We start from the raw sequence: 57,671 nt of genomic DNA on the forward strand, positions 1-57,671 counted from the left end.
TGATTGCAGACAACATCAGGCACGGGGATGATCCCCTGAAATCAGCCGCAGACTACTTCATCGAACATGGATTTGCAGCGTCCATCAGCACAGACACTGAAAACTTTGCCCTCAATGTTAAAAACTGCAGTTTCTATGGATTCTGTTGTTCACTGGAGGAGGATGGGGTGCTTTTATCAACCTGCCCCTATGCAAACACGGCCGCTGCAGTCCTTGAAAGGACCACGGGATACAGGTACCGTATAAAACGAAATAAGGGGGACCATGGACACATCATTGAATTTTCACGGATATCAAAAAAATAGGTAGGGTTCCGAGATTAACTTCACAACGGTGCCACCGAAGCCCCTCTGATTCAGAAATCAGCATAGGGTCTCTCCATACCCGCACGCTTCAGTATATCCTCCGCATGTTTGAGGGACCCGTCGCTGCCATCAACCAGGAGGTGGACGGCTCCCTCAGCCCCCTGGACGCCTCCAGCTGCAACAGGCTCTGCATCCACACCCGCCAGAAGCCTGAGGGCGTCCACCTCTGTGAAGACCTCGCCGGGTACAGGTAACATTCCGGGACCCTCAGTGCCGGCTGAATTCATTCGGAGCGCTGTACTGTAAAGGTCGCCTGGTATCATCTTTTCAAGTCCAACCGGGACTATGAGCTCTGTTTTCCTGCCAGCAGCTGCCTGAAGTGCTGGAAACACTGTGCCGCCCATGGGGTGACCTATGTAGACCGCTGCCCTCCCTGAGCTGTATTCAAGGGCATTGGCTCCCTTGAGTATCAGGTCCCCCCTTCCAAGTTCATCTGCCACATCAAAGATTGTAATTCCACGATCCCATCTGCCCCTGCGGATTACCACATCACCCAGGAATTCATGGCCGGTACCATCCGCCCTGAAATAGGGGGGCCTTATGATTCCCCTGTGAAATCCGCGACGGTCAAAACCGTCCTCTCCCAGCTGTCCAAGGATCTCCTCTGCTATGTAACCATTGGTTGTCCCGGCGATTATGACCAGGGTGCCCCCCTCAAGCACCCTCCTGATGGATGGATGTTCAAGCATTCCCCATGCAATTAGACGTTTACCCGCCGCTGGGGTCACCAGGAACTGTTTCATCTCAATCAATCCTGTGGTCTGCCATTCACCCTTTTCAGTTTTTCACAGGCATCCTCTGCTGCAAGGATTATGGGGTCTATGACCATTGAGACCGGGGGCGCGTAGGAGAACTCAGTCTCTGAGAGCTCAGAACACGTGAGTCCCTGGGATATGGCCAGGGACATGGTATCAACCCTCTCAGCGACCCTCTCCTTTGCAACCATCTGGCATCCTATTATCCTTCCCCTGAGGTCACATATCATCTTAACATCTATCCTCTCGGCACCCGGGTAATACCTGGCCTTTGTGAGGGCCCTCTTCTTACCTGATACCACCTTTATACCGTTCTGGAGGGCCATGACCTCTGTGAGGCCCACTGCACCAAATTCAAGTTCCCCTATCTTTGATACCATTGCATTGAGGACCGGTCTGAACCTTGCATCCATCCCCACTATGTTCTTTGCAGCCACCCTGGCCTGTCTGACGGCAGTTGAACCCAGGGGTGACTGGGTCCTGAAGCCCGTGACTGCATCGTATACCTCAACACAGTCACCTACCGCGTATATGTCAGGCACGCTTGTCTGCATCCTGTCATTTACCTTGACTGCCCACTGTCCAATTTCACATCCTGCCATCCTGGCAAGCTTTGTCTCAGGCCTCACGCCCGTCGCCAGGACCACGAGATCCGCCTCAAGGCACTCATCTCCGACCACAACGCCCTCAACCCTCTCATCACCCACTATCCTGTCAAGGGCCTTGCCGAGGATGACCCTGATGCCCTTCTCCTCAAGGTAGCCCTGGACTATGGCTGCCATGTCCGGGTCCAGGGATCTCGGGACTATCTGGGGGAGCATCTCGGTGACGGTGACCTCAAGGCCCATCCTCAGGAGGCCATAGGCTATCTCAAGGCCTATGAGTCCAGCGCCCACCACCACTGCCCTCTTACTTTTTGATGCCCATTCGGTTATCCTTTCACCGTCTGTGAGGGTCCTTATGGTGAAGACTCCTTCAAGGTCTGTGCCCTCCACCGGTGGTATGAAGGGTGAGCCGCCGGTTGCAAGGACAAGGACGTCGTAGGGTATCTCCCTGAGCCCGTCCTTTCCCCTGTAGGTTACAGTCTTTTTTTGAGGATCTATGGCCTCGACCTCTGTTTCCGTGAGGATATCTATGTTCCTCTCCCTGTAGTCCTCTGGCCTGTGCATAACTATATCATCAAAGCATTCAACCTCACCGCACATAACGTAGGGTATTGCGCAGGGGGAATATGCCACATGTTTATCACGGGTTATGACCTTTATATCTGCGTCCTTATCATGTTTCCTTATATTGGAGGCCGTTGAAAGTCCTCCGGCCCCGCCGCCAACTATAACAACTCTCATCTATCCCCTTCTCCTAGGAGTTATCGGTTATAGGTCTCTTCTTCATTTTATAAATAATTCAGATATATTTATAAATTTGGATACATCAATAGATCTGTGTGGTAGTTATAAGGGAGCATCAAACATGAAGAGTAAGGTTCTATTCATATGCAGGAACAACTCCGGGAGGTCCCAGATGGCTGAGGGGATACTCAGGGCCATGTACGGTGCCCACTATGAGGTCCACAGTGCCGGCAGTGACCCGAAGGATATCAGCCCCCTCACCATACAGGTCATGGAGGAGATTGGTGTGGACATGACTGGCCACAGACCAAAGAGTCTCAGGGAATTTGAGGGCGAAAAATTTGACATCGTTGCAAGCCTCTGCGATGAGGCATGCCCTGTATTCCTGGGTGGTGAGAGGTACCTTCATGCTGAATTCCCTGACCCGAGGGGTGCAGATATTGACACCCTCAGAAGGATCCGTGATGAAATCTCTGACTGGATAAAGAAGGAGTTCAACCCTGAAAAACTGTGATTTACTAAAGGAGAGTGATTTAATGATTAAGGTTGCCATCGTAACAGACGGGCCCTACGGTGAAAGGGCCTATGAGAACATAGCCCGTGAATTCGAGACCATGTTCATTGAACTTGAGGCTCCCTCTGGAATATTTGCAGATGAGGTTGATATACCCGCCGATAAACTCAAGGCCATAAGGTCAGCGGACATTGTGATAACCTACATACTCCACCCGGACCTCACCCTCGAACTCGTTGATGAGATTCATGGGGATGTTGACTGGATCATCATAGGGGCCTGGAGGGGTGATGGCTTCAGGAACCAGCTCCTGAGTTACGGCAATCTGACAGCCCCTGAGAACATGTGCGACCTGGAGGAGAACGGTAACCCCTCATTTGATGAATTCGTGTCAAGGTTTGGAAGGCCCCTGGTGGAGGTGGACCTTGAAGGTGACACGGTTAAGGAGATAAGGGTTCTGAGGTCCTCACCCTGTGGAGCCACGCTCTTCGTCGCAGAGGAGCTTACCGGTGAGGATGCTCAGGATCTCCCATTAAAGGCCGGGCTTAAGATACAGCACTACCCCTGCCGTGCCCCGAAAATGAGACTATTTTCAGATGACGAGTGCAAGAAGGAGATGGCTGCCAGGATGCACAGTGAGGCCTTCGAGAGGGCCATTGGAGTGAAATAGACCTCCATTGATCAGCTGAACAGTCTAAGGGGAAATAAAGTCAACACCAATAAACTATCATTATTATTCATAATAAATTATTTATTTAAGGGACATCAAGATAGAACCATGGAAAAAAAGATCCTCACAATAGTCGTCACAGAGGGACCATACCGTTACCAGTATGCAGATATAGCATTTGAAATGGCTGAAAGTGCCATCAAAAATGGTTACGACGTCAGAATATTCCTCTACATGGACGGGACGCATATACCGAAAAGGAACCAGGCCCCCCAGTCATTCCCCAACAGTGCAGAAAGGCTCAGGTCGCTGGTGAAGAAGGGTGTGAAGGTAACATCCTGCATAAGATGTTCCACGGCGAGGGGATACACCTGCTCAGAAAGGCCCTACATAAGGGGTGTTGAAATAAAGAGCGTTTACGATCTTGGAGAATGGGTAAAGGATAGTCACAGAGTGATAACCCTGGGATGTTAACATGAAATCCGCGCTCATAATAATAGACAGGGCCCCCTACGGATATGAAAACGCCTTCAGTGGCCTCTATGTTGTCATAGCATGTCTGAACAGTTCACTGGATACTGATGTCCTTCTAATCGAGGATGGTGTCTATGCCGCAGTGGCTGATCAGGTCTCAGAGGCCATCGACTACCCCAATGTTGAGGAACTCACCTACCTCATCTTCCCGGAGGGCAGTGTCTTTGTGCATGAAAGATCCCTGAAGGAGAGGGGTCTTGAGGAGGATGACCTTGTGGAGGCAGCCGAAGTCATAGACGATACCGAACTGTATGAAATATTCAGGCTGAAGAGGGATACTGCGATTATGAAGATATGAGGTGTCATGATGGAGAGGGATGAAGTTAAAAGGGAGGTCCGGCCCCAGGGATCCCTTGTAAAGGAGGTCACCCTCAAGCAGGTGAAACCCTGCATTGCGGCTGAAGGTAAAATAAGGGTTCTCATGGAGCTTGACTCAGAAATAGGGGATATCATACCTTTGATTGCAAACATGTACCCCCCAGGTGTTGTAAACTATGTCAGGAAGAAGAACATACTCACACTAACAATTTATGACCGTATAATAAGTCTATACCCCTCGGGCAAAATCAGCATGAACAAGACCCATGATGTTGAGGAAGCATTTGAAATCGCCGGGGAACTGATGGACAGGATTAACAGGGCCCATGATTCAGGGGGAGATGGGTCTGATTCGCGGGATATGAGCCGAATCGGCCCCATGGATGTGCACAGATGCCTGCCAGGTAGCAACTGCGGTGACTGCGGTGAATCCACGTGCATGGCATTTGCAATGAAGCTGCTCAACGGTGAACAGAAGCTTGACAGCTGCCTGCCACTGAAGGAGCCATGGATGCAGGAAAAGGTCCAGTGCCTTGAGAAACTGCTCGGTGAAGAAATGATGGAGACCCTTGGCTGGAGCGGTTACTGATGGGATCTGTGGGTTTTCTCGTGACAAAGAGCCCTTCAGAGCTCAGCTTCAAAACATTTCTGGACCTCGTGGATATCTGGTGCGAAGAGTACCTGAAGGTGTATCTGATATCAAATGGAATATATGCTGCAATGGAAGGAAACAGGTACTCCCACACCATCCGGGAGATTTCAAGGACCGGGAATGTTTTTGCAAGGAAGGAAGATCTAATGGCAAGGGGTATAACCCGAGAAATGCTCATAGATGGTGTGGAAGTACTTGAAGGCCTTGACAGGGTGGTTGTTGATATAATGGAAAACCTGGATATGGTCTTCACATTTTAATCAATCTACTTCTAATTTTTTGGCTTCCTTCCACCCCTTATACCTCCACGGGATACCATACGCTCACCTCCATATCGTTAATTGATGAATGCCTGGACTCAATAGCCGAGTAGGGTGCCGGCAGTGTATATGATGAAGGAGGCTATCCAGGCCACGAACACTGAGTATAACGGTGAGAAGAGGGCCCACCTCTTGCCTTACTCCTTCTTTATATAATATCAGTGTCGCCAGGCAGGGTGTATAGAGCAGCACGAATACCATGAACGACAGAGCCTCCAGTGGTGTGAAGGCGCCCTGTATGCTTGCTGCGATATTAGCTGCCCCGTGGACCGTTCCGAAGGTGCTTATGACAAGCTCCTTTGCCGCGAAACCAGATAGAATTGCGACCGCGGACTGCCAGTCACCGAATCCCAGGGGATGGAATATGGGTGCCATGATGGAGCCCAGGGTCCCGAGTATGGACGAGGAAACATTTCCACCCGGGAACCCTGAAAGGAACCATATGATCACCGAACCTGCAAATATTATGGTCCCGGCCTTCTTTATGAACTGGATGCCTCTGTGGTACGTGTGAATCAGGAGAGTCCTGGGCCTCGGAAGCCTGTATGGTGGAAGCTCCATCAGGAAGAGGAAACCTTCACCCATGACCACTTCACCCAGCAGACGGGCGGTTATGATCGCCACTGCAATTCCCAGGATGTAGAGGAAAAATATGACCCATCCCTGATAGATGAGGGGGAAGAGGGCTGACGTGAAGAGCACGTAGACAGGGAGCCTGGCACTGCATGACATGAAGGGTATCATGAGGCTTGTGAGAATCCTCTCCCTCTCAGATCCTATGGTCCTTGTTGCCATTACCCCCGGGACACAGCACCCGAAGCCAAGCATCATGGGGATGAATGACCTGCCGCTTAGACCCGCCACTGAATTCATTACACGATCCATGACAAAGGCTGCCCTTGCCAGGTACCCTGAATCCTCAAGGAAGGTGAGGAGGAGGAAGAGTATGAAGATGTTCGGTGTGAAGACGAGGACCGATCCAACACCTCCTATCACACCATCTGCCAGGAGGGACCCTGCAGCTGAGTCTCCAAGGGCGCCCTGAACTGCTCCTGCAAGGTGGGAAACACCAGCATCAATCAGCTCTGTAAGTGGAGCCCCTGCAGTGAAGGTGAGCTGGAAGATCAGCCACATCACCCCCAGGAGAATCGGGAGCCCCAAGTACCTGTTAAGTACAGCGCGATCTATAAGTTCAGAGACCGTTACCCTGTCAAGGGAGGGTCTCGTGAGGGACCTCTCCAGGAGTCCCTCTATGAGGCCGTACCTTGCATCTGACACCAGGATGTCCGCATCAGCAGAGTGCTCCTCCTCAAGGATCCTTCTGATCCTCTCAAATTCCTTGATGAGGTCCTCACCAACCATTGAGGCAACCCTTTTATCCCCTTCAAGAAGTTTTATTATGATCCATTCAGCTGGAAAATCTGCCTCAACGTCTTCAAGAAGTTCCCTGAATTCCTTAATAGCATCTGACCTCAAAAATTCATATCTGATCTGTGGAGGGTTACTATTCACCTGTCTTATGGCTGCTTCAAGCAATTCATCCTGATTTCCTTCAATGGCCTCCACCTTTATGACCGGCACCCCCAGCAGTTCCTCAAGTCTCTTCTCATCAAGCCTGTATCCCTTCCTCTCTGATTCACGGTTGAGGTTCACTGCGATGATGGTGTTGAGGCCGAACTCGAGGATCTGAAGTGTGAGGTAGAGGTTCCTCTCAAGATTGGATGCATCAACAACACTGATTATGAGGTCCGGTCTCTCATCAAGGAGATAATCAACGACCACCTCCTCCTCGGGAGATCCCGCTGTTAGACTGTAGGTTCCTGGGAGATCTGTAATTTCAATATCATTTTCCCTGAAGTTCAGGTATCCTGTTTTCTTTTCAACAGTCTTCCCTGGCCAGTTTCCAACGTGCTGATTGAGTCCCGTAAGGTTATTGAAGAGGGTGCTCTTTCCAACATTCGGGTTTCCTGCAAGTGCTATTCTGAGCATTTTTAATCCCTTACCCCTATCCTCGATGCTTCTCCCTTACGGATGGAAAAGGGATGGCCCTTCACCCTAACCTTCAGGGGGTCTCCCAGGGGTGCAGAGTTCTCAACAGTGACCCTGGATCCCCTTAATAGCCCCATAACAGTTAATCTTTGCCTTATATCCCCTGGAAGGTTAACGGATGTCACAGTCACAGTCGTGCCTTCCTTTATTCTGTCGAGTGTTGTTTCCATGATACCACCTTTAGGAAATCCTAAAATTTAGTTACACCTAAATCATATATAAAGTTTTAGGTTTACCTAAACCATGTTGCAGTTAAAAAATAAAAGAATAGCCTCAGTATCTTCCCTGGAAGAAGTAACCCACTCCAAGGAGACACACAAGGCTTATAACACCAATTATAGCATATATGGGAGTCTGAGTGCTTGAAGAGGTGCTGTTGGTTGATGCTGCAACCTCATAGGCCTTTCCAGAACCTTCAGAAGCTCCAGAGTTTTCTGAAACCTCTGATGACTCTAAAGCCTCATCTGACGATGAACCTGATGCTCCGCCTGCATTCCCTGCGGAACCTGAAGAAGGTTCACCTGTCTCACCGATTCCATCCCCATTCACTGAGCCCGGCTGTGAATCCCCAGAGCCAGGAACATCAATGGACTTCCCTGTGGCTGCAGCCATTGCAGCCGCAAATTTTCTGAGGGCCGCCTGGTTGAGGGATGATAGCTTCACCACCCAGCTGTTGAAGACCATGTTGGCACATGTGTGGTGACAGCAGACAACACCATACTCATTAACCGCCGCGATGTACTCATCGGCAAGCCTCTGCAGTGTAGCTGAATCTGTGCTCCAGAGGCCCCTGCGGCTGGCCTCAAGGAGCCAGGCTACCGTTGAGGCATAGGAGTAGGGCTGAAGACTCTTAAATCTGCTGCTTACCTGAGGATCAAAGACATAGGTCTCTGCAACCTTCTGCCACATCCAGTCCTGGACCAGATCAGGGGTGACTGCACTCCAGCCGAATAGATGTCCTATCTCCTTGGATATCTGATGAGCACCTGAGAATCCCTGATTCAGCATTCCCTCAATCCATTTCGGGTTGTAGGTCCTTGTTCTGAGTTCTGCTGCAATGAAATCTGCCAGTGTCTCCATTCGTGGTGTGAACCTTGTATTGGCGATGTATGAGGCAACATTCCTTCCTGAAATGGTCCTTGCAGCCATCGTGAGACCCCCAAGGTACTGGTAAACGTCGTCGTTGTCAAGAACACCGTAAACACTGTCCCTGACCTGTACTGTTGCATCCACATTTGATAGCTGCTTCATGAAGACCTCCTTTGCATCAATGGCGTATATGTCCTTTCCATAGATGAATCCCATATGATTCAGGTAGGTTTCAAGGAGCTGTGACTGATTATCCCACTTTGCAGTTGATTCAACCACTTCAGGTAGCCCGGTACCGTAACTTCCAGGGGCACTGCCAAATATCCTTGCACCGGCAAGTGTCTCCGCTGCCTGTAAACCCCTGGCAGTATAATTCGCCAGGTCTGCAAGGTAATGTTTCCTGAGGTAGTTGCCTTCCACCGGTTCATCCAGTTTCATGACAAGCCTTATCGCCTCATCCATCCTGTCGATACTGTAGGCAAATGTGTCTCTGAACAGTCCACTGATAGTGACCAGAACATCGATTCTGGGCCTTCCAAGCACTTCCAGGGGTGTTACACTTATTCCTGTGAATCTTCCTGATTTATCCCATACCGGTTCAGCTCCGATGAGTCTCAGAACCATTGCTATTGTCTGACCACTGGTCCTCATGGTCTCAATTGCCCAGAGAACCACCCCAACAGATTCGGGATATCTGCCATTCCTTGAAAGGTAATCTGCAATGAGGTCATCTGCCATCTTCTTACCGATCTCCCATGCAGCCCTATCAGGTGCAAGTCTGGGGTCAAAGGAATAGGAATTCCTTCCCGTCGGCAGGAGGTCGGGTATCCTTATGGGATCAGCCCCCCGACCCGGTTCAACAAAACGTCCCTCAAGGGCCCTCAGAAGGTTTGTGATCTCCTGGTCAGTGGCAAGTTTCTCTCTTACGGCATTCCGGAACTCTGTGTTATTCCTCGATGCTGGGTCAAAGCTCACAATTGCCTCCACCATTGCATCAAGGAGCTCCCCGCTAAGGGGTTCCCCGAAGACATGTAACCCGTAGGGTATCAGTGTTGCTGATAGCTCATCAAGCCTGTGCTCAATTCGATCAAGGGCCTCTTCAAAGGAAGCATTGAGGTCAATGTTAAGTTCCCTGTGAAGGTCCAGTTTAACCGTGAGATTTCTGATTTCCTCAGCGATTATCAGCTTTCTCTGGGGATCCTCAGACGTATGGTAAAGGTTAATTTTGTGTTCAAGTTCAGATAGATCCCCGTAAAGTTCACTTACCACCATAGGGGGGATGTTATGGTTTATGAGGACCGCGTACCCACGCCTCTTTGCCTGAGTCCCCTCACCCGGGTTGTTTACGATGTAGGGGTAGATATGTGGCAGGTCACCTATCATCACGTCGGGCCAGTCAAGGGATGATAGACCAACTGATTTCCCTGGTAACCATTCGAGGGTTCCGTGTGTACCAAGATGTATAACTGCGTTGAAGTTTTTCTGAAGCCAGAGATAGAATGCAAGGTACTGGTGGTGCGGTGGGAGTGTTGTTGAATGTATGAGGTCAGCTGCATCCTCGCCGAATCCGCGCATTGGCTGGGGGCCGAGGAATACGTTGCCAAGCATAACACCCGGGATCACTATGCTGCCATTGTAGACCATGACGTTTCCAGGGGCAGGTCCCCATGTCGCTGTTATGTTATTTCTCAGGGTTTCTGGCAGTAGACTGAACCAGTTAAGGTATTCAGATACTGGAACTGTTACTGCGCCGGCCCTGACAACCTTCTCAAGTTCACCCGGAGCCCATGAACCCACATTCAGGCCCGGCCCGAGGAGTATGTTTATCACCTCTGCAGTGGATTTTTCCTCAACATTGTAGCCAGCACTCCTTAGCGCCCTCAGTATGTTGCTGATGCTCTCTGGTACGTTGAGGTAACTCGCACTGATACCATCCTTACCCCCACCAATGTTGTAGTATATAAGGGCTATCTTCTTCTCCGCATTTGGAAGTTCCCTTAACTTTATCCAGTTGATCAATCTCTCTGTGAGCCTCTCTATCCTTTCAGGAATCGGAACATAGTATGTATAACGCAGCCCTGTCTGAGGGTCTGTCTCCTCAACTCCGCCGCCGATCATGACTGGCTCTATCCTTCCGTCGATCTCTGGAAGTGCTATCTGCCAGTACACCTCAGATGAAAGTCCTGATATGCTCTCGTTCCATGCCCTGAGATTTGATGCATAGACCGCAGCAATTGCGGGTAAATCAAGTTCCGTGAGGATTGCTGTGGAGTTCAGGGGATCACCGCTGTATAAATTGAAGCCCATGCATGTTATGAGACCGCTGATCCTGGGAGTCCTGTTACCATCCAGGAAGAAGTTCTCAATAAGGTTCCGCTTTGTAGCTGTGTCAGCTGCAAAGCCAAGGATCACATTGTAACCCTTTCTCTCAAGGCTCTCAAGTATGGCGGTGTGCATTCTCATGTCGCTTCCACGGTAGTATGTATCGAATGTGATTATGCCCACCCATGGTTTTCCTGCCCTGTAGTGGCCGCTCTGAACATACCAGGAGTAGTAACGGTCCCATGCTGTGAACTGTTCGCCGGCGTCGGGGTGATATACAAATGATTTCACCGCGGGAATGGCTGTTACATTCTCCTCATTTTTTAGCTGCATTCCAGCATCCCTCAGAAGGAGGAGCATCATTCTCCGGAAGTTCTCGGGGCCTCCCTGATCCCAGATGTACTTCACTGTTGCGTTGTCCGCACCCACACGGGGATCATCCTTGAATGTGTTGCCGGTTCCTATGGCAATTATTTTGCTGGCCCCCGTAACATTAAGGATTGGATTGACCTTCGCCAGGGTGTTTGGAGAACTTATCATCTGAATGAGAATCACGTCAGCCTTTCTACCCGCCTCCAGTGCCGCCATGTCTATCTGAGGATCGTTCCTTAGAAGTTCATCGTTTGTGAACATTGAAAGATTGAATCTGTAGCCGTCCCGTCCTGCAAGTTTATAGCCTTCCACTATTGCCTTTGTACTCGAAGTTGACCCTGTGATTATGAGAATACTGTAATGGGAAGAATTCTGCTGAATCGCACCCTCTGTGACGTTGCTGCTGTTATCAGCCGCTGAAACACCTCCCGCAAGCATGATTGTCATGAGTAGAATCACTGGAATAACTGATGTCCTCAAAATTTCACCTCCATTATACTTTATCTCAAATCATCTTTGCTTTAATAAAATATAAAATTTTCTTTAATGAAAATAACATTTACTTTAATATAAATCCATAAACTTAAATATACTGATTTATCAATATATCTCCATGATCAGTGAAGCTACAGCAAAAATGATGTCCATCCTGGATCTCAGTTACTCCCCGGTGGGTGTGAAATTCACAGATGAAGTACCTGAGAATGCGGTTATACTCAGGAAACACAGATACTGTCAGGCCCTCATGAAGGCACGGCAGGGTGAAGTGGTTGTGCTTCCCGGCCAGGAGATAACATGCCCCGCAGCTGCACGGGCTCTGGGTTTCAGTGAACTCCCTGAAAAACTGAAAACCGGGAGGGGCCTTGTGGGCTTCGGGATCGTGGAGAAGGAGGAGACGGGGGCAAGAATGTTTCAGGATATGCCCGAAGTTGAATGGGAAGGGCAGAGCATACTCCTTTACCCCCTTGACAGGTACGATGAAGAACCAGACGTTGTGGTTGTGGAGGACCGTCCAGAGAAGCTCATGTGGCTAGCCTTGGCATACCTCAATCTGAGGGGAGGGGAGAGAATACAGAGCTCAACAGCGGTGCTTCAGGCGGTCTGTGTGGATGCCACAATCATACCCTATCTGACATCAGAGCTCAACATCAGTCTGGGATGCTATGGATGCAGGGATGCAAGCGACATAGAACCAGAGGATGCACTGGTTGGCTTTCCAGGATCTATCCTCCTGGAAATCGTTGAAAAACTTGAATATCTGAATGAAAGGGCCATACCCCGTTCAAGGGCAAAAAATGCCCTTAAAAATTTGAGAGGTGATTGAAATGGCATGGTTTGCTGGATACCCACGTGAGAAGATAGAATGGTACCCAACCATTGATCCGGAAAAATGCGTTAAATGCGGTATGTGCATGAACTGTGGACAGAAGGTCTACAAGTGGACAAAGGAGGGTCCGGTAGTCGCACAGCCCTACAAATGCGTTGTGGGATGCACAACATGCGCAACACTCTGTCAGGGAAACGCCATAACGTTCCCGGACAAGGATAAACTCAGGGAACTCTACAAGAAAGAAGGTATATGGGCAAAGGTTAAAAGGGAACTCATCAAGGAGGGTAAACTGGAACCCGAGGAATGAGGGATCAAATGAAACTCACATACATACCCTCAGCATATATCACCACACCGGTAAGATTTATGAGATCACGGTTGAAGTTCCGGGTGTGAAGAAGAGCGATATCCACCTTGAAATGACGGAGCAGGGTTTCTGTCTCAATGCTGAAGGTGAAAAGTTTAAGTACAGCGGTTGCTGGTCACTTGCGCACCGTGTGAAGCCAGAAACTGCGTCTGCAGGTTTCTCAGATGGTCTGCTAAGGATAACTGTTGAACTTGCAGAGGGCGTTAAGGGTCTTGAGGTGCCCGTGGACTGACCTCCATACTCTTCTCTTTTTCAGGAGCATCCATGAAAATTCAGCATCACCATGAACAGAGATATCAGTGGGAACCAGCATATTACTGATTATGACAAAAAAGATGGTCGGGATTCGCTGCCAGTGCAGTGACCCCGCGGTGAAGAGAAGGGGTTCCGGTATGAGGACCGTGATGTGCCCCATTTGTGGCAGGATATACAGGACAGACAGGGAGGACCAGGTCTGCTTCAACTGCAGGAAGGGCAGGTCCTGATGGGGACGGCCAATAGAATCAGAACATCAAAAAAATCAGGTCCTGATAGAAAGGACAGATCAGATCAGAATATCATGAGAAGTCCCCGCCCGGTTCCCCAGATTATACTCACCGCTATGATGAGTATAACAAATATGGATACGTAGCTAACAGCAGGCTTCACAATCCTCTCAGGTAACCTGTACCTCAGGAGCTCCTCAAACATCAGACCGCCGTCCAGGGGCTTCGCAGGAAGTAGGTTCACCGTACCAACCGCAAAGTTGAGGAAGAATATCCAGAAGAAGAGTTCCTCAAGATAGGTCAGGGCGAAGGGTAAGGTATCCCCCAACACTGATGCAACGGAGTCCCTCACCCGTAGGTGGTTGCTGGTCCGGATGCCCATGTAGGCCCTGCTTGAGTTGTTAGGATTCCTCCCGGTCTTCAGGTGAAAGGTCCCCTGATCCGTGGTTATATTGATAACCTCCCCCACACTTATCGTTTTGAGTGCAGCGCTGTAGGTTGTCAGGTTACTTGTTGGCATCCCGTTGATGCTCTCAATTACAAGTCCAGGGGTGAGGACCTTGCTCGCCGGGCTTCCTGGCACAACACTGTCTATCTGAACACCATCTGGCTGGAATGCCGCGGGCATGGCAAAGCTCGAAATACCGAAGAAGAGGGCGAAGCATATACCTGCAAGTATAAGGTTTGCCACGGATCCGGCAGCATATATCCTCATCTTTGAGATGGGTCTGATTTTTTTGATGTCCTCCTCGTCAGGTTCAACAAATGCGCCCGGAAGTATTGCGAGGAGAAGGAGGCCTATTGATTTTATACGGACACCCTCCAGCCTTGCAAGGATACCATGGGCAAACTCATGGACCACGATGACCGTCGCAAGTCCAATTATACCATACCCCAGGGGCACGTAGACCGGTGACCCGGGTATGTCAACACCCGGCACTATGAGTGACGCCTGGGGAGTTACAAATATGTTCTGGAGGGACATCACAAGCATGTATAGCATGTAGAACATGAAGAAGAATGCCACGGGTATGCCTGCATTCATGATCCATCGCCATAGCTTGGGATGGCCTGATGCAAGACCATCTATGAATCCCCTGAGCCTCTTAGTTCTTCTCATTAGCAGGGGCCCATGTATCTCAATCTTCAGCCTGTCCCTGAACAGGATGGCCATTGTCCATATGAGAATAAATGCGATTAGATAAAACCATAAAGCGTTCATATCAGATAACACCCTCTTGTTTTAATGGTTGTTGCAGCAGCCATATATATCCATCAGTTTTAACGCTTCCCTCATGATGGCAGATCCAGTTTAAGGATCCCTAAACATCCATTATATTACCATGGAATCAAAGAGGAGCACGTCACACTCCTCTCCAGCTGATATCCCCTCAAGGTTCTCATCTATGACTATGTAGGCGTTTGACCCCACCATTGACCTTATAATACCTGATCCTCTGCTCTGCACAGGTTCAACCTCCTCATCATCAGCCCAGGCCCGCAGGTAGTCTGTCCTTCCGGGCCCGGAGGCGACCTTGGCCCTGCACCTCCGTTTCACTGCCCGGTGCCTGTAGTCAAGGTGCTGCATCCTCAGCAGGTAGTACCTTGCAAATACATCGAACTGCACCATGGCTGCAACAGGGTAACCTGAAAGCATGAAGACCGGTGTTTCAGAGACCATCCCAAATGCAACTGGTTTACCGGGTCTCAGGGCCACTCCATGGAATAATACCTCCCCCAGACCATCCACGGCGTCAACAACCACGTCTCCACGGCTTATGGCGGTTCCCCCCGTTGTTATTATCACATCGTATTCACTGGCAGAGGATTCTATCTCCTCCCCAACAGTGTCAATATCATCAGGAAGATGCACGGGGTCTGCAGACCCCCCAGCACTTTCAACCAGGGCATTTAATGTGTATAAATTGGAATTGGGTACCTTACCTGGCTCAAGGTCATCAGAAGGGTCCACCAGTTCATTTCCGGTTACTATAACCTTCACTGACGGTCTTCTAAATACCCTAACCTTACTGTAACCTGCTGATGCTGCCATGGCGATTTCCTGTGGCCTCATGAGGGTCCCCTCCCGCAGTACTGTGACCCCTCTTCTCACATCCTCACCGGCCGGAGCCACATTCTCAGAGGGGGCTACTGGCCTTAAAACCCTGATATCTGGCCCATCCTGGAGCGTGTACTCCTCCATCACAACAGCATCGGCTCCGGCAGGGATCGGGGCACCTGTGGCTATCCTCACAGCCTCTCCATGCCCAACATCTACCCCTGAAACCTCACCGGCACCTATCGAGTCTGTGACCCTCAATGTTGAGGGGTTCCCAGGGGATGAACCGAAGGTGTCCTCTGCCCTCACAGCATAGCCATCCATGGCAGACCTGTCAAAGGGTGGCGAGTCAAACCTTGATACTATGTCATCTGCAAGGACCCTGTGATAGGCCTCAAGAAGATCCACGGTCTCTGGTTCCGTGAACCTCTGGTTCTCATCAAGAATCCTGAATGCATCCCTGACCGGTAAGAGCTCTGATAGGAACATGTGATCATCACCGCTTAACTACTCTCTTATATGGACCTATATATAAAGGACCCCCATATAATTAATTCAGGAATTGATGCACTCGATAAAAATGTTATCGCTACAGCGGGACCTCCAGTGGCTGACTGGGGGACTCAATGGATGAACATGATATCTCTACGAGGGACCCATGTGGTCCGGGAGGCTCCATGATAGAGGTTGAATCTGTGAGTAAAAGTTTTGGGAGGATCAGGGCCCTTGATAACCTGAGCTTCAGTGTGGCTGAGGGTGAGCTCATGGGTATCATCGGCCACAACGGGGCCGGTAAGACCACGGCCATACGTATAATAGCTGGCATACTTCACCCTGACTCCGGGACCGTCAGGGTGGGGGGCCATGACGTCACAGAGGACCCCCTCAGTGTCAAGTCCATGATAGGTTACCTTCCAGAGGAGCCCAACCTCTACGAGCGCTTCAGGGCAGGGGACCTCCTCCGATACTTTGGTGAACTCTACGGTGTCCCCAGGGATGTGCTTGATGACAGGATAGCTGAGCTCCTTGAACTGGTTGGTATGACCGATAGGGCCATGGACCCCATCAACACCTTCTCCAAGGGCCTCAGGCAGAGGATAGGTATAGCCAGGGCCCTGATACATGACCCCCCCATCATAATATTCGATGAACCAACCATGGGACTTGATCCTGCAACCGCATTCTCAATAAGGGAGTTCATAAGGGACCTGAAGGGATCAAAGACCATGATACTATGCACCCACTACATGGAGGAGGCTGAGTACCTCTGTGACCGGGTTGCAATAATAAACCAGGGCCGGATACTGGATATTGGAACACCTGATGAACTGAAATCAAAGATCCGGGGGGACCTGGTCCTTGAGGTGAAGGTGAGGGACATTTCCTCTGTAGGTGAGGGCGATCTCATGATGATCCCTGGTGTAAAATCCGTTGAAGTTGATGGCAGCACACTCAGGGTGTCCCTTGAAAACCGGGGAGCCATATCGGGTGTTATAATGGAACTCGGGGCCAACGTATCAGGGGTTAACACCCGGGAGGCCACACTAAACGATGTTTTTATAGAGAGCCTCAGGGGGTCAGGATGAATCTCCTCAAGGTGGCAAAATGGGAACTGAGGAGCACGCTGAGAAGCCGGAAGTTCCTCTTCATATTCCTGTTCCAGATAGCGGTCCTGATTTTAACACTGTTCATGTTCAGTGGATTCACAGATGTTCTGGAGAGTGGTGAAGCCCTCACACCATCCCTCACCGGATTTGCAGAGCTCGGTGTCATTGATCCCTCCGGCCTGATCCAGGGACAGCTTAACCCTGACGTCCTTGATATTCGTGAGGGAGGGGATGCTGGATCCGTGCTGGTGGTTGACAACTTCACCGGCATACCTCTCAATGCAACCCTCTACCTTGACTACTCGGATCCCAGGAGGAGCGTGGTGCGGGATGAAGTTGAAGCCGCTGTTGAACGGGCCTCCAGCCTGATATCAGAGGAGTTTGTGAAATCGCCTGGTCCCGACCCGGAGGTCAGGGAGGAGACCCGTGGGGAGCCGCTCCCGGTTCAGCTTGTGACAAGGGTGATGGTTTCAATCCTCCTCTTCCTCCCGGTTTTCCTCTTCGGTAACCTTGTTGTGGACAGTATCGTGGGTGAGAAGGAGCGGAAGACCGGGGAGGCCCTCCTTGCCATGCCGGTCAGGCGTTCAGAGATCATCCTCGGTAAGTGCCTCTCGGTGATCACTGTACTTGCCCTCCAGATCGGTGTATGGATGATTCTCATCCTGGCCTCGGGGTTCCATATGGTCAACCCCCTGGGCGCCTATTTCACAGTTGTTGCCTCATCGGCTCCGGTTGTGGGGCTCACCGCCCTCATATCTGTCTATGCAAGGAACTACCGTGAGGCTGGTATAGGGATAACCCTGGCTTACATCATATCTGCAGCGTACCTCATTGCCCCGGCCCTGGCCTACATGGCAGGTTCATCAGGTTCAGTTTCACCCATGACACTCACAATAAAGATGATATCGGGCCAGGCCTGGGGGCTGCCGACATCATTCCTCCAGCCATCTCAATCCTTGTACTCAGCATCATATTCTATGGCCTTGCAGTCAGGCTGTTCGGGAGGGATGATGTGGTATTCGGTCCCAGACCAGGTATACTGAGGTTAATGGTGAAACCATGAAACTGAAAGCACTGGCACTTAAGGAGGCCCGTGATATATTCTCCAACAGGATCTACATGCTTCTCATCCTCGTTCAGGTCATAATAATACTGGGGGCCTATGGACTCGCCATTGTGAGCTCGGTTGCTGCCGACCCCCAGCTGATAGAGAGGTGGGGTGGTTCAGGTTTCCTGAAGGTCGGTGTGGTTGATGGTGACGGGCTCCTCACTGAGGGCCTTGAAAGGGAGGGTCTCAGTGTAAGGGAATTCAGTGACATTGAGAGCGCCAGGAAGAGCCTTGGATCAGAGGTTGTGGCCATCGTCTACCTGAGTGGAGGAGACGTGAGGATAGAGGCCGACACCTCCAGCGTGTTCTACACAATCATGAGCGAAAGGCTTCAGGGCGCAGCTTCATGGTATATAAGTCAGAAAAGGTTCAGGGAGTCTGGACTCCCGGCCGGGACAATCCAGGCCCTTGAGGAACCTGTGAAGCTTAAGGTTGTCCCCATCAGGAGGGAGGACTACAGGCCCCTTGCCCTTGAGAGCTCCTACTTTGTGGAGATAATGTACGGCTTCATCCTCCCCTTCGTTGTCTTCCTCCCCTTCTTCCTGGGGAGCAACATGGTAACGGACAGTGTCGTGGGAGAGAAGGAGCGGAAGACCTTTGAGGTGCTGCTCATGGTACCCCTCTCCGAGACCATGATAATCCTCGGTAAGATACTGCCATCACTGGTATTCTCATTTATCCAGAGCATGCTCTGGCTTGGACTCCTGGTCCTTCTGAGGGTACCTGTGTATAACATGCCATTACTGGCCCTTCTCCTCCTCATTACAGGTCTTGGATTCATTGGTGTGGGTCTGTTCATATCAATCCTTGCAGACAGCACAAAGGAGGCCAACTCAGCAATTACCGTTGTACTCTTCTTTGCAACCTTTATCCTCTTTGTGCCGCTCTTCATGGATATGGGTGCCCTCAACCCCCTAATAAGGTTCATACCCAGCCTGCTAATTGTTAAAATGTCATCAGGACCCCACCTGGACCCCGGGATTATCTATGACATGGTACCATCTACAGTTTTCTCGGTGCTCATATTCCTGGCAGCCGTTGTCTCCTTCAGAAGGGAGGGCGTTATAAGGCTCTGAACAGAAAAACCTCTCAAAACTGAATATCGCTTATAAACTTAACATAAACTGAAAATAACTAATTGTGTCCCGGTGTAAGGACATTTAAATCAGTAGAATAGCCCCCACCACAAGGGGGATGACTATATTATCCTCCACCGGTGTGTATGCCTCCACCAGCATGCCTGTGATGGCGCCTGTGAGGGCATGTATGGGTTCAACGAAGAAAAGGGACCCCAGGAATCCTGCTGCAAGGAATGCTGCTGACCCCTCAATGCTCTTATCATGTTTAAGTGGGATGGGGTGTTTCCCGAACCTCCTCCCGATTATGGTTGATAGTGAATCTCCGAGTGTCAGTATGATGATGGCTGCATTGGCCACAGCCATGTTGAATCCAAAGAGGGAATAGGTGAGGGTCATGCCAATGAAATAGTAAATGAAGCCCCTCTCAGTATCATCCCTTCTGCAGCCCCTCAGGATTACTGAGAAGAAGGGCAGGTAGAATCTCCTGTCAAGCTGGAATATGATCTCCCCACATATGGCTGCTGCAAGGGAGAGGATTATCATGGAGGTGGTGTCCAGGTAGCCTGCAAGGATCACGAAGACTATGCCGGTTGCATGTATCAGCTGCCTGAAGAATTCCCTCCGGTATTTCAAAGGAACACCTATGTGGACATGTATGCCTCAATCACGCCGTGATAGGCATCATCAAGTTCCGAGATGTCCAGGGCCACATCGCCGAATTCAAGGGTCCTGCCGCCGGTGGTTCCAATAACAGCCCATGGGACATCCAGCCCGCCCAGTATGTCCCTGGCTGATCCCCTCACGGTCATTATGTACCTTCCATTGGACTCTGAGAAGAGGGCCTCGTGGATGTTCCTGAATCTGCCAGGGATCTTCATGGGGTCTATCCTGGCCCCGATGCCTGACTTTATGGCCATCTCAGCCACTGCCACAGCTATTCCCCCGGCTGAGCAGTCATGGACCGCTGTCACCTTATTTCCGGACCCGTCGATTATCTCCTTAACTGCCTTTGCAGCTTCAAACTCTGCCTTAAGATCTGTTTCAGGGGGTTTTCCATCCACGATACCATGAACTGTCCTCAGGTACTCTGATGCGCCCAGTTCCGGCCCTGTTTCCCCGATGACCACTATCTCCTCCCCCTCGTCCTTGAAGTCCAAGGTCTTTATGCTATCAAGGGATAGTTTACCTGCCACACCCACCACAGGGGATGGGTTCACGGTGACGCCCTCTGTCTCATTGTAGAAGCTCACGTTACCACTTATAACGGGGGTGCTGAAGGTTTCTGCCATATCAGCCATGCCCCTCACACATTCCCTGAACTGCCAGAATACCTCAGGCTTCTCTGGGTTGCCGAAGTTGAGGCAGTCAACTATGCAGACAGGCCAGGCCCCCATTGATACAACGTTCCTTATGGCCTCCCCGACCGAGGCCGCGCCTCCACCGTAGGGGTCGAGCTTCGTGTGGATGCTGTTGCAGTCGACGGTGAGTGCAACCCCTGTTGTGCCATCAACCCTCAGGACGGCTGCATCGTCCCCTGGTTTTACGACGGTCCTTATCTGGACCTCATGGTCGTACTGCCTGTAAACCCAGCGCTTGCTTGCAATGTTTGGTGATGATATCAGCTTCAGGAGTGTGTCCTTAAGGGGGGGATGCTTAACCTCCACCTGTCCCTCCGGTAGCTGGGGCTTTCTGGCTTCCCTCTCAACCACTGGAGGGTCCGCCAGGAGCTTTGCTGGTAGATCAGCTATGACCTCGCCCTCGCTCTCAACGATCATCCTGCCTGTGTCTGTAACCTCACCTATAACCGCTGCTGGTAACTCATATTTCCTGCAGATTTCCATTGCAGCCTCAACATCATCTGGTGCCATCACGAAGATCATGCGCTCCTGTGACTCTGATAGCATGATCTCATAGGGGGTCATCCCCTCCTCCCGCAGTGGTATGGCCTCGAGGCTGACCCTTGCACCGTTGTCACACTTGGCGACCAGTTCGGAGATGCAGCAGGTCAGACCTCCCCCTCCAAGGTCCTTGACTCCTGAGACCTCTATCTCATCCATTATCTCGAAGCTTGCCTCCATGACCATCTTCTTTGTGAAGGGATCCCCCACCTGGACCGCGGGGCGGTCCTCGAGTTCAGAGGAACTTGTGAGCTCCTCGGATGCGAAGGTGACCCCATGTATCCCGTCCCTTCCTGTCCTTCCCCCCATGAGGAGGAAGACGTCGCCGGGGCGGGGGGCGATTCCCCGCTTTATATCATTCTTAGGTACAAGTCCCGCGCACATAACATTTACGAGGGGGTTCAGCTGGAAGTTTTCATCGAATTCGACCTCGCCAGCAACTGTTGGTACGCCCACACGGTTCCCGTAGTCTGATATTCCCCTGACAACGTGCTCAAAGAGGTACCTTGACTTCTGGTCCTCAAGGTATCCGAAACGGAGTGAGTCCAGGAGAGCCACCGGCATGGCCCCCATTGAGATTATATCCCTTAATATGCCCCCTATACCTGTACCTGCGCCACCATAGGGTTCTATGGCTGAGGGGTGGTTGTGACTTTCAATTCCGATGACCAGTGCCAGTTCATCGGTTATCTCCACAACACCTGCATCATCACCCGGGCCGATTATGACATCCTCGCCCTCTGTAGGGAAGAGGCCCAGGACCGGTCGGCTGCTCTTGTAGGAGCAGTGCTCCGAGAACATGACATCCAGCATCCCGTACTCGAGGGGGTTGGGGTCCCTCCCAAGCTCCTTCCTTATAAATTCCATTTCAGAATCGGTTAAAACCATTTTCACACCTTTGCAGGTTTTATTGATATTATCAGGTTTTCGTCTGATATCTTCCATTCCTTGGTGTATTCGAGTTCAGAGTAATCAAAGGATAGTGTGCTGGCCCTCACCTCGTTCTCTATGAACTCCCTCTGGGGTTCTGTGAGTTCCCTGAATTCTTCGCTGCATTTAACTGACACCTCTATGCTGGCCTCAACGTCCAGGTCAAGGTCCTTCCTCATATCCTGGATTCTCCTTACAAGTTCCCGGGCCATTGCCTCGCTCATGATCTCAGGTGTGAGCTCTGTGTCGATGAAAACGCTTCCCCCATCGAACTGAGCGCTCACTATATTCTCTGGAAGCTCTGTTTCAAATACAATATCCTCAGATGTGAGTTTAAATTTCTTGCCATCAGTTTCAACCGTGAACTCACCATCGGAGTCCAGTGCAGCCTTCACTGCTGATCCGTCTGCGCCTTCCAGTTCCCTCATCACCAGGGGAATGTCCTGCCTAAGCCTGGGCCCCAGGGTTGCTGGATTTGGCCTGGCTATTATTTTCATGTCAGGGAACTCCGTTGAGGTTTTGATGGACTTTGCATTGGCCTGCTCTGCTATGACGTTCTTGAGGGACTCTGCGGCCTTCAGAACACCTTCATCCTCAGACACCACCACCATCTCCCTGACCGGCCATCTGAGCTTGTACCTTGCTGTGTCCCTGGCCCTTGCGCAGGCCTCTATTATCTCCCTGACGATATCCATATCGGCCTCAAGCTGGCTGTCAACTGCCCCCTCATCCAGGATCCAGTCAAGCATGTGTATGCTCTCTGGTGAATCCGGTTCAGCTCCCCTTACAAGGTTCTGGTAGATGTCCTCACATACGTGGGGTGCCATCGGTGATAGGGTGACTATGAGGGTCTTGAGGACCGTGTAGAGGGTGTGGTAGGCTGCGAGTTTATCGGGGTCGTCCCTCTCTATCCAGGTGCGGCTCCTTATCAGCCTTATGTACCAGCGGCTGAGGTCCTCCACTATGAAGTCATGGATTTCACGGGTGGCCCTGTGGAAGTGGAGGTTTTCAATGGCCTCTGTGACCTTAAGGGCCACGGAGTTGATCCTTGAGAGGATCCACCGGTCCTCATCCCTGAAGCTAAGATCCTCAGCACTGTGGTCTCCTGGCTGGAACCTGTCAAGGGACATGTAGGTTGTTGCGAATACATAGACATTCCAGAGTATGTTGAACATTTTGTTGACGTTCCTGAGCTCATCCCATACAAATTTGAGGTCCTCCCATGGCTTGTTTTCCCAGAGGAGATAGAATCTCAGGACGTCTGCACCATACTTCTCTATGACATCCTCGGGTTCAACAACGTTTCCCAGGGATTTGCTCATCTTACGGCCCTCTTCATCCAGGGTGAAGCCGTGCATGAGGACCCTCCTGTAGGGGACCTCATCCAGGGCTATGACACCGCATCCCAGCTGTGAGTAGAACCAGCCACGGGTCTGGTCATGGCCCTCGGTTATGAAGTCGTAGGGGAACCATTCCCTGAAGAGTTCTGTCTCTGAGGGGTAGTGGAGGGCTGCCCAGCCAGCCACCCCGGAGTCTATCCAGACATCCAGGACGTCAGGTGTCCTCTTCATCCTTCCACCGCATTCACCGCATTCAAGGACTATCCTGTCCACGTGGGGCCTGTGGATGAAGTCTCCCTCGAGTTCTCCCTCCACCGCCAGCTCCCTGAGTTCATCTATGGATCCAACCACGTGTATGCTGTCACATTCCTCACATATCCATATTGGTATGGGTATTCCCCAGTACCTCTGCCTTGAGATGGTCCAGTCACGTGCATTCTCTATCCAGTTCCTGAATCTGCTCTCCCCTGCCCATGAGGGGACCCACTGGACCCTGTCAAGTTCCCTCAGCATCTTATCCTTTATCTCGGTTATCTTGAGGAACCACTGCTCTGTTGCAAGGTATATTATTGGTGTCTTGCACCTCCAGCAGAACCCGTACCTGTGGCTTATGGTCCCGGCCTTCAGGAGCAGACCCTTTGATCTGAGGTCAGCTATTATGTCTTCGTCGGCATCCTTGACAAAGCGGCCAGAGTACTTTCCTGCTTCCTCTGTGAAGATGCCTGCCTCGTCCACCGGACAGATGACCTCAAGACCATACTTCTTACCTATCTCGAAGTCCTCTGGACCATGCCCCGGTGCTGTGTGGACGCAGCCTGTCCCCTCTGTCAGGGTTACGTGGTCCCCCAGGATCACCCTGTGTTCAATCTCCCTGTGGAGGGGTACCTCATCATCGAGGGGGTGCCTGTAGGTTAAACCCTCTAGTTCGGTCCCTTTAACCCTTTTCAGGATCTCGGCTTCTTCACCAAGAACCTTCTCGACCAGAGCCTCTGCCATTATGTAGGTTTCTCCATCAAGGCGTGCGTAGGCGTATTCAAAGTCCGGGTGGACCGCAACCGCCATGTTCGCAGGGAGAGTCCAGGGCGTGGTTGTCCATACAAGTATGTGGGTGTCCCCTGAAACAGGGAACTTCACATAGATTGATGGGTCCTCCTTATCATGGTAGTCGATCTCTGCCAGGGCCAGGGCTGTTTCACAGCGTGGACACCAGGTTATGACCCTCAGATCCCTCACAAGGAGGTCCTTTTCATGGGCCCTTTTGAGGGTCCACCAGCATGATTCCATGTAGGCGGGGTCAAAGGTTACATAGGGGTCATCCCAGTCCATCCATACACCCAGACGCTGGAACTGGCCTGTCATGACTGCCTTATTCTCAACTGCAAATTCCCTGCATTTGTTGACGAATTCCTCGATTCCAATCTTGTCCTCAATGTCCTTCTTGCTCCTGACACCAAGGAGTCCCTCGACCTTGTGTTCGATGGGGAGACCGTGGGTGTCCCATCCAGGCTGCCTCCTGACATTGAACCCCTTCATTGACTTGAAGCGGAGGTATGTATCCTTCATTATCTTGTTCCATGCTGTGCCGAGGTGAATCCTTCCACTGCAGTAGGGTGGGCCGTCAAGGAATGAATAGCGTGGCCTATCCTCCCTCAGTTCCTTCACCCGTTCATAGATGTCCCTTTCTTCCCAGAAACTCTGGACCTTCTCCTCGATCCTGTGGGGTCTGTAGGATTTTTCGGCTTCCTGGATTGGCATGTGTTTCTCCCTCAGCTGGATATTAGAAGGTCCTGAGCTGTCCCTTCACTAACATCTCGGTTATGCTGGGTATGTCCTCCAGCCAGGCGTCCATGACACCTGAAACCTTCCCTGTGACTTCATCCATTGTATACCCGTCCTCAAGGATCACCTGGGCTGTTGCAGCCTTTGGATGGTCAATCGGTTTTCCTATCTGGCTCAGTATCATTATGTGGACCTGTTTAACACCCTCAACACTTTCAACTATATCTCCGGCCATCTGGTTTGAGAGGAGGTTGTAGATCTTACCCACATGGTTTATGGGGTTCTTACCTGATGTTGCCTCCATTGACATTGGCCTGTTGGGTGTTATGAGTCCATTGGCCCTGTTACCCCTTCCAACTGATCCATCGTCACCCATCTCTGCGGAGGTCCCTGTTACAGTGATGTAGACTGAGGGTTCATCATCCTCGCAGCGGTCGGCGGTGTTGACAAAGACCTCAAGGTTCCTGTCTGTGAGTTTTGAGGCGATTTTGAAGACCTCATCCCTCACAACGTTCTTGACCTCCAGGTACTCCTCGAGGTCTGAGACGTACCTGTCAACCATTGCACAGGCGACCGTGAGTGTGATGTTATCATTTTCCCTGAGCCCCATGACCTTTATGTCCTCACCAACGGCAGGGTGCTTCTTCTTGAATTCGGGTGAGTTCAGGAGGTTCTCTGCCTCCATGACTATCCTCTCTGTCTCTGAGAAGGGAGCGAATCCAACACCGAAGGATGTGTCGTTTGAGAGGGGTGCCCTGCCCTTCCTGGCAAATACATCCCTGAGGTCCCCTGAGCCATGGCCGATCTTGCACTCAACCACGGCGCAGGTTTCAACATCAAGGTTCAGTATGTTCTCCCTCAGGTACTCCTTGGCCGCTGAGATGGCTATCCTGTCGAGGCCTATCTTCTCACCATCAACCTCTGCTATGCCCCTCCCTGTGAGGAGTATCTCCATGGGTTTTATGACCTCGCCGCCTCCGAACTGGGGGGCTGATTCGCCGGCTGTTATCTGAACCTCGTCGGTGTTGTGGTGCATTATTGCACCGAACCTGTCAAGGTAGGCGTTGCATAGGGCCCTGCTCACTGATTCCGCGATCCCGTCACTTATACTGTCCGGATGCCCTATGCCCTTCCTTTCAACTATCTCCACCTTCTGATCCTCGATTGGTGTCTGGTTAAGGGGTTCAACGATAATATTTCTCACAGTGATAACCTCCTGATGAATATCCACAGTAATGGTTTATGGTTTTGGGGTGATGATATAAATAAGTATATACATCCAGTTCAGGAGAAATTATGATGAAGAGAGAGGTCATTAATAAGACGCGGGGCACCAGTCTGGGTGCCGTCAGATTTGCCAGGACATTCATGTCACGCTTCAGGGGCCTGATGCTACGCAGGGACGTTGAAACCGGACTTGTGCTGGAGATACCTGTGGGGAGGGGGAGGTATGGCTCAGGGATACACATGTTCTTCATGCTTGTCCCGCTGGACGTTTTATTTGTTGATGGAGATATGCGGGTCGTTGACAGTGTAACCCTCAGGCCATGGCAGATCTACAACCCCAGGAAACCCGCAAGGTATGTTATAGAACTCAGGGAGGGAAAGATCAGGGATTCAGGGACCCGGGTTGGGGATACAATCGAATTCAGGGACCTGCAGTCCTGATATGATTTCAGTAGGTGATCTGCCAGATGCTCATACCGGATAGCAACAGCCAGAGCAGAACTCAGAACTAAGCTGCACGTTTCCTTATCTCAGAAATGGCGACCTCAGCCACCCTCCTAACCATCGGGCTCTCATCATCAAGGAGCTCCTCAAGGTCCGGGATTGAATCCTCATCACCCAGTATCCCGAGGGCCAGTGCACACGCATATCTGACTCCAGGTTTATCATCCGAGAGGTGCTCCCTGAGTGGTTCAACCGCCATCCTATCATCAAAGGTTGCAAGGGCGAGCGCTGCAGCCTCCCTCACATGGTAGTCCTCATCATCAAGGGCTTCAATGAGTGGCCCCACTGCACGTGGGTCAGCCACCTCTGCAAGTAGTTCCACGGCATCCTCACGCACGACCCAGTCCGGGTTCCGGAGTTCCTCCAGAAGAAAATCTATTCGTTTACCCTCCATAAAAAACACCCCTGAGGTTTATATGGTCCTGAAAAAAATTAAGTTTTTTGGTTTTTTTTATTGTCTATTATTAAGACTGATCAGGGTGCCTTTCGGTGTTTGAATAGCTGCCGGATGGTTTTTGTATTATCCTGCTTAGATATGACTGTGCGCCATGTTCTCCAGAATCTCCCCGGGTTTTGCGAAAACCCTTATTCCATCCATTGCAGCGAGTCTTGCTGTGTTCCTTATATCCACTTCCCTCATGTGTATGGTTATGATCCGGCCCCCTGAGACCGCGCCGTGGGGACAGGCTGTTCTGCAGGCGCCGCAGCCCCTGCAGCTGAGTAGTCTTATCTCAACACCCGGAACTATGGCGTCCTCGGGGCATGCTGCAGCTGCAAGACATGGTTCACATCCTCTGCAGAGTTCAAGTTCAAGTTTTGATGGCAGAACCGTCTCAACGTCGCCCTCCTCAAGGTCAACGGGTACACAGTAAACCGGCACCCCACCCTTGCCTGCCTGGGCAACTGCATTGGTGACAAGGGTGTCTGCTATGCCGTGGACGACCTTGGCCACGGTGTTGGAGGTTACAGGTGAGACCACCAGGAGATCGTATCTTCCCATGGAAAGCCTACCTGTTATGGGGAAACTGTAGCCCTCCTGGTCCTCGGTTATGAGTTCCCGGTAGTAACCCCCTGAAAGTCTTTTAACCCTTTCAAGGAGGCCGTACATCCTCAGGACCTCCTCCGCTGCGCCTGAGAGCAGAATGGTCACCTCGTGTCCCCCTTCAACCATGGCCTCAAGGGCCTCGACGCTTTCAAGGAGGAGGTGGCCTGCACCTGTGAATGCCCAGGCAATCCTCATCTACTGGATCTCCATGTACTTGTAGGCCTCCGAGTCCTCAAAGGCGTAGTGGACCCGGGTATATGATGACATGAACTCTGCAACCTCGTCCCTGACATCCTTTCCGTCCATAACAACTCTCTTGATGTACTCTGCAACCTCTGACATCTCTGACTCCTTCATGCCCCTCCTTGTTATCTCCTGTGTACCTATGCGTATCCCTGATGGGTCATCTGACCTGTTCACATCATCCCATGGGAGGAGGTTCTTGTTGAGTATTATGTTGTTGGCCTCGAGCCTCTTTGAGATCTCTGCTGCCCTTCCAATATCAGAGACGTCCATCACCACCTGGTGGGACTCTGTGAAGTCAAGGTGCTCACATAACACGTTGAATCCGAGTTCATGGAGGTTTTCAGCGAGTTTCCTGGCATTATTGATTGTCTGGGCTGCATATTCAGCTCCAAATTCCAGCATCTCTGCCGTTGCTATCCCAAGGCCGGCCACGTGGTGGAGGTGGTGGTTGCTCACAAGTCCGGGGAACACCGCCTCATCTATGTCAGCTGCAAGTTCCTCCCTGCAGAGGATTATACCGCCCTGTGGGCCCGGGAAGGTCTTGTGGGTGCTTCCAACAAGCATGTCGGCGCCCTCACGTAGTGGGTCCTGGAAGTAGCCCCCTGCAATGAGGCCCAGGACGTGGGCACCATCGTACATTATCCTTGCCCCCACCTCCTCGGCGGCCTCAAGAGCCTCCTCCACAGGGTGAGGGAAGAGGAAGAGGCTTCCGCCGAAGAGTATTATCCTTGGTTTAACCTCCAGTATCTTCTTCTTCATTGCATCGGCGTCTATGTTCATGTTCTCAAAGTCAAAGGGGTGTGTGTATATCTGGAAACCCCTTACACCGGCTGCGCTGACCCTGGCATGGGATATGTGTCCTCCGTAGGGGACCTCCATGGCCATTATGGGGTCGCCCACCTCTGCTGTGGCGAAGAAACAGGCGAGGTTTGCCACGACACCTGATGTTGGCTGGACGTTCGCATGTTCCGCCCTGAAGAGCCTCTTTGAAAGTTCAATTGTTAACTCTTCAATCTCGTCGATGTACCTGCATCCCTCATAGAGTCTTTCACCGGGGAGGCCCTCTGCATATCGGTGGGATAGATCCGAGAGGAGTGCCTCCTTCACCCGTGAACTCGTTATGTTTTCACTTGCTATGAGGTTAATGCTTGACTCCATCCAGCTGTTATGGTCCTTCATAAGCTGTCTGATCTTCTCGGTATAATCCTGATTGCTGACCATGAAAATCATCTCCAATAGGAAAATAGTTGCAATGACAATATAAAATTGGTGTTAACTTCCATTACCAGTTGCGATGTCAACATAAAAAACGCGTGTTGATAGCTGGGGGGATTCCGAATCCGATTGCTCGGAGTATTATGTAAGTTAGAAAAAGGATAAAGGATTTGATGGGGTTAACCCATCTATTTTGCCTGTTCGTTGAGTGCAGCTTCGATCTGGGCCATGATCTGCTCGGTCCTGAAGTGCTGCTGGTCCATGGCACCTGATGGGCATGCTGCCACACATGTTCCGCATCCCTTACAGAGGGCCACGTTAACGTTTGCATGGCCTTCCTCTATGCTTATGGCACCGAATGGACACAGTTCTATGCAGACCTCACATCCACCGCAGACATCGGAGTCTGTCACGGCGACTATTGGCTCGATTTCCACTTCACCCTTAACCATTGGTATTGCTGCACGTGCAGCTGCACCTGATGCCTGTGCAACAGCGTCAGGAATGTCCTTTGGACCCTGAGCAACACCTGCAAGGTACACACCGTCTGTCAGTGTGTCAACCGGCCTGAGTTTTGGGTGAGCTTCCATCAGGAATCCGTCTGCAGATTTGGATAGACCTATGGTCTGTCTGAGTTTCTCAGAGCCCTCTGGTGGGACAAGTCCCACACCGAGTACAACCATGTCGTAGTCGTACTCTGTGACCTTACCGAGGAGTGTGTCCTCTGATCTCACTGTGAGTGTCAGGTCAGGGTTTTCGAGGATCTCAGCAGGTCGTCCCCTGATGAACTTGATTCCGTATTTCTCCTGTGAACGTTTGTAGAATTCCTCGAATCCTTTACCGAATGCCCTTATGTCCATGTAGTAGAGTGTGACCTCGGTATCAGGCATCTTGTCCTTTATGAGCTGTGCGTTCTTCATTATGTACATGCAGCAGACACGGGAACAGTATGGTTTTCCGATCTGTTCGTCCCTTGAACCGACACAGTGTATGAAGGCAACCCTCTTGGGTTTTTCACCGTCTGATGGTTTGATGACCTTACCATCGGTTGGACCTGAAGCGTTGATCATCCTTTCAAGTTCAAGACCGGTTATTACGTTTGTATGTCTGCCGTAACCGTATTCGAGCTTCTCGGTTGGGTCGTAGGCATCGTATCCTGTGGCCACGATTATGGTACCCACTTCGATTTCGATTTCCTCTGGTTCCTGGTCGTGCTTAACGGCTCCCCTCTCACAGATCTCATCACAGAGCATGCACTCTATACAGTAGTCCTTGTCGATGGTTGCGCAGAGTGGAACTGCCTGTGGGAATGGTATGTAGACCGCCTTGGTCATACCGATTCCCTCGTCGAAGTAGTTTGGCATTTCAATCGGACATACTTCGACACAGGAACCGCATCCGGTACACAGATCTTCATCTATGTATCTGGGTTTCTTCTCGATTTTGACCTTGAAGTTACCTATGTAACCGTCAACTTCCTTAACCTCAGCGTAGGTTATGAGTTCAATGTTGTCATGTTTACCGACGTCCACCATCTTAGGTGCGAGGATACACATTGAACAGTCGAGGGTCGGGAATGTCTTGTCGAGCTGACCCATCCTTCCTGAGATACTTGGCCTCTTCTCAACCATGTAGGTCTTGAATCCCATGTCAGCAAGGTCAAGGGCTGTCTGTATACCTGCAACCCCACCACCGATGACGAGGGCCTTGTCATCCACACTGACCTTTGATGCCTCCAGAGGTTCCAGGAGCCTTGCCTTGGCAACGGCCATCCTCACAAGGTCCTTGGCCTTTTCTGTTGCACCCTCAGGGTCGTCCATGTGCACCCATGAGTCCTGCTCCCTGAGGTTTGCGAATTCGAAGAGGAACTGGTTGAGTCCTGCTTCCTCAACACATCTCCTGAAGGTTGGTTCGTGGAGCCTTGGGGAACATGCAGCCACAACAACCCTGTTCAGTCCGAGCTCCTTGATATCCTTCTGTATCTCGAGCTGACCTGGGTCTGAACAGTAGTACTTGTAGTCCTTTGAAACTACAACGTTGGGTAATTTTGCAGCGTAGTCCCTGACAGCTTCTATGTCAACCACACCGCCGATGTTTACACCGCAGTGGCAGACGTAAACACCAATTCTTGGTTCTTCCATTGTTTCTTCTTTTTTTTCTTCTGCCATTAGATCACCTTGCATAGGGGTATCTAGCAATGATAGTCAGTTGATGTAAGGTATACCACAGTGCTAAATAAATATTTCTATCAAAAACTTTAAGTAAGGTTTATATACTATTACACTTTCCTCAGTTTTTTTCAGGTATATTAAATAAATGTTTATTCTGTGTGTATTTTGCTGTGACTTTTTAGAGCACAACTGACCAGAGGGGTAACGACACGAGACTTAGGATTGTACTCATGAATATGCATGATGATACAAGGTCCACGTCCAGGTCGTTCTCAATTGCAAGTACCGCTGCAAGCATTGCAGAGGGCATTGAAGCCTCGAGTACCGTGACAGAGAAGTTAAGTCCCCTGAATGCAAGGACATAGGAGATCCCGGCTGCCATGAGTGGAGATATGAGGAGCCTGAGACCACTGACAAGGGTCGCATCGGCCACCGAATGCCTTAAAAATCTGAAGTTGAGTGTAAGGCCCAGGGATATCATTATGAGCGGAACCGCCGCCCCTGAGAGGTATCCGAGGATGGTGCCGGCAATGCCTGTGGGAAGTCCCCAGAGGTTGAAGATGACCCCCAGCAGGAAGGCCCAGAGAGGAGGGAAGAAGACGGCCCTCTTCATGATTCTGGAACCCTCACCTCCAGAGATGTGTGATAGAAGAAGTCCGAGGGACGTGAACATCAGTGTGGTGCCGGTGTCATAGAATATGGCCCTCACAAGTCCCTCTGAGCCGAATATCCCTGCTGTGACCGGGTAACCCAGGAAACCGGAGTTCATCATCGCTGCAGCTACAGTTAAACCCCATGTTTTACCTGAATCCAGTCCTCTTCTCCTTGCCCAGAGATATGCAATCGTTCCAGAGAGTGTGCCCGTAATCATGCAGATAACCGGTATGAGTACAAGGTCTGAGATCCCTGATAGGTCTGCCCGGTAGAGGGACGTGAATATGAGGGATGGTATGGCCACATTGATGACAACCCGGTTGAGGGTGGATGCATCCTCCTCCCCGAGAACCCCGAGGACCTTGAGGATGTAACCAAGGAGGACAAGAACCAGCACCGACAGTACAGTCTCAGTGGAACCCATAAAAATCAAAAAATAAATCTGGTTTAATCAACGATACCCGCGGTTGTTATCTTGAAGACACACTCACCCTCGGGCAGGTGGGGACTGTCAACCAGCCTGGCTATCCTCTTACCTGCAAGCCCCTTCTTGAGCCAGATACGGTAGGTTGCGGCGTGACCAAGCACGTGTCCACCTATGGCCTTGGTGGGGCTTCCGAAGAACGCATCCGGTCTGGCCTGGACCTGGTTTGTGACAAATACCGCGGCGTTATAGGTGTTTGCTATGTTCTGAAGGGTGTGAAGGTGCTGGTTGAGTTTCTGCTGCCTTGTTGCAAGGGCCTCCCTACCCACATACTCTGCCCTGAAGTGGGCGGTGAGGGAGTCCACAATCACAAGGCGTATGTTCTTACCCTCCTGGATGAGCTCATTGACCTTCTCTGCCATGAGGATCTGGTGGCTGGAATTGAAGGCCCTTGCAATGTGTATCTTATTCAGAACCTCCTCAAGGTCAAGTTCAAAGGCATTTGCTATCTGCTCAATCCTCTCAGGACGGAATGTGTTCTCTGTGTCTATGAAAACAGCCTCAGCATCCAGTCCTCCCCTCTCCTCTGGCAGCTGAACCGTGACTGCAAGTTCATGGGACAGCTGACTCTTACCTGACCCGAATTCTCCGAAAACCTCGGTTATTGCCTGTGTCTCGATTCCGCCACCTATCAGTTCATCGAGGGCCTTGCTCCCCGTTGTGATCCTCCCCACATCCTTCCGTCTCTCCATGACATCGAAGGCTGTTTCAAAGTCTATCTTCTCAGCCCTTCTGGCAGCCTCTATCACCTTTTCAGCCACGCCCTCACCAATCTCTGCCTTCACAGAGAGTTCCTTGGCTGTGGCTGTTGCAAGACGCATCATGTCACCGAAACCTGCGTCCCTTAATTTCTGTGCTGTTTTAGCCCCTACATTTGGTAGATCTTCCAGTTCAACCATTTTAATCTCCCTTAAATCTTTAAATATTCATTAAGCATGGATCGTCGGTAAATTAAAGTTCCTTCTTTACGACCTTTCTGGGTATGAACCTTAGCTCCTCGCTGTAAACATCCATATCTGCATTGCCAATAACCCTCACGGTTACTCCATTCAGATCCTCCACACGTTCTTCAAGTGCAGATTCATCTGCAGACTGGTTGATAATGTTCACAACCTCATCTGTTGTCATTTCAAGGATACTCTCTGCCTCCCTTCCAAAGAAGGTTATCATGACCTCACCGGTGTCGTCCATGATCCTCCCGGGGATCATGAGGAGGTAGCGTGGTTCATCCACCAGTTCCCCGCAGAAGTTGCATATGTTCTCATCGCTGAGATCAAGCCTCTCATTGCAGGATGGGCACTTTATGGAGAGAATCCGTCTTCCTGACATCTCGATCAGCTCACCCTCTATGAGGACGTTCCTTGAATCCTCATCCAGATCCGCAATATCACGGTGGGGATAGAGCATCTCCTGGAGTTCATCGAAGGATGGGAGACCCTCAAGGTCCCTCTCGCTGGCCGGTTCAATCCTTGAACTGTTTCCTATGCTGAGTTTCAAGTCTTCCACCACCCATATCATCCCTGAAAACCACCCGGGGATTTTCTATCTTGACGGGGTCCCCTATGCTCAGGGGTTTCTCAGCAGCATCGTCCCAGAGGCTGGCCCTTATTGATCCCGTGTCATCAGCGAATTCAGCTGTCCTCACAAGTCCGGGGGTGCCGTCACCCCTCTGGAACTCCCTGGGTTCAAAGAGGTCAACGACCCTTGCAATTATCCTTATGTTCCTGTCGTCCTCCTCGAGGTCGGCTATTTTCTTTGTCTGATAGAGCATCTCCTCAAGTTCCTCAAAGGATGGAAGGTCCTCCATGTCCTCTGGCAGGGGGTTCACTATCCTTGTTGTTCGTCCGGCGCTGAGTTCCACGCTGTAGAGTCCAAGCCTTATGCGTGCGTTTTCTATTCTGACTGCGTCGCCGATATTCATGGGTTTCTCGGCCTTTTCATCCCAGAGACTGATCCTTATCTTGCCTGTCTCATCGGCAAGTTCCATTGACCTCACGATTCCGGTCCCGTCTTCCCTCTCAAATTCGCGGGGGTCACTGAGGCTGAAGATCCTTCCAACGACATCGACTTCCTCTCCCTCATCCTCCATTTCAAGTATCTCAGATATCTTCATTGGCCTCATCTGTTCCCTGTACTCCTCAAGGACCTTCAGCAGTGCACCGTCGGATTCAGGGTTGAGGGTGATGCGGGTGTTGAAGTTCGTGTTTATCCTGTAGGACTGGTTGAAGTCATCGAACTCGACATTGGCACCTGATATCCTGATGATATCCCCCTTGTTGATTTTGATGCGTGTATCCTCATCCCAGAGGGTTACCCTTGCAGATCCCGTGTCATCGGCTATCTCAATGGACTTCACAGAACCTGTTGTGCCGTCGTTTCTCTCAAATTCTACCGGGTCATTGACCTTTGTCACAAGGCCCATCACAGTGACGTTTCTCATCTCATGGAGGTCCCCTATCTTCACGAGCTCCTCCCTGAATTCAGGTACATCGTATTCACCCGGCACCACCCTTGTGAGGCTGGTGTGGGTGAGGGTAACCTTATCGTCCCTTCTCCTTGGCTGGGCCCAGAGTATCTTCACTGCATCACCCTCCTTCAGTCCCAGTTCCTCAACGAGGTTTACGTCATTGTTCCAGAGGGTGTAGGTCGTTGAACCCGTTGCATCCATGATGTCCAGGGAGATGAACCTGCCCTCCCTTCCGTCCCTCTCAAAGGTCCTTACACGGGATACTCCTGTGATCCTTGCTATGACATTGACCTCATCATCCTCCACCAGATCTCCTATCGGGGTTATCTCCTCACGGTACTCAGGGAATTCAGGGTAGTCCTCGGGGTCAAGGACCTCCACGGTGGATCTTGGCATGAGGTGGGCCTCCTTCCTGCCGCCGAATCCTCCCCTTATGTTAACATCCTTTATCCTTATCACATCGCCCTCCCTGAATTTCTTGAGGAGCTTGATGTTCTCTGTCCAGAACACTGCCCTGAGTTCACCTGTATCATCTGCGATTATCACGTTGGCGAGTTTCCCCTCCCTTCCCTTCCTGGTGGTGAAGGTCCTGGGGCTTGATATCTTCATGACCCTCCCTGTCACAGGGGTTTCGGCTCCCTCCTCAAGCTTGGATATTGTGTCCATCCTGTGTTCGGGTTTCTCGGATAGCATGGTGTTTTTTTCCTTCAGGATATCATCAACGACTGTCGATGCAATGGTAAGGTCATCCATGAATCCTATGTCCCCTAATTCCTCTTTCTTTTTTTCTATGAGTTCCTCAAATTCCTCAGGGGAGATCCTGTCCTTAATTCTTTCATATTCCCTCTTCAATTCTTCCTTCATTTTGGTCCCTCACTTGATTAATAATATCACGCCCCGTCTATAAAAGACTTGGTGAGCTCCTGAAAACTAATAAGTTATTACTATATATTTAAATCTTATTATCAAAGTATTTATAGGGCCGGGTGAAAATATAGATGTAAAATTCAGACGAGTTTTTCAGTATGAAGGCGAAAGACAGTTATCCAGTGAACATATGGGGACATCAGAAGGTTAAAGAGGCTCTAATTTTCACAGACTGCCCCATGGACCACTTGCTGGAACCTTTATGAACCCTTCAATTATTCTGCTAAAGGAGGATAGAAGATGTCTATGACTGTTTCTGAGAAGATACTTGCCAGGGCTTCAGGTAAGGATAGGGTGGAAGCCGGTGAAATAGTTATGGCGGATATAGATGTTGCGATGACCCATGACCTCACAGGTCCCCTGTCGGTTGAGTCCTTCAGGGCCATAGGTGAGGATAGGGTCTGGGACCCTGAAAAAATCGTTGTGATATTCGATCACCAGGTCCCTGCAGACTCCATTGAAGCCGCCCAGAACCACATGATAATGAGGGACTTCGTAGAGGAGCAGGGAATACGGAACTTCTATGACGTTCGTGAAGGCGTCTGTCACCAGGTGCTCCCTGAGAAGGGCCATGTTGTGCCCGGTGAGGTCGTGGTGGGTACAGACTCCCACACCTGCACCCACGGGGCCCTCGGAGCCTTCGCAACGGGTATAGGTTCAACAGATATGGCCATGGTATTTGCAACTGGGAAACTTTGGTTCAGGGTCCCTGAAACCCTGAGATTTGATGTGAGGGGAAAACTCAGGGAGCACGTCTATGCAAAGGACGTCATACTGAACATAATAGGGAGGGTTGGTGCCGATGGCGCAACCTACATGGCCTGTGAATTTGCAGGTGAAACCGTTGCAGAAATGAGTGTATCCGACCGTATGGTCCTCTCAAATATGGCAATAGAGATGGGTGGTAAGACAGGAATCGTGGAACCTGACGAAAAAACCCTGAACTATGTCAGGAGGAGGTCAGGTAAACCCTGGAGGGTCTTCAAAACAGACCCTGACGCTCCATCCCTCAGTGTCATGGAGGTCGACGTGAGTGACCTTGAACCCCAGGTCGCCTGTCCACACAATGTGGACAATGTGAAACCCGTCACCGAGGTGGAGGGGACAGAGATAGACCAGGTCTTCCTTGGTTCATGCACAAATGGAAGGCTCAGTGACCTCAGGGACGCTGCCGCCATACTGAAGAACAGGAAGGTCTCAGACAGTGTCAGGATGCTCGTCATACCTGCCTCCAGGGAGGTCTACCGCAGGGCCCTTGACGAGGGACTGATTGAGATATTCGTGGATGCAGGAGCCCTGGTATGCAACCCCTGCTGCGGCCCCTGCCTCGGAGGACACGTTGGACTGGTCGGACCAGGGGAGGTGAGCCTCTCAACCTCAAACAGGAACTTCAGGGGGAGGCAGGGAAGCCCCGAAGCAGAGGTCTACCTCTCCTCAGCAGCCGTGGCAGCCGCATCTGCAGTGAAGGGCAGCATAACCCACCCTGGGAGTCTGAAGTAGAGGTGATGGTAATGAAAGGAAAGGTTTGGAAGTTCCCGGACGACGTGGACACTGACATAATCATACCCGGAAGGTACCTTGTAATGAGGGACCCTGAGAAGCTGAGGGAACACGTGATGGAGGGTCTGGACCCTGAATTCCCGTCAAAGGTGAAACCCGGTGACTTCATCGTCGCCGGAAAAAACTTCGGGTGCGGTTCATCCAGGGAGCACGCCCCCCTGGCCCTGAAGGGTGCCGGGATAGCCGCGGTAATCGCAGAGTCCTTTGCAAGGATATTCTACAGGAACGCCATAAACGTTGGAATACCCCTCCTTGAGGCCCCGGGGATAACAGAGAAACTCAATGAGGGTGATGAGATAGAGGTGGACCTCGATAGGGGTGTTATAATAAGGGGAGATGATGAATTCCCCTTCAAGAAACTCCCGGACTTCATGGTTGAGATACTCGAGAAGGGTGGTCTTATACCCTACCTCAAGAAAAAGGGAGACTTTAAAGGGTGAAATCAATGAAGATAGCAGTCATACCCGGTGATGGAATCGGAGTGGAGGTGATGGAGGCAGCCCTCCACATCCTGAACACCCTCGACCTTGACCTTGAATTCATACATGCAGATGCCGGTGATGCCTGCCTTAAAAGGACAGGGACGGCACTGCCAGAGGAGACCCTTGAAGCCGTGGGTGAAGCCAGGGCAACCCTCTTCGGGGCTGCGGGTGAAAGCGCAGCTGACGTTATAGTCCGCCTGAGGCGTGAATTTGATCTTTTTGCGAATTTGAGGCCTGTTAAGTCCCTGCCAGGTGTCCCCTGCCTCTACCCGGACCTTGACTTTGTGATTGTGCGGGAGAACACCGAGGACCTCTATGTCGGTGACGAGGAGTACACCCCTGAGGGCGCCGTTGCAAAAAGAATCATAACAAGAACCGCCTCCAGGAGAATCAGCCAATTCGCCTTCCAGTACGCCCAGAAAGAGGGCATGCAAAAGGTAACAGCAGTCCACAAGGCCAACGTACTCAAAAAAACCGACGGAATCTTCAGAGACGAATTCTATAAAGTGGCATCAGAATACCCCCAGATGGAGGCCACCGACTACTACGTGGACGCCACAGCAATGTACCTCATAACCCAGCCCCAGGAATTCCAGACCATCGTCACAACCAACCTATTCGGAGACATACTATCAGACGAAGCCGCAGGACTCATCGGAGGACTCGGACTCGCACCATCAGCAAACATAGGAGAAAAAAACGCACTATTCGAACCAGTGCACGGATCAGCACCCCAAATCGCAGGAAAAAACATAGCCAACCCCACAGCCATGATACTAACAACCACACTAATGCTAAAACACCTCAACAAAAAACAAGAAGCCCAAAAAATAGAAAAAGCACTCCAAAAAACCCTTGCAGAGGGTCTTGTGACACCGGACCTCGGTGGGAAGCTTGGCACCATGGAGATGGCTGCCGAGATAGCCAGACACCTGGAGGATTGATATTCATGCGTACAGAGGACGTCAGGAGAGACATACCCCTCCTCAGGGATCATGTCTACCTCGACGCTGCCAGCACAACCCCCACTCCACTCCCGGTTGTCAGGGCCATGACAGAATACTTTAAGGAATACAATGCCAACACCGGGAGGGGGGCCTACTCCCTGGTGCTAAGGGCCACCAGGAAACTCCAGGAGGCCAGGGAGAAGGTGGCTGGGTTCATAAACGCCTCCAGTGATGAGATAGTATTCACCAAGAACACCTCTGAGGCCATCAACATCGTGGCGGGGGGACTCAGGTTCAGGAAGGGGGACTCAGTTGTTGTGCCAAACATCGAACACCACTCCAACTTCCTCCCCTGGCTGAGGCTCCGTGAGAGGGGAGTTGATGTGAGGGTGGTGAAGGCAGATGAAGGGGGAGTGGTGGACCCCGGCAGAATAGAGGACGCCGTTGATGAGACCACAAGGCTCGTCACCGTGACCCACATCTCCAATGCCCTCGGTACGGTGCAGGACGTGAAGGAGATAGGGAGGATAGCCCATGACGTGGGGGCCCTCTACCTGGTTGATGCCGCCCAGTCGATAGGCCACATGGAGGTTGATGTGAGGGCCATTGGGGCTGACTTCGCAGCATTCCCTGGACACAAGGGGACCCTGGGACCTGTTGGCACGGGATTCCTCTACTGCAGCACTGATGTCCAGGGAGAACTTGAACCCCTGATGCTGGGGGGAGGTACGGTGCTTGATGTCTCAGAGGACGGATATGTGCTCGAGGACTTCCCGGCGAAGTTTGAGGCCGGCACCCTCAACATTGCAGGATTCATAGGCCTCGGTGCCTCAATAGACTACATGAACAGGATAGGAATCAGGAGGATCCAGAAACATGGCATGAAGATGACAGAGGAACTCCACGCTACCGTTTCATCCATCGATGGTATTGAATGCTATGGTGACCCCCAAAATATTTATGGTATCCTCTCCTTCAACATAAATAACATGGACCCCCACGACGTTGCAAAGATTCTTGACGAAACCGCCGGGATCTGTGTTAGAAGTGGTCACCACTGCGCTATACCTGCAATGAAGCACCTGGCGCTCCATGAAACCGGCGGCACCGTCAGGGCATCCATACACTACTACAACACATCAGAGGAAATCCAGCTCCTCGGAGAGACCCTCGAGGAAATAGCAGGGATGGGGTGATTTAATGAATAAGGCACAGGCAATAGCATTACTGATAGTGATAATAATGGTCCTGAGTACCATTGCAGGTGCACTTGTACTCTAAATGGAGGTATTGAATGAAAAAAGTCAGGATAGGGGCTGTTGTAGCTGAGTTTAACTATGACATAACCCATATGATGCTGGAACTTGCAAAGGAACATGCCAGATTCCTTGATGCAGAGATAACCAGGGTGATTGCTGTACCCGGCGTGTTTGACATGCCACTTGCAGTGAAGAAACTCCTTCTGGAAGATGAGATAGACGCCGTGATAACCCTAGGGGCGGTCATCGAGGGAGCCACCGACCATGACCAGATAGTCGTGCAGCACGCCTCACGTAAAATAGCCGACCTGGCCCTTGATTATGACAAGCCCGTGGCCCTCGGAATATCAGGACCCGGAATGACGAGGCTCGAGGCCCACCAGCGCGTTGACTACGCCAAGAGGGCTGTTGAGGCAGCTGTTAAAATGTACAGAAGACTTAAAGAGGATATTTAGTTTCCGGGGAGCTTCCATGGAGATACTCAGGCCATCTGACCTGAAGGAGAGGTTCCAGGACCCCTGGATCTCACCATACCGGAAGGTCCTCACAATGGTGGACAGGGACATGGTTGAGATCCTGGAGTACCACCCCTGCGTTTCAGGGTCAGAGTGGATGATATACCAGTACCAGAGATCCAGCAGACTCATAGAGAGGGCCCGGAGAGACGGTAACAGGCACAGCTACCTTGCACGTACAGGTAAAGCTCCCATAGAACTCCAGGCCAGCCTTAACGCCGCTGGAATAGAGGAGGTGGCGGTTGAGGGTGATGAGGTCCGTGTTGTGCATGCAGGCCTTGCAGGTGCAGGTGTCGGCGCCGCCATGTGCCGGGGCATGGCTGAGGGTGTTAAGAGGATAGAACTCTACGAGGTCGGTGGTGGTTCAAAGCCGGGCCGGGCCGCTGTTATAACCCCCCGCCTTGAGAAGGTTGTTATCGGGATAGATGACACAGACACGCCAGAGAGCGGGGCCACCTGGACCCTTGCAAACAACATAGGACTGGAGGCCAGAAAACAGGGTTTTGAGTACATCGACCATGTCACGGTACAGCTCTACCCCCACAACCCACACAAGACACAGAACTGTGTGTCGGTTGCCCTTGCATTTGCAGTCAGACCCGGTGAAGCAGATAAACTGGTGGCCCTGGTAAGGGACCTCCTCAGGGATAACACCCTCTCAGATAAGACAGCCATGGCAGTCCTGAGGGGTATAGTGGTGCCTGAAAAACTGAGGGAGTACTCTGCAAAATCCAAGAGGACCCTCATGGAAGTGGAGGAAGCCGAAGGGGTTGCCAGGGAACTTGGCGTGGAGCTAATCGAGGTTACCGGTTCTCAGGGCAAGATAGGGGCCCTTGCAGCCCTTGGACTCTACGATGATCCGGAGGAGGCCGCCAGGGTCTACTACTAGTACGGAATAAATCCATGCTACTTATGGGGCTCTTCAGAGGCATCCAGGTGGGCTAGGGAACTCAGACCACCTGATCAGAGCCATACATTCAGGAACCTGCCCTCAGAGGATTTAGCAAAGCGCATATCATCCATGGCCCCGCTCCGGACCTCAATTTTTATTACATGAGCTCCCCAGTAAATCCTGTGATCGGTGTCCTTGCCCCTGAATATTATCCTGCCCGCGGCAACACCATCCACGTAAACTGTGTAGGTCCCATTCTCCATTGCCCCTGTGGTGCGGGCAACCATCCTGTCATCCAGATAGACCCGGACCTCTGCCCCCGGTGAATCATCATCCTGGATTATGATGCCATTGTAGACCGTCAGATTTGAGTCTGAGATGTTTCTCAGTGCATAGACATTGCTGAACACCTTGCGGAGGTTCCCGTCCTGGATAACATCACCCACATTGAGCCCCAGGGCGTTCCTTGCCCCGGATGGTACCCTCATTATGTTGGTTTCGCCTTCCCGTGTCCTGTTAAGTGTATAGGCCTCTCCGGCCAGGAATATGCGGTCGCCGTAATTGAGGTCAAGGGTGTTTATGGCCTCCTCAGGAATTCTTATTGAATTATTTTCATTTTCAAGGGCACTGTCAACTCTGTAGGGTCCCCTGACATCGAATGTCCTGTTTTCATTGCTCTTCTTCCATATTATAAGGTTTCCAGATGTTGGCTCAATGGATATTTTCCCGTCGTCCACCTCCACGGCTCCAAGGAGGGTTGATATCATTGCAATGAGTATGAGGGCAGATATGAGTATGGGGAAGTGCATGTAGATGAAGGACCTCACTGTCTGAAGCTTACCTGCTGAACGCCTGAAAACATAGATGGATCTCCTGATGAGCCTTAAAAAATAGTAGACCGCCATTATAAATCCTGTGAGGGATATTATGACACCCAGGACTGCTGGTATGGCCCTTATGAAAAATATGCTGAAGACCCCAAGGGTTGTGAGTGATAGACCAAGGATGCACATCCTTATTGATTTCCCCATGGAATCCATCATGGTTATTCTGCCGTACTCCAGGGCCCTGTCAACTATTGTCCTAACAACCTCGTTGGCGACGACATTGAGATCCTTCAGGCTCGCCATGTCATGGTGTATGTTCCCGATATCCACCTCCCTCACGGTGAGGCCCAGGACATCGGCGTCCAGTACTATGCCAACATCAACCCCGTAGTCCTCCTCAAATTTCATCTTCTCAAGGGCCGATCTTTTAGCTGCGAACTGTCCGCTCAGGGGCTGTTCAAATTTTATCTCAGGGAAGAAGAACTTAAGAAGGGGTTTGGCTGTTAACTCAGTAACCCTCCCGGCCTTTCTTCTGAATCTGGTCTTTGTGAGGTCGGCCCTCCCCGTTATTATGGGTTTTATCATCCTTTCAATCTTCTCTGTTGTCATGTTCTCAAGGTCAGCGTCGACAAAGACCACTATGTCGCCCCGGGAATGCTTGAAACCTGTTTTTAGGGCTGCCCCCTTTCCGCGGTTGCTTGTATGCCTTATAACAGTGGCGCCTGCATCCTCTGCAGCACCAGCAGTATTATCTGTGGATCCATCATCCACAACGATAACCTCGTCCACCATATCTGATTTTCTGGCTGCTTCAATTACACTTCCAACTGTTTTTTCCTCGTTTAATGCAGGTATAACCACCGATACAGTGTGGCTTTTATCCTTCACTGCTCTGAAAGCGCATAGAAAGAACACAACCATGAGAATGAGCCATGACATCAGTACACCTTCTGATACTCTGTAACTCTCTATTGGTAGAATCCCCTTATATACTGTTATGAAGACCTGTAAATGGTCCCTGCGGGAGGTGCCATCTATTAAATATGACCTCCGATAGATTCTCTATATATAAAGTTAAAGGTGAATCTCCAGATGAAGCCCAGAGTGATGATACTCCTTGGAAGTGCATCTGATTTCAGGATAGCCGAAAAGGCAATGGAAATCTTTGAGGAACTCAGGATACCCTATGACCTGAGGGTTGCCTCAGCCCACAGGACACATGAAAAGGTAAAGGCAATAGTCTCAGAGGCCGTGAAGGCGGGTGTTGAGGTATTCATAGGAATAGCAGGACTATCAGCCCATCTTCCAGGCATGATATCTGCAAACACCCACAGACCCGTCATAGGGGTCCCTGTTGACGTTAAACTTGGAGGGCTCGACGCCCTCTTTGCATGTTCACAGATGCCCTTCCCTGCCCCCGTCGCCACTGTGGGGGTAGACAGGGGAGAAAACGCCGCAATACTCGCTGCCCAGATAATAGGGATAGGAGATCCCGGGGTAAGGGAAAGGGTTGCAGATCTAAGGAGAGGTTTCTATGAACGCGTGCGGAGAGATGAATGTCAGGTGCTCAACAGCATAGAGGGGTCCTACTATGCACCCCTGGAGGTTGAAATGCCTCCCATTGGTGATAAGGTCCCGTCAGATTCCCAGGATGACCCCATGGTATCTGTGATACCTGGCAGCTACTCTGACATGAAGATAGCCAAGAAGACCACCATGTTCCTCGAAAGGATGGGTATAAGCTATGATCTGAACGTCATATCACCCATAAGGTACCCTGAAAGATTTGAGAGGTACCTTGAGAAGATGGAGAACGTGAAGCTCTTCATAGCCATAAGCGGCCTCTCTGCACATGTTACGGGTGCTGTTGTTGCCCTCAGCGACAGGCCGGTGATAGGGGTTCCCTGCCCCCTCAAGATGAACGGCTGGGACTCACTCCTCTCAATGATCAACATGCCGCCGGGTGTACCTGTTGGAACGGTGGGGGTAGGTAACGGTGGTAACGCCGCAATACTGGCTGCTGAAATGCTTGGAATATACGATGAAAAGATAGAATCGAGGATAAAGAGGATAAAGAGCCGTTCCGTTAAGTTCTAAATATGAAAAATGGAGATCAGGATAAAGAGCCGTTCCATAACTTCTGATGGTGATTGAATGAGAAACTTTCTTGATAAAATCGGCGAGGAGGCCCTGGTGGTTGAGGATGAGGTATCAACCAGTTTCGAGGCTGCCAGCATACTCAGAGAGCATCCAAGGGACCTTGTTATACTCAAAAACCTGAAGGAATCCGATATACCCGTCATATCAGGGCTCTGCAATACCCGGGAGAAGATAGCCCTCTCCCTGAACTGCAGGGTCCATGAGATAACCCACAGGATCGTTGAGGCCATGGAAAACCCCACCCCAATCAGTAGCGTGGGGGGACTGGATGGTTACAGATCAGGGAGGGCTGACCTCTCAGAGCTCCCCATCCTCAGGCACTACAGGAGGGATGGTGGACCCTACATAACTGCAGGGGTCATATTTGCCAGGGACCCTGATACAGGGGTGAGGAACGCCTCAATTCACAGGATGATGGTCATCGGTGATGACAGGCTGGCTGTCCGCATAGTACCCAGGCACCTCTACACCTACCTCCAGAAGGCTGAGGAGAGGGGTGAGGACCTTGAAATAGCCATAGCCATAGGTATGGACCCTGCAACGCTCCTTGCCACCACCACCTCCATACCCATCGATGCAGATGAGATGGAGGTGGCGAACACCTTCCATGAAGGTGAACTGGAACTTGTCAGATGTGAGGGAGTCGACATGGAGGTCCCCCCTGCAGAGATAATCCTTGAGGGACGTATACTCTGTGGTGTGAGGGAGAGGGAGGGCCCCTTTGTTGATCTGACAGACACCTATGATGTTGTAAGGGATGAACCTGTTATCTCCCTTGAAAGGATGCATATCAGGAAGGATGCAATGTACCACGCCATTCTGCCAGCCGGCTTTGAGCACCGTCTCCTTCAGGGTCTCCCCCAGGAGCCAAGGATATACAGGGCCGTTAAGAATACAGTCCCCACTGTAAGGAACGTTGTTCTGACGGAGGGTGGGTGCTGCTGGCTCCACGCCGCTGTATCAATTAAAAAACAGACTGAAGGTGATGGTAAGAACGTTATAATGGCTGCCCTTGCAGCACACCCCTCCCTGAAGCATGTCGTGGTTGTGGATGAGGATATAGACGTCCTTGACCCTGAGGAAATTGAATATGCCATTGCAACCAGGGTTAAGGGTGATGATGACATCCTCATAGTTCCAGGGGCCAGGGGTTCATCCCTTGATCCTGCAGCACTGCCTGATGGCACCACCACCAAGGTTGGTGTCGATGCAACCGCGCCCCTTGCTTCAGCTGAAAAATTCCAGAGGGTCAGCAGGTCAGAGTAACCGGGGCCTCAACCCCCTTTTCCTTAAGTTATAAATTCATGGTTAAACATCATCATTCGCTTGAATCTTAATTCAGTCAGTAACAACATCAATTTTGGAGTTGCAGGATCTGCATCTGCCATCAGCGAGTCCAGAGGTATCTGTGATGTAGCCGTTCCTTCTTATAACCACCTCCCCGCAGGACGGACAGTAGGTGTTCTCTGCATCGGTGCCTGGCAGGTTACCGACATAGACGTACTTCATTCCAGCCTCAAGTGCCAGCTCCCTCGCCCTCATAAGCCTGTCAGTTCCTGTGGGTGGCACGTCCTGCATCCTGTAATGTGGGAAGAACCGCGTGAAGTGCAGCGGGACCCTAACTCCGACCTCAGAGACCATGAAGTTTATGAGGGCCATTATATCATCATCTGAGTCATTGTATCCTGGTATGAGGAGGTTTGTTACCTCAATGTGGATACCCATATCATGCATCCTTATGATGTTCTCAAGCACTGGCCCGGGTTTTGCATCACAGAGTTCCCTGTAGAAGGTCTCTGACATTCCCTTGAGGTCAACGTTTGCAGCGTCCAGGAGGGGGCCCAGTATGTCAAGCGCCTCCCTGCTCATGTACCCATTAGTCACATAGACCGTCGAGAGACCCTCGGCCCTTGCAAGTTCCGCTGAGTCAAGGGTGTATTCAAGCCACATGGTGGGTTCATTGTAGGTCCAGGCTATGGACCTGCAGCTGGCGCTGAGGGCATTTTCAACTGCCTCCTCCGGTGAAATGTATCTTGTGGGGAATTCGTCTATCCTGGCCTGGGATATGCTCCAGTTCTGGCAGTACCTGCACCTGAAGTTACAGCCCACACTTCCAAGTGAATATGCAAGGGTCCCTGGATGGAAGTGAAAGAGAGGTTTCTTCTCTATGGGGTCAACGGCTGCCGATGACACCTCCCCATAGGTGAGTGAGTATATCCTGCCGTCCCTGTTCTCACGGGTGAGACAGTAGCCCCTCCCACCTTCAGGTATCAGGCACTTCCTGTTACATACCAGGCACCTGAGCCTGTCATCGACCCCTTCATAAAGTATGGCTTCCTTCCTCATGGCATACCCCCTAGCCGGGGCTGAGATGTTCATAGCCCCTCACATGAAGTTTATATGTAACTCCATCCTTATCAACCATTTCAATTCCACCTCCAACGGTGACCTCACCGATTACATGGAGCTCCATCATGTCAGAGAGTTCTTCCATCCCGGTGGGTGGTGCTGTGAATACCAGTTCAAAGTCCTCTCCATAGTATAGGGCGAGTTCCAGTGGGTCCCTGCCGAGAATGGATGCAATTTCAGGGACCTCCCTGCCCAGGGGCAGCCTATCCTCATATATCCTCATGCCTGTCCCGCTTGCATCCATGAGCTCCCCGAGCTCACTTACAAGGCCATCGGTTATGTCGGTGGCCGAGGATACCAGACCTGATTCTGCAAGGATGAGTCCCTCCTCTATGCGGGCCACCGGTCTGAGGGATCTCTCAACCGCATTTTCAAAGCCCCCTGTATCTCTACCCGAAAGGATGAGTTCTGTCCCTGCTGCACCAACTCCCAGGGGTCCCGTGACAGCCACGAGGTCCCCTGGCCTGGCCCCGGACTTCATGAGGACCATGTCCTTTTCAGCCCGCCCGATGGCTGTTCCTGAGAGTATTATCTCATCGGCCTCGTTTGTGTCCCCTCCGATGAGTGGAGCCTGGTAGTGGCAGCATGCCTCTATCACGCCATCCATGAGGGAGTCAAAGAATTCCAGTTCAAGGTCGGGTAGGGCCACCGAAAGGATGAATCCTTCAGGTCTAGAGCCCATTGCAGCAAGGTCGCTCATGTTAACAGTGACTGTCTTCCAGCCCATGTCCCGTGGCCTTTCAGGGTCAGGGAAGTGTCTGGTCTCAAGGAGGAGGTCAGAGGTTAGTACCAGGAACTCTTCCCCTGCATCAATGAGGGCTGCGTCGTCCCCGAGGCCCATGACCTCTGATGATCCGAAAACTGATCTTGCTCTGGATATTATCCTGGATATGAGCTTTTTTTCTCCAAGGGAGGATATTCTATCATGCATTTTATCAAAAATAGTTGGATGGGAACAGTTAAATTGCTGATTTAACCCTGTCCCTGATTATCTCGGCTATCCTTGGATCAGCGCCGAGGGGTTCCGTATAGACTATCTCACCATCGAATTCAAATTCTTCATGCTCATGTTCGTGTTCATGGTGATGGTGGCCTTCGGCACCGTTGTCAAGGCCGAGTATGTGGGGTATGTCATGTTTGGTGTGCACTCCATGGGCCAGGAAAACCGGTGTGACGATGATCTTCTCAACACCCATGGCTGCAAGTTCATTTATTGCCTCGGGTATTGATGGTCTTGACATGTTCATGAAGCCCACTGCAACGGGGTGGTCGGCCTCCTGTCGGTAGATGTCAGCTATGCCGTTTATAACCTCCTCACCGTAGGGGAGGCGGCTGCCGTGCCCCACCAGCAGAACGCCTATCTTAGGTTTTTGGTTTGAATTTGAATCCATAGGATATCACTCCATCCTCGCCCTCTTCTCTAACCTTCCTGAATACCATCTCGACCTCATCACCTATTTCTATTGAATCAGGGTCGCAGTCAACTATCTGGCTTGTTACCCTTGCACCCTCCTCCAGTTCAACTATGGCCACCACGTAGGGGGCTATGTCCTTGAACTCGTCGGTGGGGGTGTTTATGACGGAGTAACTGTGTATCCTTCCCTTCCCGCTGAACTTCAATTCCTCGAGTTTGCCCTTGCGTCTGCATTCCGGGCATATTATCCTGCTGGGGAAGAAAACATTCCCGCACTGAAGACATTTTGATCCTGTAAGATTGTAGCGCTGGGGTATATGGCGCCATGTCCTGACGGTTTCTGTCATCATGTAACCTCCATACAGTAATCACTTTTCATTATCTATCTTGGTTCATTATAATTAAATCATACGGTCATCTGATATTTAAATCACTGCCTCCCTGAGGGAATAATAAAGATCCCTCTTGCTCGCAGCTACTTTTTAATGTGTTATGGGCGTCCTTTAGTCCTAAAATGGGTCCATATTCATTTTCTCCAGCACAAAGAATTAATAATACTTTATTAATATTTAGGTAATATTTTTATATCTGTAATACTTAATTTTCATTTGGTGATATTATGGATGATTGTGGATACGTCATGGCAGGTGCATCCCTACTGCTGATGATACCCGTAATCATAATCACGGCCATGATTCTGAGTCTCGGTGAAGCACACAGTGACATGAACATGGAGAGAAAACTTTCAGCCTGTGTAGAGGGTGCTGCATGGGACATCAGGGACAACGTCCCCATCATAACAATGGATGTGCTCAATGAAACCGCAGGGGAGGCCATCAATGGGACCCTTCCCTCAGATGATGTCAGGGATCTGGTCAGGGAGAGAGTGCAGGAGCGTATTGACCGTCTATGCAGAAGCCACAGGAACGTCAATGCAAGCTGCAGGGTGAATTCGGTTGAAGGAACAGAGGCCCCCTTTCAGGTTGAGGTCAACTCAACACTTGAAATACGGGCAGGGAACATTGAACACGCTGAGAACCTTTCTGTGAGGGTCACGGTTGATGGACTCCCGGATCCGCTGCCCTTCAGGGTCCTCGGGAGGCTTGAACACAGTAACACCACAATAGAATATGGTGATGCCCTCGCAGAGTATCTTAACTCCAGTGGCGTGGATGGTGGAGCCTACATCAATGCAAAGGGGCCCCTCATTATAAGAAGATGCCCCTACGAACCCTACACCTCCCATGGATCTGAGGGGGTCCATGCCTGCATCCTCAATGGATACTACCATGAAAGCAGGGATGGTGCCTGTTACCTCTGCAGACTGGAGGGAAAAACATCCTGCCCACACATGGGGCTTGAAACATTCATAATCCCGTCGAAGGAATTAGGAGAGGCCCCGGTATCCATTGACCACGTCCTCTTTAATGAAAAATACACTGGCGAAGCACTGAACATCTCAGGATTCATCATTTACCTGGACGCAGGTCACATGACAAAGTACGGGGTGAGAAGACAATGATAACCCCGGCCAGCCCTCTGCCCTCGCCAGAGTACGGATGGGGAAACCATGATACTGTCAACTGACTTTCTGCTTTCACTGATCATAGTGGCCCTTATCCTGGGAACATCTGCAGAACTTGTGGACATGCAGGAGAGTCGCCTCAGCGAGGAGTTCCGGGAGGGTCATGTGAATCAGAAAGCCGCTGCTGCAGCTGATATCCTGGTAAGCACTCCAGGGGATCCGCCCAGCTGGGAAAAAATTCCTGTAAGCGCCTGTAAATCCCCTGGACTTGCAGTGCCCGGTGAGAGGGGAACGATATCCTATGAAAAGTTCAGGAAACTACAGAGCAGGCCGGAACTCCTTGGCAGGGCCTTCCAGGGTATGAGGGTGCAGCTTGTCCTGAGACCCATCAACTCCAGCATCAGGCCCCTGGTCGCAGGTGAAAACATCAGCGGGGATGAGATCTCAGTGATGAGAATACCCGTTAACTGCAACTTCCTCTCAGGCCATGTAATAAAACTCCAGAAGGCTGTCTGTCCCTGCGGACACCCGGAGAACTGGACCTGCATGAATTTTAGATTTAACAGTTCACTGGACTACTATCTGATCTCTGACAGCCCGGAGGGCTCATGGATGCTGGATACAGGGAACAGCCACATTGATGAGGTGGATCTCATATATGGGAGTGTTAAACTCAATCTGACCGGTGAGGGCGTGGCATGGCTGCACGTACATGGAGGTGGGTGGGTGTCCGTTGTGGCCCTTCCCCGCGGCAGCAGGGATTATCTCATGTCACCAGACTACTTCCGGGTCCAGCCATGCGTCCTTGAGGTCATAACAGCTCCCTTCTGATCAGAGACCCATGATTGTTATAATGGCTATGACCAGGCAAGTGTTTGCCACCGGATCCGTCATGCTCGTTGAGAGGGGGATCACGATGTTATCAGGGTCAAGTCTGAGTCTGTATGATGCCGAGCTGAGATAGAAGCCCACAAGAAGGAGGAATGGTGTGAGCATGTACCCGGCCATGGAACTTATGAGAACCATACTGAAGGGGCCCAGGGACCCTATGCCAAGGAAATCACTTACAAGGTGGGCCAGAAGCCCTATGGTAGGGTATATGAGGAGGGACAGTACAGCTATTATCCCAAAGTTCCTCAGGGCCTCCCCGTGGGGTCTCAGGGATGCTGGAATTATACCTGAGTGAAGCCCTGAGGAGAGCCTTGCACCAAGTATACTCACCAGGTCCCCGCTTTCACCTGAAAATAGAGGTACAAGTGCCAGTATTGCCGGGTTGTCCAGTATAAATGACAGTTTACTGTTCAGAACTGTACCTGCAGTTGTTCCGAGGGCCGAACATATGAGGAGGACAGGTACACTCTGCCTGATAATCTTCCTGAGATCGTATCTCCCCCTGAAGCCGGCTATGAGTCCGGCTGCACCTATCAAAAGGAATATGGCAAAGAGTATCCATTCAAAAAATCCGTTCCTGACCATCTCAAGGACTGCGAGGGCTGCAAATATTGATGGTAGGGTGAAAAGATCTCCTGAAGCTGCAATCAGGGGTGTGGTGACATTATCCGGGTCCCATCCATTTTCATAGCTCTTAAGGGATATGAGGACCGTTGCAGGGAGCAGAAAAGCCCCTGATATTATACCCCCGATGACCGAGATAACCGTGAAGTCCATTATCCCCATGCTCTCAAAGCCAAAGAGCTGGCAGAAGATCCATGCCATGAAGCCCAGAAAGAGCGACATGACCACCGTCAGTATGATGGTCCCCTCAATGTTATCTGCAAGGACATCTGATCTTCGCAGTTCAGGTGAGAGCACACCGATATGGAGGCCAGATCCAAGGCGTGAGCCCAGGGCTCCGAAGATGTTACCCCTCATACCTATGGCCCCGGGTATGAGTACAAGGAGACCCGGGTATGATTCAAGCATTGGGGACATCTTACCGAGGAATATGCCGGCTATAAGGTCCCCGATTGCACAGATGAAAAGGGCCACGAAGCTTTCCCCGAGAATCCTCCTGGAATCCCTGAAAAAGCTGCCAAACTTTCTTGATAGGTTAAATGCCCTTACCCATCCCCTTGAGGCTGCTATGGAGATGTTCACGGTGAATGTTAGCAGGGACTGAAGCAGGATCCGAGTCATCCTCAGCAATCTTTCTCTTCTCTTCATGAATATCACCTGTTAACATTTCCATCATCCCGTCACTATTCTATACTGCAGCCAATATCCTCAAGGGTCATCTCATTCTTTGCCAGTGCAAACAGTAGCTCTGCTCCCGCCTCGTTCCCCTTGGCAATGAGTGTATCCTTCTCTGCCAGCACCGTGTTCCTGTCGGGTCCATAGATCCAGGACTCACCTCTCCTGATGGCTATAACCCTCATACCAGTCCTGGTTGCAAGGAGAAGATCCCCCAGGGATTTCCCTGCGAGCTCGGATCCCTCCTCAATGGTGACCCTGACGATGATCTCGTCGGACTCCTCCATGACCATCTTGAAGACCGGATGGGGCTTTATTCCCTTGAGCACCAGGTCGGCGATATCCTTGGCCGAGTTTGCAATGCTCTCAGCAGCTTCACCCACCTCAAGAAGGGCTGTAAGCTCCTCAGCGTCCTCAACAGACCTTGCTGCAAGAAGAGATTCCTTCTTTATCTCATAGTTGAGTCTGTTAACCTTGTTCTCAAGTTTTATGACTTCTTCAGCTGCATCCCTGCTGTTGAATAGCAGTGCCGAGTATGCAAGATCCACCATGAGCTCCGAAAGGTTCTTCATCTCAATGAGGATATCCTTAACACTCTTAGACAACTTTCATCCTCCTGGGCTGGTGGGTTGATATTGGATAAATTAAAATAAATATGTTGCTGTGAGGGACGCGGGTGCTCATGAAGATCATCCAAAATCAGGTGCCAGTGAGATCTTCAAGATACTCCTTTATGAATAACCTGGAGATGCCTGAACTGCATTACTTAAAGTGATCATCCCCTCATCAGGCACTCTCTACGGAGTTTCAGGAGCTCCCTCTTTTTGTCCATGAGATCATCTGGCCCTGAAATTATATCCCCCAGGCTCCTCTTCACGCATTCAACTGCGCTGTCTGTGTGTATCCATGTGCAGTCCTGGCAGCTCCACACCCCCCGGTCCCTTATCCATCGCCCGCCTGTGGATCCCTCCGCACATGGGTAGAAGGGGCAGTAGCAGAATGCACAGTTCTGGCCTTCAAAGTGACAGGGATAGAACTCACAGTTTTCATCTGGACCCGAGGCTTTTCCCAGTGGATTTTCCTCGTAGAACTCCCTTGCAAGTTCATGGAGGGGTGTCTCCACGGCGTAGCCCCTTGGTGTTATCATCTGACCGTCCCTTGTGTAGGTGGTTACGTTGCCCACCAGCACTATTGTTGACATGTCCACAAGGGACTCGTCAAGGGATTCAAGGTCCACTATCCTCACATCAGGGGCCCCATCCACGGTCCTTACTATGCCAACCGGTGTCTGAGGGGGCAGCAGAGACCTCAGTATTTCAACAGCCTCCCTGAAGGGCCTCTTCCTCCTCTTTCCCAGTGGATTGTAAAGGGCTATTATCATCCCGGACTCTGCGGCGGCCCTGATCTTTGCCATTATTTCAGATAGTGGTGTCAGGATGTCACTCAGACTTATAACCGCGAAGTCGTGGAGGGGTGCTCCCAGCTTTGATGCGGCGTAGTTAACCGCTGTGACGCCGGGTATGACCTCAAATTCGATGCCTGAATATTTATCAAATATCTGGAAGAATACGTTGGCCATGCCGTAAACACCTGGGTCCCCTGAACTCACAAGTGCGACGTCAAGGCCCTCGCGGTGTTTTTCAATTGCAAGTTCCACCCTCTCAATCTCATCCCCCATACCACTCCTTATGACCTCCTTTCCATCAAGGAGGTCCTCTATCTGGCGGATATACCTCGCATACCCTATAACGACGTCAGAATCCTCCAGGGCCCTCAGGGCCCTTATGGTTATATCATCCCTTGCTGGTCCAATTCCTATTATCCTGATCATGAAGCCACCAACCGCCTAAGACTTGATTAAATCCCTCTAAGAAGGACACTGATCATGAAGCTGTCGCAAATGACAGACTCAGTAGATCCTTGTCACAGATAAAATCCTCAGGGTCTTCACATCGACCCAGACCCCCGAGGACCTTGTCTGTGCCCTTGCAGCTGCAATTACACTGAACTGTTCAGTTGGTCTTATCACTATCTGGCCCTTACCGGTCTGGTTTTCACGGTAACCTGTCGCCGTTATATTGATCTCAATCATCTCAAGGGAGGTATCCTGGGTGGTTGTTGCGTTGAGGGATTTTATGTTTATACCATCCAGTCCCGTCCTGGCTTTAAGGGCATCTGAAACGTCTGCATTGTTTATTATTCTGACCTCCTCGGGGCCTCCGGTAATCGTGGAGGTTATGTTTTTACCGGAATCAAGGAAGGATGAGACCGTGTCTATCTGCATCTCCAGGAGTTTTTCTATGTCCGGGGGCTTTGACGTTACAAGGGTGTATGAGCTTATAAGTCCCACCTCAAAGAAGGCCAGGAACATGATGAGGAAGAGGAAGAGTCTGATTATCCTTGGCAATGCATCACCTTTTTCTCTGTGATTAAACCCAAAGGGTAAATTAATATTTTGATAAAGAATATATGAACTCAATAAAATATTTTACTGCACACACATTTTAAAACTTTCTGAATTAGATGTTAAAAACCACCTTACAGGGCAGTGAAGGATTAAAATGAACGAGATAATCGGAAAATTTGCAAGGGAAGGGATCCTCATAGAGGATAACGCCTACTTCCGGCTCAGGGAAATGGATGATCCTGCAAGCGTGTCCTCAGAACTCATAGTTAAGATAAAGAGCAATGGTGGTAAATTCACTGTTTTAACCTCTGAAATGCTTGATGAATTCTTTGAAATAGATAACCCCGCGGAGATAAAGGCCAGGGGTCCCCTCATGGTCCCGGCGGAGAGGGACTTCGATTTTGAGGTGATAAGTGATACAAGTAACCGGTCCTACACCAGTGGTGAGATAGGGGACATGATCGCATACTTCAACAGCCGCTACAGCAGCCTGAAGAACCTTCTCAGTAAGCGCCCTGAACTGAAGGGCCATATTCCAATTGCTGACCTCCGGGGGGGAGAGGACGTCGTCAGCATCATCGGGATGGTCAATGATGTGAGGAACACCAAGAACAATCACAGGATTATTGAACTTGAGGATGATACCGGCGAAATCAGTGTTGTTGTGCACAACGAAAACCATAAGCTCTTTGAGAAGTCCGAGAAAATCGTGAGGGATGAGGTTGTGGGTGTCCATGGAACCAAGAAGGGAAGGTTCGTGGTTGCCTCCGAGATATTCCACCCTGGAGTCCCCAGGATACAGGAGAAGGAGATGGACTTCTCAGTTGCCTTCATATCAGACGTTCATATAGGAAGCCAGACCTTCCTTGAGGACGCCTTCATGAAATTTGTGAAATGGATAAACGGGGATTTCGGTTCAGAGGAGCAGCGAAGCCTTGCAGCGGATGTTAAGTACCTGGTGGTTGCGGGTGACATCGTTGATGGCATTGGAATCTACCCTGGACAGGAAAAGGAACTCCTTATAAGGGACATCCATGAACAGTATGAGGAGGCTGCAAGGCTGTTCGGTGATATAAGGAGCGACATAAAGATCGTTATGATCCCGGGAAACCACGACTCCTCAAGGATAGCGGAGCCCCAGCCAGCAATACCCGAGGAATACGCAAAGTCCCTCTACAGTATCAGGAACATAGAATTTCTCAGCAACCCATCCCTTGTGAGCCTTGACGGTGTGAGGACCCTCATATACCATGGCCGTAGCTTTGATGACATGGCCATGAGTGTCAACGGGCTCTCACATGAAAGGTCAGACCTCATAATGGAGGAACTCCTTGAGAAGAGGCACCTTGCACCGATATATGGTGAGAGAACACCGCTGGCATCTGAGATAGAGGACCACCTGGTCATCGATGAGGTCCCACACGTACTCCACACCGGCCATGTTCACATAAATGCCTACAAAAAGTACAAGGGAGTGCACCTCATAAATTCAGGGACCTTCCAGTCCCAGACAGAGTTCCAGAAGATCTACAACATCGTCCCAACCTGCGGCCAGGTCCCGGTGCTTAACAGGGGTGTGATGAAACTCCTTGAATTCAGCTGAATGTTATATACACCTGAACCCTGCAACTGTATGTTGATGTAATCCAAGGTGATACACTTGAACCCGGTAAGAGAAGTCGTTGATGTTTCACTTCATATTTACAGGACCGGCCTTGTATCCGGCATAGGTGGAAATGTGAGTGCAAGAATGGGTGATAGGGTCTTCATAACCCCGACCATGGTCCCCCTGGGGGAGGTTTCACTCAGGAATGTCGTTTTGGTGGACCTCAATGGAAGGGTCATCAGGGGAGGGAGGCCATCATCCGAACTGGGACTCCACCTTGAGGTATACAGGGCACGGCCAGATGTGGGTGGAATAGTGCACACCCATTCGCCCCATGCGAGGGCCTTCTCCATTGCAGGAGTCCAGATTGAGAAGATGGAGGGATTCATGGGTCTCGGGAGGGGTTACATACCCATGGTCCCGTACCACCCGCCAGGTAGCAGAGAACTTGCAGCTGAATGTGGCAGGGTAATGGTTGATGAGGATGCTGCCATCCTGGAGAACCATGGAGTTGTATGTGCAGGTGAAGGTTTAAGGGACGCCCTTCTACTGGCGGAATTCATTGAGGAGTCTGCAAGGACCCAGTTCATAGCCGAGACCCTGAAATCCATGAAAAAATAATCAGCACTTAAGTGCACAGGCAGAACCCTCAAAAAATCCAGGAAAAAGATATCATCACTTAAAAATAGTAAAACTATCTTAACCTCTGGAAAACCCTGAAAAATTCAGAAACAGTTTTTTATTCCCTTATGGATTCAAGTTCGCTGAGTATCTCCCAGACCAGCGTCCTCGCATGTATGGGTATGTTGGGGTCGTTGCTTATCTCATCCAGTATGGATATAACTGTACTGGCCCTGACGGTGCTGTCCTCATCAGGGTTATTCAGAATTTCGTTTGATTCCTCTGCAGCTCTTCTAATGTTCCTGGGGACGCTGTTGTCTTCCATAATGTGCCTTAAAATTTCAGAAACGCGATTGAATGTTTCGTTACTCATATTGAGTCCTCCCTGCTGAATTCTTGAAGAATACAGAATAATGTTTATATTCAATCTGGTTTATATCATCTGGGTTAAAAAGCTTTTGGTGTCCCTGAAACTGCAAGTGCAGCTGTAACTCCAGAGGACTTTGTTTTTCTTATTACAAGTTTTGAATCCTTACCTGCACTGCTGAGGGCTGCTGCTTCACATACACTTCCCACACCAAACTTTTCATAGACGAAATCAGAAAATGAGAGAGTATTCTGGGATC

57 protein-coding genes (2 of these 57 cut by a window edge) are annotated in these 57,671 nt (G+C 50.8%); 27 read left to right on the forward strand and 30 right to left on the reverse strand.

What is annotated here, in order from left to right; translation table 11 throughout:
- On the forward strand, nucleotides 1–305 hold the 3' portion of the coding sequence (locus MTH_RS06460; protein WP_010876964.1) for a rubredoxin. 229 nt of this gene lie to the left of the window's left edge; 305 of the gene's 534 nt are visible here — the last part of the coding sequence; its start codon lies beyond the left edge, outside the window; the stop codon is at nucleotides 303–305.
- A 50-nt stretch (nucleotides 306–355) separates the two neighbouring features.
- Here the strand turns inward: MTH_RS06460 and MTH_RS06465 are convergent, their stop codons facing one another.
- The gene (locus MTH_RS06465) at nucleotides 356–1,108 is read right to left on the reverse strand and encodes a hypothetical protein (protein ID WP_048061294.1); all 753 of its coding nucleotides are present in this window, start codon (nucleotides 1,106–1,108) and stop codon (nucleotides 356–358) included.
- Between the two features lie 5 nt (nucleotides 1,109–1,113).
- On the reverse strand, nucleotides 1,114–2,466 hold the full coding sequence (locus MTH_RS06470; RefSeq protein WP_010876966.1) for an FAD-dependent oxidoreductase: 1,353 nt from the start codon (nucleotides 2,464–2,466) through the stop codon (nucleotides 1,114–1,116).
- 124 nt (nucleotides 2,467–2,590) lie between these two features.
- On the opposite strand from MTH_RS06470, the gene MTH_RS06475 reads away from it, so the two are divergent.
- The 6 genes from MTH_RS06475 (at nucleotide 2,591) to tusB (ending at nucleotide 5,417) form a co-directional block, all read left to right on the forward strand.
- Entirely contained in the window at nucleotides 2,591–2,983 is a 393-nt protein-coding gene (locus MTH_RS06475) for an arsenate reductase ArsC (protein WP_010876967.1), read from the forward strand.
- 22 nt (nucleotides 2,984–3,005) lie between these two features.
- Entirely contained in the window at nucleotides 3,006–3,653 is a 648-nt protein-coding gene (locus tag MTH_RS06480; protein WP_010876968.1) for a DUF166 domain-containing protein, read from the forward strand.
- Nucleotides 3,654–3,761: 108 nt separating this feature from the next.
- Nucleotides 3,762–4,127, forward strand: a complete 366-nt coding sequence (locus MTH_RS06485) for a DsrE/DsrF/TusD sulfur relay family protein (RefSeq protein ID WP_010876969.1) — start codon at nucleotides 3,762–3,764, stop codon at nucleotides 4,125–4,127.
- A 1-nt stretch (nucleotide 4,128) separates the two neighbouring features.
- Nucleotides 4,129–4,485 (forward strand): DsrH/TusB family sulfur metabolism protein, encoded by a 357-nt coding sequence (locus MTH_RS06490; protein WP_010876970.1) that lies wholly within the window; start codon nucleotides 4,129–4,131, stop codon nucleotides 4,483–4,485.
- 9 nt (nucleotides 4,486–4,494) lie between these two features.
- Nucleotides 4,495–5,094, forward strand: a complete 600-nt coding sequence (locus MTH_RS06495) for a (Fe-S)-binding protein (protein WP_048061295.1) — start codon at nucleotides 4,495–4,497, stop codon at nucleotides 5,092–5,094.
- A complete protein-coding gene (gene tusB, locus MTH_RS06500) occupies nucleotides 5,094–5,417 on the forward strand; it encodes a sulfurtransferase complex subunit TusB (protein WP_010876972.1) in 324 nt (107 codons plus the stop codon). The genes MTH_RS06495 and tusB overlap by 1 nt, the downstream gene beginning before the upstream one ends.
- 63 nt (nucleotides 5,418–5,480) lie before the next feature.
- On the opposite strand, the gene feoB is transcribed toward tusB, so the two are convergent.
- The 3 genes from feoB to MTH_RS06515 all read right to left on the reverse strand — a co-directional run bounded on the left by feoB (nucleotide 5,481) and on the right by MTH_RS06515 (nucleotide 11,789).
- Nucleotides 5,481–7,466, reverse strand: a complete 1,986-nt coding sequence (gene feoB, locus MTH_RS06505; protein ID WP_010876973.1) for a ferrous iron transport protein B — start codon at nucleotides 7,464–7,466, stop codon at nucleotides 5,481–5,483.
- A gap of 2 nt (nucleotides 7,467–7,468) precedes the next feature.
- Entirely contained in the window at nucleotides 7,469–7,696 is a 228-nt protein-coding gene (locus MTH_RS06510; protein WP_010876974.1) for a FeoA family protein, read from the reverse strand.
- A 103-nt stretch (nucleotides 7,697–7,799) separates the two neighbouring features.
- Nucleotides 7,800–11,789, reverse strand: coding sequence for a cobaltochelatase subunit CobN (locus tag MTH_RS06515; RefSeq protein WP_010876975.1), 3,990 nt, complete (start codon nucleotides 11,787–11,789; stop codon nucleotides 7,800–7,802).
- Nucleotides 11,790–11,922: 133 nt separating this feature from the next.
- Here MTH_RS06515 and MTH_RS06520 point away from each other — a divergent pair, with 133 nt between their 5' ends.
- The 4 genes from MTH_RS06520 (at nucleotide 11,923) to MTH_RS09765 (ending at nucleotide 13,491) form a co-directional block, all read left to right on the forward strand.
- Complete coding sequence (locus tag MTH_RS06520; RefSeq protein ID WP_010876976.1) at nucleotides 11,923–12,633, forward strand: DUF169 domain-containing protein; 711 nt, start codon at nucleotides 11,923–11,925, stop codon at nucleotides 12,631–12,633.
- 1 nt (nucleotide 12,634) lies between these two features.
- Complete coding sequence (locus MTH_RS06525) at nucleotides 12,635–12,946, forward strand: 4Fe-4S dicluster domain-containing protein (RefSeq protein WP_048061032.1); 312 nt, start codon at nucleotides 12,635–12,637, stop codon at nucleotides 12,944–12,946.
- Between the two features lie 64 nt (nucleotides 12,947–13,010).
- Nucleotides 13,011–13,238 (forward strand): Hsp20/alpha crystallin family protein, encoded by a 228-nt coding sequence (locus tag MTH_RS09760; protein WP_276324389.1) that lies wholly within the window; start codon nucleotides 13,011–13,013, stop codon nucleotides 13,236–13,238.
- Nucleotides 13,239–13,329: 91 nt separating this feature from the next.
- The gene (locus tag MTH_RS09765) at nucleotides 13,330–13,491 is read left to right on the forward strand and encodes a hypothetical protein (RefSeq protein ID WP_158296334.1); all 162 of its coding nucleotides are present in this window, start codon (nucleotides 13,330–13,332) and stop codon (nucleotides 13,489–13,491) included.
- 64 nt (nucleotides 13,492–13,555) lie between these two features.
- Here the strand turns inward: MTH_RS09765 and MTH_RS06540 are convergent, their stop codons facing one another.
- Entirely contained in the window at nucleotides 13,556–14,611 is a 1,056-nt protein-coding gene (locus tag MTH_RS06540; RefSeq protein WP_338101035.1) for a site-2 protease family protein, read from the reverse strand.
- Between the two features lie 213 nt (nucleotides 14,612–14,824).
- Nucleotides 14,825–16,039: a molybdopterin molybdotransferase MoeA gene (gene glp / locus MTH_RS06545; RefSeq protein WP_010876981.1), complete on the reverse strand. Its 1,215-nt coding sequence runs from the start codon at nucleotides 16,037–16,039 to the stop codon at nucleotides 14,825–14,827.
- A gap of 137 nt (nucleotides 16,040–16,176) precedes the next feature.
- Here glp and MTH_RS06550 point away from each other — a divergent pair, with 137 nt between their 5' ends.
- The 3 genes from MTH_RS06550 to MTH_RS06560 are packed head-to-tail and all read left to right on the forward strand — an operon-like array spanning nucleotide 16,177 to nucleotide 19,341.
- On the forward strand, nucleotides 16,177–17,136 hold the full coding sequence (locus MTH_RS06550) for an ABC transporter ATP-binding protein (RefSeq protein WP_010876982.1): 960 nt from the start codon (nucleotides 16,177–16,179) through the stop codon (nucleotides 17,134–17,136).
- The gene (locus tag MTH_RS06555) at nucleotides 17,133–18,200 is read left to right on the forward strand and encodes an ABC transporter permease (protein WP_010876983.1); all 1,068 of its coding nucleotides are present in this window, start codon (nucleotides 17,133–17,135) and stop codon (nucleotides 18,198–18,200) included. Before MTH_RS06550 ends, MTH_RS06555 begins: the two co-directional genes overlap by 4 nt.
- A 16-nt stretch (nucleotides 18,201–18,216) precedes the next feature.
- The gene (locus MTH_RS06560; protein ID WP_010876984.1) at nucleotides 18,217–19,341 is read left to right on the forward strand and encodes an ABC transporter permease; all 1,125 of its coding nucleotides are present in this window, start codon (nucleotides 18,217–18,219) and stop codon (nucleotides 19,339–19,341) included.
- A gap of 84 nt (nucleotides 19,342–19,425) precedes the next feature.
- Here the strand turns inward: MTH_RS06560 and MTH_RS06565 are convergent, their stop codons facing one another.
- From MTH_RS06565 to MTH_RS06580, 4 genes are read right to left on the reverse strand one after another with little or no spacing between them, the layout of a single operon-like run.
- Nucleotides 19,426–19,977, reverse strand: a complete 552-nt coding sequence (locus MTH_RS06565) for a diacylglycerol/polyprenol kinase family protein (RefSeq protein WP_010876985.1) — start codon at nucleotides 19,975–19,977, stop codon at nucleotides 19,426–19,428.
- Nucleotides 19,978–19,985: 8 nt separating this feature from the next.
- Entirely contained in the window at nucleotides 19,986–22,130 is a 2,145-nt protein-coding gene (gene purL / locus MTH_RS06570; RefSeq protein WP_010876986.1) for a phosphoribosylformylglycinamidine synthase subunit PurL, read from the reverse strand.
- Between the two features lie 2 nt (nucleotides 22,131–22,132).
- Nucleotides 22,133–25,267, reverse strand: a complete 3,135-nt coding sequence (gene ileS, locus MTH_RS06575) for an isoleucine--tRNA ligase (RefSeq protein ID WP_010876987.1) — start codon at nucleotides 25,265–25,267, stop codon at nucleotides 22,133–22,135.
- Between the two features lie 22 nt (nucleotides 25,268–25,289).
- Nucleotides 25,290–26,495: a methionine adenosyltransferase gene (locus MTH_RS06580; protein ID WP_048061035.1), complete on the reverse strand. Its 1,206-nt coding sequence runs from the start codon at nucleotides 26,493–26,495 to the stop codon at nucleotides 25,290–25,292.
- 92 nt (nucleotides 26,496–26,587) lie between these two features.
- On the opposite strand from MTH_RS06580, the gene MTH_RS06585 reads away from it, so the two are divergent.
- On the forward strand, nucleotides 26,588–26,959 hold the full coding sequence (locus tag MTH_RS06585; protein ID WP_010876989.1) for a DUF192 domain-containing protein: 372 nt from the start codon (nucleotides 26,588–26,590) through the stop codon (nucleotides 26,957–26,959).
- A 67-nt stretch (nucleotides 26,960–27,026) separates the two neighbouring features.
- Here the strand turns inward: MTH_RS06585 and MTH_RS06590 are convergent, their stop codons facing one another.
- The 8 genes from MTH_RS06590 to MTH_RS06625 all read right to left on the reverse strand — a co-directional run bounded on the left by MTH_RS06590 (nucleotide 27,027) and on the right by MTH_RS06625 (nucleotide 36,168).
- Nucleotides 27,027–27,416 carry a HEAT repeat domain-containing protein gene (locus tag MTH_RS06590; protein WP_048061036.1) on the reverse strand — a complete coding sequence of 130 codons (390 nt, stop codon included), beginning with the start codon at nucleotides 27,414–27,416 and terminating at the stop codon, nucleotides 27,027–27,029.
- Nucleotides 27,417–27,551: 135 nt separating this feature from the next.
- Complete coding sequence (locus MTH_RS06595; protein WP_010876991.1) at nucleotides 27,552–28,262, reverse strand: dihydromethanopterin reductase (acceptor); 711 nt, start codon at nucleotides 28,260–28,262, stop codon at nucleotides 27,552–27,554.
- Entirely contained in the window at nucleotides 28,263–29,534 is a 1,272-nt protein-coding gene (gene glyA / locus MTH_RS06600; protein WP_048061037.1) for a serine hydroxymethyltransferase, read from the reverse strand. It lies immediately after the preceding gene.
- A gap of 182 nt (nucleotides 29,535–29,716) precedes the next feature.
- Complete coding sequence (gene hdrA / locus MTH_RS06605; RefSeq protein ID WP_048061038.1) at nucleotides 29,717–31,696, reverse strand: H(2):CoB-CoM heterodisulfide ferredoxin reductase subunit HdrA; 1,980 nt, start codon at nucleotides 31,694–31,696, stop codon at nucleotides 29,717–29,719.
- Nucleotides 31,697–31,877: 181 nt separating this feature from the next.
- Nucleotides 31,878–32,777, reverse strand: a complete 900-nt coding sequence (locus MTH_RS06610; protein ID WP_048061039.1) for an AEC family transporter — start codon at nucleotides 32,775–32,777, stop codon at nucleotides 31,878–31,880.
- 23 nt (nucleotides 32,778–32,800) lie between these two features.
- Entirely contained in the window at nucleotides 32,801–33,736 is a 936-nt protein-coding gene (gene radA, locus MTH_RS06615) for a DNA repair and recombination protein RadA (RefSeq protein WP_010876995.1), read from the reverse strand.
- A gap of 52 nt (nucleotides 33,737–33,788) precedes the next feature.
- Nucleotides 33,789–34,334 carry a replication factor A-like protein gene (locus tag MTH_RS10070; RefSeq protein ID WP_010876996.1) on the reverse strand — a complete coding sequence of 182 codons (546 nt, stop codon included), beginning with the start codon at nucleotides 34,332–34,334 and terminating at the stop codon, nucleotides 33,789–33,791.
- A complete protein-coding gene (locus MTH_RS06625; protein ID WP_010876997.1) occupies nucleotides 34,300–36,168 on the reverse strand; it encodes an OB-fold nucleic acid binding domain-containing protein in 1,869 nt (622 codons plus the stop codon). The genes MTH_RS10070 and MTH_RS06625 overlap by 35 nt, the downstream gene beginning before the upstream one ends.
- Nucleotides 36,169–36,471: 303 nt before the next feature.
- Here MTH_RS06625 and hacA point away from each other — a divergent pair, with 303 nt between their 5' ends.
- The 6 genes from hacA to mmp11 all read left to right on the forward strand — a co-directional run bounded on the left by hacA (nucleotide 36,472) and on the right by mmp11 (nucleotide 41,883).
- A complete protein-coding gene (gene hacA / locus MTH_RS06630; RefSeq protein ID WP_010876998.1) occupies nucleotides 36,472–37,731 on the forward strand; it encodes a homoaconitase large subunit in 1,260 nt (419 codons plus the stop codon).
- 11 nt (nucleotides 37,732–37,742) lie between these two features.
- Complete coding sequence (locus MTH_RS06635) at nucleotides 37,743–38,231, forward strand: 3-isopropylmalate dehydratase small subunit (protein ID WP_010876999.1); 489 nt, start codon at nucleotides 37,743–37,745, stop codon at nucleotides 38,229–38,231.
- A 5-nt stretch (nucleotides 38,232–38,236) separates the two neighbouring features.
- Nucleotides 38,237–39,217: a 3-isopropylmalate dehydrogenase gene (locus tag MTH_RS06640; RefSeq protein WP_048061040.1), complete on the forward strand. Its 981-nt coding sequence runs from the start codon at nucleotides 38,237–38,239 to the stop codon at nucleotides 39,215–39,217.
- Between the two features lie 5 nt (nucleotides 39,218–39,222).
- Entirely contained in the window at nucleotides 39,223–40,416 is a 1,194-nt protein-coding gene (locus tag MTH_RS06645; protein WP_048061297.1) for a cysteine desulfurase, read from the forward strand.
- Between the two features lie 98 nt (nucleotides 40,417–40,514).
- Nucleotides 40,515–40,934: a 6,7-dimethyl-8-ribityllumazine synthase gene (gene ribH, locus MTH_RS06650; RefSeq protein ID WP_010877002.1), complete on the forward strand. Its 420-nt coding sequence runs from the start codon at nucleotides 40,515–40,517 to the stop codon at nucleotides 40,932–40,934.
- 16 nt (nucleotides 40,935–40,950) lie between these two features.
- Entirely contained in the window at nucleotides 40,951–41,883 is a 933-nt protein-coding gene (gene mmp11 / locus MTH_RS06655; protein ID WP_010877003.1) for a methanogenesis marker protein 11, read from the forward strand.
- Nucleotides 41,884–41,957: 74 nt separating this feature from the next.
- Here mmp11 and MTH_RS06660 read toward each other — a convergent pair whose 3' ends face one another.
- The gene (locus tag MTH_RS06660) at nucleotides 41,958–43,652 is read right to left on the reverse strand and encodes a glycosyltransferase (RefSeq protein WP_010877004.1); all 1,695 of its coding nucleotides are present in this window, start codon (nucleotides 43,650–43,652) and stop codon (nucleotides 41,958–41,960) included.
- A gap of 153 nt (nucleotides 43,653–43,805) precedes the next feature.
- Between MTH_RS06660 and purE the strand changes: the two genes are divergently transcribed.
- Together purE and MTH_RS06670 are read left to right on the forward strand one after the other, a co-directional pair.
- On the forward strand, nucleotides 43,806–44,810 hold the full coding sequence (gene purE / locus MTH_RS06665) for a 5-(carboxyamino)imidazole ribonucleotide mutase (RefSeq protein ID WP_048061041.1): 1,005 nt from the start codon (nucleotides 43,806–43,808) through the stop codon (nucleotides 44,808–44,810).
- 57 nt (nucleotides 44,811–44,867) lie between these two features.
- Nucleotides 44,868–46,139, forward strand: coding sequence for a UbiD family decarboxylase (locus MTH_RS06670; protein ID WP_010877006.1), 1,272 nt, complete (start codon nucleotides 44,868–44,870; stop codon nucleotides 46,137–46,139).
- Between the two features lie 72 nt (nucleotides 46,140–46,211).
- On the opposite strand, the gene amrS is transcribed toward MTH_RS06670, so the two are convergent.
- The 4 genes from amrS to MTH_RS06690 are packed head-to-tail and all read right to left on the reverse strand — an operon-like array spanning nucleotide 46,212 to nucleotide 49,043.
- Entirely contained in the window at nucleotides 46,212–47,219 is a 1,008-nt protein-coding gene (gene amrS, locus MTH_RS06675) for an AmmeMemoRadiSam system radical SAM enzyme (RefSeq protein WP_010877007.1), read from the reverse strand.
- 10 nt (nucleotides 47,220–47,229) lie between these two features.
- Nucleotides 47,230–48,213: a thiamine-phosphate kinase gene (gene thiL, locus MTH_RS06680; RefSeq protein WP_010877008.1), complete on the reverse strand. Its 984-nt coding sequence runs from the start codon at nucleotides 48,211–48,213 to the stop codon at nucleotides 47,230–47,232.
- Between the two features lie 28 nt (nucleotides 48,214–48,241).
- Entirely contained in the window at nucleotides 48,242–48,673 is a 432-nt protein-coding gene (gene cfbA / locus MTH_RS06685) for a sirohydrochlorin nickelochelatase (protein WP_048061042.1), read from the reverse strand.
- Nucleotides 48,645–49,043, reverse strand: a complete 399-nt coding sequence (locus MTH_RS06690) for a Zn-ribbon domain-containing OB-fold protein (protein ID WP_048061298.1) — start codon at nucleotides 49,041–49,043, stop codon at nucleotides 48,645–48,647. Before MTH_RS06690 ends, cfbA begins: the two co-directional genes overlap by 29 nt.
- A 272-nt stretch (nucleotides 49,044–49,315) precedes the next feature.
- On the opposite strand from MTH_RS06690, the gene MTH_RS06695 reads away from it, so the two are divergent.
- Both MTH_RS06695 and MTH_RS06700 read left to right on the forward strand, forming a co-directional pair.
- Nucleotides 49,316–50,218, forward strand: coding sequence for a hypothetical protein (locus tag MTH_RS06695; protein ID WP_010877011.1), 903 nt, complete (start codon nucleotides 49,316–49,318; stop codon nucleotides 50,216–50,218).
- A 48-nt stretch (nucleotides 50,219–50,266) separates the two neighbouring features.
- Nucleotides 50,267–51,052 (forward strand): hypothetical protein, encoded by a 786-nt coding sequence (locus MTH_RS06700; RefSeq protein ID WP_010877012.1) that lies wholly within the window; start codon nucleotides 50,267–50,269, stop codon nucleotides 51,050–51,052.
- On the opposite strand, the gene MTH_RS06705 is transcribed toward MTH_RS06700, so the two are convergent.
- The 4 genes from MTH_RS06705 to MTH_RS06720 all read right to left on the reverse strand — a co-directional run bounded on the left by MTH_RS06705 (nucleotide 51,053) and on the right by MTH_RS06720 (nucleotide 54,818).
- Nucleotides 51,053–52,384 (reverse strand): magnesium transporter, encoded by a 1,332-nt coding sequence (locus MTH_RS06705; RefSeq protein ID WP_083750457.1) that lies wholly within the window; start codon nucleotides 52,382–52,384, stop codon nucleotides 51,053–51,055.
- Nucleotides 52,385–52,419: 35 nt separating this feature from the next.
- Nucleotides 52,420–52,983, reverse strand: a complete 564-nt coding sequence (locus tag MTH_RS06710) for a potassium channel family protein (RefSeq protein ID WP_173402648.1) — start codon at nucleotides 52,981–52,983, stop codon at nucleotides 52,420–52,422.
- 203 nt (nucleotides 52,984–53,186) lie between these two features.
- Nucleotides 53,187–54,242 carry a precorrin-3B C(17)-methyltransferase gene (gene cobJ, locus MTH_RS06715; protein WP_010877015.1) on the reverse strand — a complete coding sequence of 352 codons (1,056 nt, stop codon included), beginning with the start codon at nucleotides 54,240–54,242 and terminating at the stop codon, nucleotides 53,187–53,189.
- A gap of 78 nt (nucleotides 54,243–54,320) precedes the next feature.
- Nucleotides 54,321–54,818: a hypothetical protein gene (locus MTH_RS06720; protein WP_048061043.1), complete on the reverse strand. Its 498-nt coding sequence runs from the start codon at nucleotides 54,816–54,818 to the stop codon at nucleotides 54,321–54,323.
- 154 nt (nucleotides 54,819–54,972) lie between these two features.
- Here MTH_RS06720 and MTH_RS06725 point away from each other — a divergent pair, with 154 nt between their 5' ends.
- Nucleotides 54,973–56,421 (forward strand): DNA-directed DNA polymerase II small subunit, encoded by a 1,449-nt coding sequence (locus tag MTH_RS06725; protein WP_010877017.1) that lies wholly within the window; start codon nucleotides 54,973–54,975, stop codon nucleotides 56,419–56,421.
- Between the two features lie 48 nt (nucleotides 56,422–56,469).
- Entirely contained in the window at nucleotides 56,470–57,045 is a 576-nt protein-coding gene (locus MTH_RS06730) for a class II aldolase/adducin family protein (protein WP_010877018.1), read from the forward strand.
- A 118-nt stretch (nucleotides 57,046–57,163) separates the two neighbouring features.
- On the opposite strand, the gene MTH_RS06735 is transcribed toward MTH_RS06730, so the two are convergent.
- Nucleotides 57,164–57,418, reverse strand: coding sequence for a UPF0147 family protein (locus tag MTH_RS06735; protein WP_048061044.1), 255 nt, complete (start codon nucleotides 57,416–57,418; stop codon nucleotides 57,164–57,166).
- 74 nt (nucleotides 57,419–57,492) lie between these two features.
- A protein-coding gene (locus MTH_RS06740; RefSeq protein WP_010877020.1) for a cobalt-precorrin 5A hydrolase crosses the window boundary here: on the reverse strand, nucleotides 57,493–57,671 show its final stretch. 811 nt of this gene lie beyond the right edge of the window; 179 of the gene's 990 nt are visible here — the last part of the coding sequence; the start codon falls outside the window, past its right edge; it ends in the stop codon at nucleotides 57,493–57,495.

Source organism: Methanothermobacter thermautotrophicus str. Delta H, assembly GCF_000008645.1.
GTDB lineage: Archaea > Methanobacteriota > Methanobacteria > Methanobacteriales > Methanothermobacteraceae > Methanothermobacter > Methanothermobacter thermautotrophicus.

Coding starts and splice junctions, on each gene's coding strand:
- MTH_RS06465 (WP_048061294.1), bottom strand. CDS start 1,108: ATGAAACAGTTCCTGGTGACCCCAGCGGCGGGTAAACGTCTAATTGCA.
- MTH_RS06470 (WP_010876966.1), bottom strand. CDS start 2,466: ATGAGAGTTGTTATAGTTGGCGGCGGGGCCGGAGGACTTTCAACGGCC.
- MTH_RS06475 (WP_010876967.1), top strand. CDS start 2,591: ATGAAGAGTAAGGTTCTATTCATATGCAGGAACAACTCCGGGAGGTCC.
- MTH_RS06480 (WP_010876968.1), top strand. CDS start 3,006: ATGATTAAGGTTGCCATCGTAACAGACGGGCCCTACGGTGAAAGGGCC.
- MTH_RS06485 (WP_010876969.1), top strand. CDS start 3,762: ATGGAAAAAAAGATCCTCACAATAGTCGTCACAGAGGGACCATACCGT.
- MTH_RS06490 (WP_010876970.1), top strand. CDS start 4,129: ATGAAATCCGCGCTCATAATAATAGACAGGGCCCCCTACGGATATGAA.
- MTH_RS06495 (WP_048061295.1), top strand. CDS start 4,495: ATGGAGAGGGATGAAGTTAAAAGGGAGGTCCGGCCCCAGGGATCCCTT.
- tusB (WP_010876972.1), top strand. CDS start 5,094: ATGGGATCTGTGGGTTTTCTCGTGACAAAGAGCCCTTCAGAGCTCAGC.
- feoB (WP_010876973.1), bottom strand. CDS start 7,466: ATGCTCAGAATAGCACTTGCAGGAAACCCGAATGTTGGAAAGAGCACC.
- MTH_RS06510 (WP_010876974.1), bottom strand. CDS start 7,696: ATGGAAACAACACTCGACAGAATAAAGGAAGGCACGACTGTGACTGTG.
- MTH_RS06520 (WP_010876976.1), top strand. CDS start 11,923: ATGATCAGTGAAGCTACAGCAAAAATGATGTCCATCCTGGATCTCAGT.
- MTH_RS06525 (WP_048061032.1), top strand. CDS start 12,635: ATGGCATGGTTTGCTGGATACCCACGTGAGAAGATAGAATGGTACCCA.
- MTH_RS09765 (WP_158296334.1), top strand. CDS start 13,330: ATGACAAAAAAGATGGTCGGGATTCGCTGCCAGTGCAGTGACCCCGCG.
- MTH_RS06540 (WP_338101035.1), bottom strand. CDS start 14,611: ATGAGAAGAACTAAGAGGCTCAGGGGATTCATAGATGGTCTTGCATCA.
- glp (WP_010876981.1), bottom strand. CDS start 16,039: ATGTTCCTATCAGAGCTCTTACCGGTCAGGGATGCATTCAGGATTCTT.
- MTH_RS06550 (WP_010876982.1), top strand. CDS start 16,177: ATGGATGAACATGATATCTCTACGAGGGACCCATGTGGTCCGGGAGGC.
- MTH_RS06555 (WP_010876983.1), top strand. CDS start 17,133: ATGAATCTCCTCAAGGTGGCAAAATGGGAACTGAGGAGCACGCTGAGA.
- MTH_RS06560 (WP_010876984.1), top strand. CDS start 18,217: ATGAAACTGAAAGCACTGGCACTTAAGGAGGCCCGTGATATATTCTCC.
- purL (WP_010876986.1), bottom strand. CDS start 22,130: ATGGTTTTAACCGATTCTGAAATGGAATTTATAAGGAAGGAGCTTGGG.
- ileS (WP_010876987.1), bottom strand. CDS start 25,267: ATGCCAATCCAGGAAGCCGAAAAATCCTACAGACCCCACAGGATCGAG.
- MTH_RS06585 (WP_010876989.1), top strand. CDS start 26,588: ATGATGAAGAGAGAGGTCATTAATAAGACGCGGGGCACCAGTCTGGGT.
- MTH_RS06590 (WP_048061036.1), bottom strand. CDS start 27,416: ATGGAGGGTAAACGAATAGATTTTCTTCTGGAGGAACTCCGGAACCCG.
- MTH_RS06595 (WP_010876991.1), bottom strand. CDS start 28,262: ATGAGGATTGCCTGGGCATTCACAGGTGCAGGCCACCTCCTCCTTGAA.
- glyA (WP_048061037.1), bottom strand. CDS start 29,534: ATGGTCAGCAATCAGGATTATACCGAGAAGATCAGACAGCTTATGAAG.
- hdrA (WP_048061038.1), bottom strand. CDS start 31,696: ATGGCAGAAGAAAAAAAAGAAGAAACAATGGAAGAACCAAGAATTGGT.
- MTH_RS06610 (WP_048061039.1), bottom strand. CDS start 32,777: ATGGGTTCCACTGAGACTGTACTGTCGGTGCTGGTTCTTGTCCTCCTT.
- radA (WP_010876995.1), bottom strand. CDS start 33,736: ATGGTTGAACTGGAAGATCTACCAAATGTAGGGGCTAAAACAGCACAG.
- MTH_RS06625 (WP_010876997.1), bottom strand. CDS start 36,168: ATGAAGGAAGAATTGAAGAGGGAATATGAAAGAATTAAGGACAGGATC.
- hacA (WP_010876998.1), top strand. CDS start 36,472: ATGTCTATGACTGTTTCTGAGAAGATACTTGCCAGGGCTTCAGGTAAG.
- MTH_RS06635 (WP_010876999.1), top strand. CDS start 37,743: ATGAAAGGAAAGGTTTGGAAGTTCCCGGACGACGTGGACACTGACATA.
- MTH_RS06640 (WP_048061040.1), top strand. CDS start 38,237: ATGAAGATAGCAGTCATACCCGGTGATGGAATCGGAGTGGAGGTGATG.
- MTH_RS06645 (WP_048061297.1), top strand. CDS start 39,223: ATGCGTACAGAGGACGTCAGGAGAGACATACCCCTCCTCAGGGATCAT.
- ribH (WP_010877002.1), top strand. CDS start 40,515: ATGAAAAAAGTCAGGATAGGGGCTGTTGTAGCTGAGTTTAACTATGAC.
- mmp11 (WP_010877003.1), top strand. CDS start 40,951: ATGGAGATACTCAGGCCATCTGACCTGAAGGAGAGGTTCCAGGACCCC.
- MTH_RS06660 (WP_010877004.1), bottom strand. CDS start 43,652: ATGTCATGGCTCATTCTCATGGTTGTGTTCTTTCTATGCGCTTTCAGA.
- purE (WP_048061041.1), top strand. CDS start 43,806: ATGAAGCCCAGAGTGATGATACTCCTTGGAAGTGCATCTGATTTCAGG.
- MTH_RS06670 (WP_010877006.1), top strand. CDS start 44,868: ATGAGAAACTTTCTTGATAAAATCGGCGAGGAGGCCCTGGTGGTTGAG.
- amrS (WP_010877007.1), bottom strand. CDS start 47,219: ATGAGGAAGGAAGCCATACTTTATGAAGGGGTCGATGACAGGCTCAGG.
- thiL (WP_010877008.1), bottom strand. CDS start 48,213: ATGCATGATAGAATATCCTCCCTTGGAGAAAAAAAGCTCATATCCAGG.
- cfbA (WP_048061042.1), bottom strand. CDS start 48,673: ATGGATTCAAATTCAAACCAAAAACCTAAGATAGGCGTTCTGCTGGTG.
- MTH_RS06690 (WP_048061298.1), bottom strand. CDS start 49,043: ATGACAGAAACCGTCAGGACATGGCGCCATATACCCCAGCGCTACAAT.
- MTH_RS06695 (WP_010877011.1), top strand. CDS start 49,316: ATGGATGATTGTGGATACGTCATGGCAGGTGCATCCCTACTGCTGATG.
- MTH_RS06700 (WP_010877012.1), top strand. CDS start 50,267: ATGATACTGTCAACTGACTTTCTGCTTTCACTGATCATAGTGGCCCTT.
- MTH_RS06705 (WP_083750457.1), bottom strand. CDS start 52,384: ATGAAGAGAAGAGAAAGATTGCTGAGGATGACTCGGATCCTGCTTCAG.
- MTH_RS06710 (WP_173402648.1), bottom strand. CDS start 52,983: ATGAAGAACCTTTCGGAGCTCATGGTGGATCTTGCATACTCGGCACTG.
- cobJ (WP_010877015.1), bottom strand. CDS start 54,242: ATGATCAGGATAATAGGAATTGGACCAGCAAGGGATGATATAACCATA.
- MTH_RS06725 (WP_010877017.1), top strand. CDS start 54,973: ATGAACGAGATAATCGGAAAATTTGCAAGGGAAGGGATCCTCATAGAG.
- MTH_RS06735 (WP_048061044.1), bottom strand. CDS start 57,418: ATGAGTAACGAAACATTCAATCGCGTTTCTGAAATTTTAAGGCACATT.